This window comes from Acinetobacter sp. YH01003 (assembly GCF_013420525.1).
GTDB classification, from domain to species: Bacteria; Pseudomonadota; Gammaproteobacteria; order Pseudomonadales; family Moraxellaceae; genus Acinetobacter; species Acinetobacter towneri.
Genome location: NZ_VOXY01000016.1, coordinates 1 through 44,293 on the forward strand (window position 1 = coordinate 1; position 44,293 = coordinate 44,293).

General features: G+C 41.6%; 43 protein-coding genes and 1 rRNA gene. 38 read left to right on the forward strand and 6 right to left on the reverse strand.

Features of this window, described 5'->3' with window-relative positions:
• From rrf to hisC, 8 genes are all read left to right on the forward strand, one after another.
• Positions 1–85, forward strand: a 5S ribosomal RNA gene (gene rrf, locus FTT70_RS11385); the annotation flags it as partial.
• A gap of 208 nt (positions 86–293) precedes the next feature.
• Entirely contained in the window at positions 294–1,754 is a 1,461-nt protein-coding gene (locus FTT70_RS11390; protein WP_180168634.1) for an RNA polymerase factor sigma-54, read from the forward strand.
• 166 nt (positions 1,755–1,920) lie between these two features.
• Entirely contained in the window at positions 1,921–2,253 is a 333-nt protein-coding gene (hpf, locus tag FTT70_RS11395; RefSeq protein ID WP_004975196.1) for a ribosome hibernation-promoting factor, HPF/YfiA family, read from the forward strand.
• 138 nt (positions 2,254–2,391) lie between these two features.
• On the forward strand, positions 2,392–2,643 hold the full coding sequence (gene ibaG, locus FTT70_RS11400) for a BolA family iron metabolism protein IbaG (protein ID WP_004975198.1): 252 nt from the start codon (positions 2,392–2,394) through the stop codon (positions 2,641–2,643).
• A gap of 7 nt (positions 2,644–2,650) precedes the next feature.
• Positions 2,651–3,907, forward strand: coding sequence for a UDP-N-acetylglucosamine 1-carboxyvinyltransferase (gene murA, locus FTT70_RS11405; RefSeq protein WP_004975199.1), 1,257 nt, complete (start codon positions 2,651–2,653; stop codon positions 3,905–3,907).
• The gene (gene hisG, locus FTT70_RS11410; protein ID WP_167846233.1) at positions 3,907–4,611 is read left to right on the forward strand and encodes an ATP phosphoribosyltransferase; all 705 of its coding nucleotides are present in this window, start codon (positions 3,907–3,909) and stop codon (positions 4,609–4,611) included. The genes murA and hisG overlap by 1 nt, the downstream gene beginning before the upstream one ends.
• Positions 4,612–4,797: 186 nt before the next feature.
• Positions 4,798–6,102: a histidinol dehydrogenase gene (hisD, locus tag FTT70_RS11415; RefSeq protein ID WP_162495523.1), complete on the forward strand. Its 1,305-nt coding sequence runs from the start codon at positions 4,798–4,800 to the stop codon at positions 6,100–6,102.
• Between the two features lie 135 nt (positions 6,103–6,237).
• Positions 6,238–7,326 (forward strand): histidinol-phosphate transaminase, encoded by a 1,089-nt coding sequence (gene hisC / locus FTT70_RS11420; RefSeq protein WP_131261923.1) that lies wholly within the window; start codon positions 6,238–6,240, stop codon positions 7,324–7,326.
• A gap of 66 nt (positions 7,327–7,392) precedes the next feature.
• On the opposite strand, the gene pabB is transcribed toward hisC, so the two are convergent.
• Complete coding sequence (pabB, locus tag FTT70_RS11425) at positions 7,393–8,733, reverse strand: aminodeoxychorismate synthase component I (protein WP_004975209.1); 1,341 nt, start codon at positions 8,731–8,733, stop codon at positions 7,393–7,395.
• A 255-nt stretch (positions 8,734–8,988) separates the two neighbouring features.
• Between pabB and FTT70_RS11430 the strand changes: the two genes are divergently transcribed.
• The 6 genes from FTT70_RS11430 to FTT70_RS11455 all read left to right on the forward strand — a co-directional run bounded on the left by FTT70_RS11430 (position 8,989) and on the right by FTT70_RS11455 (position 17,166).
• Positions 8,989–10,008 (forward strand): DUF6160 family protein, encoded by a 1,020-nt coding sequence (locus FTT70_RS11430; protein WP_131261922.1) that lies wholly within the window; start codon positions 8,989–8,991, stop codon positions 10,006–10,008.
• A 193-nt stretch (positions 10,009–10,201) separates the two neighbouring features.
• Entirely contained in the window at positions 10,202–11,035 is an 834-nt protein-coding gene (locus FTT70_RS11435; protein ID WP_131261921.1) for a C39 family peptidase, read from the forward strand.
• 46 nt (positions 11,036–11,081) lie between these two features.
• Entirely contained in the window at positions 11,082–12,212 is a 1,131-nt protein-coding gene (locus FTT70_RS11440) for a hypothetical protein (RefSeq protein WP_131261920.1), read from the forward strand.
• Positions 12,213–12,224: 12 nt separating this feature from the next.
• On the forward strand, positions 12,225–13,889 hold the full coding sequence (locus tag FTT70_RS11445; protein WP_004975217.1) for an OmpP1/FadL family transporter: 1,665 nt from the start codon (positions 12,225–12,227) through the stop codon (positions 13,887–13,889).
• Positions 13,883–15,235, forward strand: coding sequence for a putative pilus assembly protein FilE (filE, locus tag FTT70_RS11450; RefSeq protein ID WP_131261919.1), 1,353 nt, complete (start codon positions 13,883–13,885; stop codon positions 15,233–15,235). The genes FTT70_RS11445 and filE overlap by 7 nt, the downstream gene beginning before the upstream one ends.
• A 20-nt stretch (positions 15,236–15,255) precedes the next feature.
• Positions 15,256–17,166 (forward strand): flagellar protein FilF, encoded by a 1,911-nt coding sequence (locus FTT70_RS11455; protein ID WP_131261918.1) that lies wholly within the window; start codon positions 15,256–15,258, stop codon positions 17,164–17,166.
• A 101-nt stretch (positions 17,167–17,267) separates the two neighbouring features.
• Here FTT70_RS11455 and FTT70_RS11460 read toward each other — a convergent pair whose 3' ends face one another.
• Positions 17,268–17,816: an NUDIX hydrolase gene (locus FTT70_RS11460; RefSeq protein WP_026438436.1), complete on the reverse strand. Its 549-nt coding sequence runs from the start codon at positions 17,814–17,816 to the stop codon at positions 17,268–17,270.
• A 123-nt stretch (positions 17,817–17,939) separates the two neighbouring features.
• Between FTT70_RS11460 and FTT70_RS11465 the strand changes: the two genes are divergently transcribed.
• The 9 genes from FTT70_RS11465 to FTT70_RS11505 all read left to right on the forward strand — a co-directional run bounded on the left by FTT70_RS11465 (position 17,940) and on the right by FTT70_RS11505 (position 26,308).
• Positions 17,940–18,536, forward strand: a complete 597-nt coding sequence (locus FTT70_RS11465; protein WP_004975226.1) for a CoA pyrophosphatase — start codon at positions 17,940–17,942, stop codon at positions 18,534–18,536.
• 31 nt (positions 18,537–18,567) lie between these two features.
• A complete protein-coding gene (locus FTT70_RS11470; protein WP_131261917.1) occupies positions 18,568–19,098 on the forward strand; it encodes a gamma carbonic anhydrase family protein in 531 nt (176 codons plus the stop codon).
• A gap of 160 nt (positions 19,099–19,258) precedes the next feature.
• Complete coding sequence (tsaB, locus tag FTT70_RS11475) at positions 19,259–19,924, forward strand: tRNA (adenosine(37)-N6)-threonylcarbamoyltransferase complex dimerization subunit type 1 TsaB (RefSeq protein ID WP_180168635.1); 666 nt, start codon at positions 19,259–19,261, stop codon at positions 19,922–19,924.
• Between the two features lie 12 nt (positions 19,925–19,936).
• Positions 19,937–20,761, forward strand: a complete 825-nt coding sequence (locus tag FTT70_RS11480; protein WP_180168636.1) for an undecaprenyl-diphosphate phosphatase — start codon at positions 19,937–19,939, stop codon at positions 20,759–20,761.
• Entirely contained in the window at positions 20,755–21,576 is an 822-nt protein-coding gene (locus FTT70_RS11485; RefSeq protein WP_180168637.1) for a class I SAM-dependent methyltransferase, read from the forward strand. Before FTT70_RS11480 ends, FTT70_RS11485 begins: the two co-directional genes overlap by 7 nt.
• Positions 21,577–21,722: 146 nt before the next feature.
• Complete coding sequence (locus FTT70_RS11490) at positions 21,723–23,132, forward strand: C13 family peptidase (RefSeq protein ID WP_104852429.1); 1,410 nt, start codon at positions 21,723–21,725, stop codon at positions 23,130–23,132.
• 18 nt (positions 23,133–23,150) lie between these two features.
• Positions 23,151–23,990 (forward strand): S-formylglutathione hydrolase, encoded by an 840-nt coding sequence (gene fghA / locus FTT70_RS11495; RefSeq protein WP_154320404.1) that lies wholly within the window; start codon positions 23,151–23,153, stop codon positions 23,988–23,990.
• Between the two features lie 168 nt (positions 23,991–24,158).
• A complete protein-coding gene (locus tag FTT70_RS11500; protein WP_131261911.1) occupies positions 24,159–25,262 on the forward strand; it encodes a YjgN family protein in 1,104 nt (367 codons plus the stop codon).
• 14 nt (positions 25,263–25,276) lie between these two features.
• A complete protein-coding gene (locus FTT70_RS11505; protein WP_180168638.1) occupies positions 25,277–26,308 on the forward strand; it encodes a M48 family metallopeptidase in 1,032 nt (343 codons plus the stop codon).
• 10 nt (positions 26,309–26,318) lie between these two features.
• Here the strand turns inward: FTT70_RS11505 and FTT70_RS11510 are convergent, their stop codons facing one another.
• Positions 26,319–26,600 carry a DUF2218 domain-containing protein gene (locus tag FTT70_RS11510; RefSeq protein WP_026438437.1) on the reverse strand — a complete coding sequence of 94 codons (282 nt, stop codon included), beginning with the start codon at positions 26,598–26,600 and terminating at the stop codon, positions 26,319–26,321.
• A gap of 229 nt (positions 26,601–26,829) precedes the next feature.
• On the opposite strand from FTT70_RS11510, the gene rpe reads away from it, so the two are divergent.
• The 8 genes from rpe (at position 26,830) to FTT70_RS11550 (ending at position 34,366) form a co-directional block, all read left to right on the forward strand.
• Positions 26,830–27,516, forward strand: a complete 687-nt coding sequence (gene rpe, locus FTT70_RS11515) for a ribulose-phosphate 3-epimerase (RefSeq protein ID WP_178867928.1) — start codon at positions 26,830–26,832, stop codon at positions 27,514–27,516.
• A 426-nt stretch (positions 27,517–27,942) separates the two neighbouring features.
• Positions 27,943–28,464, forward strand: coding sequence for a hypothetical protein (locus tag FTT70_RS11520; RefSeq protein ID WP_004975247.1), 522 nt, complete (start codon positions 27,943–27,945; stop codon positions 28,462–28,464).
• A 45-nt stretch (positions 28,465–28,509) separates the two neighbouring features.
• On the forward strand, positions 28,510–30,555 hold the full coding sequence (locus tag FTT70_RS11525) for a multicopper oxidase domain-containing protein (protein ID WP_004975248.1): 2,046 nt from the start codon (positions 28,510–28,512) through the stop codon (positions 30,553–30,555).
• Positions 30,542–31,441 carry a copper resistance protein B gene (locus FTT70_RS11530; RefSeq protein ID WP_180168639.1) on the forward strand — a complete coding sequence of 300 codons (900 nt, stop codon included), beginning with the start codon at positions 30,542–30,544 and terminating at the stop codon, positions 31,439–31,441. The genes FTT70_RS11525 and FTT70_RS11530 overlap by 14 nt, the downstream gene beginning before the upstream one ends.
• Before the next feature lie 122 nt (positions 31,442–31,563).
• Positions 31,564–32,625, forward strand: coding sequence for a cation transporter (locus FTT70_RS11535; RefSeq protein WP_004975253.1), 1,062 nt, complete (start codon positions 31,564–31,566; stop codon positions 32,623–32,625).
• Positions 32,626–32,771: 146 nt separating this feature from the next.
• On the forward strand, positions 32,772–33,089 hold the full coding sequence (gene sugE, locus FTT70_RS11540; RefSeq protein ID WP_004975255.1) for a quaternary ammonium compound efflux SMR transporter SugE: 318 nt from the start codon (positions 32,772–32,774) through the stop codon (positions 33,087–33,089).
• Between the two features lie 95 nt (positions 33,090–33,184).
• Positions 33,185–33,676: a methylated-DNA--[protein]-cysteine S-methyltransferase gene (locus tag FTT70_RS11545; RefSeq protein WP_180168640.1), complete on the forward strand. Its 492-nt coding sequence runs from the start codon at positions 33,185–33,187 to the stop codon at positions 33,674–33,676.
• Between the two features lie 51 nt (positions 33,677–33,727).
• Entirely contained in the window at positions 33,728–34,366 is a 639-nt protein-coding gene (locus FTT70_RS11550; protein ID WP_004975258.1) for a nuclease-related domain-containing protein, read from the forward strand.
• A gap of 63 nt (positions 34,367–34,429) precedes the next feature.
• On the opposite strand, the gene FTT70_RS11555 is transcribed toward FTT70_RS11550, so the two are convergent.
• Entirely contained in the window at positions 34,430–35,197 is a 768-nt protein-coding gene (locus FTT70_RS11555; RefSeq protein WP_131261907.1) for a hydroxymethylpyrimidine/phosphomethylpyrimidine kinase, read from the reverse strand.
• 88 nt (positions 35,198–35,285) lie between these two features.
• Between FTT70_RS11555 and FTT70_RS11560 the strand changes: the two genes are divergently transcribed.
• Complete coding sequence (locus FTT70_RS11560; RefSeq protein WP_019837216.1) at positions 35,286–35,945, forward strand: HAD-IA family hydrolase; 660 nt, start codon at positions 35,286–35,288, stop codon at positions 35,943–35,945.
• A 106-nt stretch (positions 35,946–36,051) separates the two neighbouring features.
• Positions 36,052–36,399, forward strand: coding sequence for a hypothetical protein (locus FTT70_RS11565; RefSeq protein ID WP_004975264.1), 348 nt, complete (start codon positions 36,052–36,054; stop codon positions 36,397–36,399).
• A gap of 117 nt (positions 36,400–36,516) precedes the next feature.
• On the opposite strand, the gene hemJ is transcribed toward FTT70_RS11565, so the two are convergent.
• Together hemJ and FTT70_RS11575 are read right to left on the reverse strand one after the other, a co-directional pair.
• Positions 36,517–36,969, reverse strand: a complete 453-nt coding sequence (gene hemJ / locus FTT70_RS11570) for a protoporphyrinogen oxidase HemJ (RefSeq protein WP_004975266.1) — start codon at positions 36,967–36,969, stop codon at positions 36,517–36,519.
• A gap of 18 nt (positions 36,970–36,987) precedes the next feature.
• Complete coding sequence (locus tag FTT70_RS11575; protein WP_004975268.1) at positions 36,988–38,217, reverse strand: beta-ketoacyl synthase N-terminal-like domain-containing protein; 1,230 nt, start codon at positions 38,215–38,217, stop codon at positions 36,988–36,990.
• Positions 38,218–38,501: 284 nt separating this feature from the next.
• Here FTT70_RS11575 and FTT70_RS11580 point away from each other — a divergent pair, with 284 nt between their 5' ends.
• From FTT70_RS11580 to FTT70_RS11600, 5 genes are all read left to right on the forward strand, one after another.
• A complete protein-coding gene (locus tag FTT70_RS11580; RefSeq protein WP_180168641.1) occupies positions 38,502–40,010 on the forward strand; it encodes an EcsC family protein in 1,509 nt (502 codons plus the stop codon).
• Between the two features lie 139 nt (positions 40,011–40,149).
• Complete coding sequence (gene rpsL / locus FTT70_RS11585; protein ID WP_000246374.1) at positions 40,150–40,524, forward strand: 30S ribosomal protein S12; 375 nt, start codon at positions 40,150–40,152, stop codon at positions 40,522–40,524.
• Between the two features lie 179 nt (positions 40,525–40,703).
• Positions 40,704–41,174 carry a 30S ribosomal protein S7 gene (gene rpsG / locus FTT70_RS11590; RefSeq protein WP_004975277.1) on the forward strand — a complete coding sequence of 157 codons (471 nt, stop codon included), beginning with the start codon at positions 40,704–40,706 and terminating at the stop codon, positions 41,172–41,174.
• 131 nt (positions 41,175–41,305) lie between these two features.
• Positions 41,306–43,441, forward strand: a complete 2,136-nt coding sequence (gene fusA / locus FTT70_RS11595) for an elongation factor G (RefSeq protein ID WP_004975278.1) — start codon at positions 41,306–41,308, stop codon at positions 43,439–43,441.
• 95 nt (positions 43,442–43,536) lie between these two features.
• A partial coding sequence (locus FTT70_RS11600; protein WP_179996502.1) for an elongation factor Tu occupies positions 43,537–44,293 on the forward strand: 757 nt, incomplete at its 3' end.

Genomic DNA, 44,293 nt, shown 5'->3' on the forward strand with positions numbered 1-44,293 from the left:
GATCCCTTCCCGAACTCAGAAGTGAAACCTCTTCGCGCTGATGGTAGTGTGGGGTTACCCATGTGAGAGTAAGTCATCGCCAGCTCATTATTCTAAACACCCTCAACTAGCGTTGGGGGTGTTTTTTTATGTGGGAAAGAAAAGTAGAAAGAAATCTGAACAGAACTTCTGATTAAAATCTTTATGTCTTTTAATGAATCTATGTTATACCTAATAAAACGGCATAGAAATTGCTTATCAAAAACTTATATATTAAGTTGTTGAAAAACATAAATTTAAAAGAGTGGGTGAAAATGAAGTTATCGGTTGGATTAAAAGTTGCAAACTCCTTGTCACTGACACCGCAGTTACAACAAGCCATTCGTTTGCTTCAACTTTCGAGCTTGGAACTTGAACAAGAAGTTCAAATTCAGTTGGACAGTAATCCCTTATTAGAAAAAGTCGAAGAACAAAGTAGTGTCGAAAGTTTATCCACCTTAGAAGAGCAAGAGCAAGAGCATGATCAAAAGGATTTGACTAAAGAATTAAATGCAGATCATCTACCGAATGACTTGCCTGTCGATACAGACTGGGATGATGTGTACACTCATTTACCCACGAGTTTGGGAGCAGCGGAATATGAAGAGCGCGAGGATAATCGTCAGGGACATTTAGGTTTAAAAGAGCACATGATGCAACAAATCAATCTGTTGCATTTTTCTCAAGTCGAGCAGCTCATTGCCTACTGTATTGTCGATGCTTTGGATGACAATGGTTTCTTGGATTGTGAAATATCTGAAATCACTACATCTGTGCAACATTTATTGATCTCCATGGAATACGAAGATGAAGTTGAAGACGATGAAGTTTTGGTCGTTTTGAAACATATTCAGCGTTTAGAGCCGATTGGTATTGGTTCGCGTAATTTGGCGGAATGTTTATCTATTCAGCTTGAAAGTTTGGCTACAGATGTGCCTTATCGGCAGGAAGCACTGCAACTCTTGCAGCATTATGAGTTATTAATTTCGAATGATTTAGCCAAGTTAATTAAGCAAACGGGTTTAAGCGCAGATCAGCTACAGCATGCAGTGGCTTTATTAAAAACCTTGAAAGCGCATCCTGGTACAGCATTTGAAGATCAGGAGTCAGATTATCAAATTCCAGATGTAGTGGTCAGTAAAAAGCAGGACCATTGGCAGGTGCAGCTGAATCCTGATGTTGTGCCTAAGCTTAGAATTAATTCGTTTTATGCCAATATGATTAAACGCGCAGATCAAAGTGAAGATAATCAATATTTGCGTAATCAAATGCTAGATGCGAAAAACTTTATTAAAAGTGTTGATGAACGTCATAAAACCTTATTAAAGGTAGCGACTTGTATTGTGCAGCATCAACGTGAATTTTTAGAAATTGGTGCTGAAGGAATGAAACCGTTGATTTTGCGTGATGTTGCCGATGAGGTGGAGTTGCATGAATCTACAGTTTCACGGGTGACCACTAATAAATATATGTTAACTCCACGTGGTTTATTTGAATTGAAATATTTCTTTTCAAGTCATGTTGGAACAAGTTCAGGTGGAGAAGCATCCTCAACTGCGATTCGCGCCAAGATAAAAAAATTAATTGCAGAGGAAAATCCACGTAAACCTTTGTCAGACAACACAATTGCAAACCTTCTTAAGGAAGAAGGAATTGATGTGGCACGTAGAACGGTTGCGAAATATCGTGAGTCATTAAATATTCCGTCATCTTCTGAACGAAAAGTCTTGATCTAATTTTTAAAATCGGTCTATTCTAAGGATTCATTATGACCAAATAATGAATTTTTTTTGAAGGAATAGTTAGACATGATTTAAAGTGACCGCTGCAGTGATCTGTTATTTGGCAATCAATCATGTGAACTATGCCTTCCTAATCCTAATGAAGGTGAGGGATAGAATTATGCAAATAACAATTCGTGGACATCACTTAGCTATTACCCCTGCAATTGAAGAAAATATTCGACTTAAATTTGCACAAATGACCAAACATCTGGATCAGGTCAATAGTATGCAGGTGAAATTAAGTAAAGATCATCAAATCGATAAACATTCTAAAAAAGGCAGCGCCAATCATATTGCAGAAGCAATTATTCGTTTACCTGGAACGGAGCTTTTTGCGCAGGCTAGTGCAGATGATATGTATACTTCAATTAAGATGATGACAGAAAAATTAAAACGTCAGTTAGAGAAACATCGGAAGATGCAGTTGGATTATCAGCCTTTAGCCATCTAGTTAAAATGTGATTTAAAAAGAGGTTTTGGATAAACCTCTTTTTTTATTGCGATAATGTATAGGATTAATGAATTATTTTTTCTATTTATAGTAAAATGACAGGTTTTTACACCGTTGGTCCTATAAGAGGTCTTTGTGATGAATAGTGAACAGCTCACTGAAATTTTAAAAGCTGCTTTTCCAGAGGCTGAAGTTGCTGTAAGTGGGCAAGGCGGCAAGTTTGATCTTCGTATTGTAGATAATCAGTTTGAAGGTAAGCGTCCTGTTGCTCGTCAACAAGCAGTGTATGCACCATTGAATAGCTATATTGCCAGCGGTGAAGTTCATGCGGTTACAATTCGTGCAATGACACAAGAAGAATGGCGTAAAGCAAGCTTATTTGGAGCTTAATAATTTAATGGATAAATTTTTAATTCAGGGCGGTAATAAGCTCGAAGGTGAAGTGCGTATTTCTGGTGCAAAAAATGCAGCCTTGCCACTTCTTGCTGCAATGATTCTTGCAGAAACGCCAATTACATTGAAAAATGTTCCAAATTTAAAAGATGTAAATACCTTGGTGAAGTTGATCGCAGGCTTGGGCATTAAAATGTCTTATGAAGGCGATACAGTCATTGCAGATACCTCAACGTTGGACAACCAATTTGCACCTTATGAATTGGTAAAAACCATGCGTGCCTCTATTTTGGTGCTTGGCCCATTGGTTGCGCGCTATGGTAGTGCAAAAGTATCTTTGCCAGGGGGGTGTGCAATAGGCTCACGTCCTGTCGATCAACATCTTAAAGCACTTGAAGCTTTAGGCGCAGAAATTGAAGTTGAAAATGGCTATGTAAATGCCAAAGTCAATGGTCGCCTTAAAGGTGGCGAAGTGGTCTTTGATATGGTCACTGTTGGCGGTACAGAAAACATTCTCATGGCTGCGGTATTGGCAGATGGTGTTACCACTATTCGTAATGCTGCACGTGAACCTGAAATTACCGACCTTGCGCAAATGCTCATCAAAATGGGCGCTAAAATTGAAGGTTTAGACACCGATACTTTAGTGGTTACAGGTGTTGAACACTTGCATGGTTGTGAGTATTCAGTAGTTGCTGACCGTATCGAAACAGGTTCTTATTTGGCTGCAGCTGCAATTACGGGCGGTAAAATCAGAACCACACATACCGATCCTGCCTTGCTAGAATCTGTGTTAGATAAGTTTGAAGAAATGGGTGCGGAAGTCACACGTGGCGATGACTGGATTGAACTGGATATGATGGGCAAGCGCCCTAAAGCCGTGAGTTTCAGAACTTTACCACACCCTGAATTTCCAACAGACATGCAAGCACAGTTAATGGCGGTGAATGCGATTGGACGCGGTTTTGCTACCATTTCGGAAACTATTTTTGAAAACCGTTTTATGCATGTCCCTGAGTTGTCACGTATGGGTGCCAATATTCAGGTAGAAGGCAATGATGCGGTGGTGACAGGCGTAGAAAAACTTTCTGCTGCACCTGTTATGGCAACTGATTTACGTGCCTCATTCTCGTTGGTGTTAGCAGCATTGGCGGCAGAAGGCGAAACATTGATTGACCGTATTTATCATATTGATCGCGGTTATGAAAATGTAGAACAAAAGTTACAAGGTTTAGGCGCCCAAATTAAGCGAGTAAATTGATGAATGACATGAGAAACGATGATCCAAATTTTGACGTCATGGGCAATTTTGATCATGGTTTAACTTTGGCATTAAGTAAGGGGCGAATTTTAAAAGAAACTTTGCCTTTATTGGAAACTGCGGGAATTAATTTACTGGAAGATCCAGATAAATCACGTAAGTTGATTTTTCCAACCACACATAAACAAGTGCGTATTTTAATTTTACGTGCTTCTGATGTACCAACTTATGTTGAAAATGGTGCAGCAGATATTGGGGTTGCGGGTAAAGACGTGCTGATGGAGCATGGCGCTCAAAATGTATATGAGCCGCTGGATCTGAAAATTGCCAATTGTAAATTGATGACTGCGGGCAAAGTTGGTATGCAGCGTCCAAAAGGTCGTTTAAAAATTGCCACTAAATATGTGAATTTGACCCGTCAATACTATGCCAGCTTAGGCGAGCAGGTTGATGTCATTAAACTCTATGGCTCAATGGAATTAGCACCATTGGTCGGTTTGGGTGATTACATAGTCGATGTGGTTGATACAGGTAATACTTTACGTGCCAACGGTTTAGAGCCGCTAGAAGAAATCTGTAAAGTATCTTCACGTTTAATTGTCAATAAAGCCAGTTTTAAGCGCAAGCAAGATTTGCTCAATCCAATTTTGGCACAACTTGAAAAAGCAGTGGTAGAACGCGAGTTGGCAAAACAATCTGCTTAACTTTGCATCCATCATCCTGCTTTCTCAAAAAACCGTCATTTAATGACGGTTTTTTTATGTCCACCCATGATTCTGTTCTTGAATGATTTTGAACGTGAATTTCCATCAAAACATACTGCTTTCGCCATGTATAGATTCCCACAAAGCCCTAGAAACAAGGTAAACTAAACTTTTCTATCAAACCTTGTGGGTAAATTGATGCGACGTTTATCGACTCAAGATCAAAGCTTTAAACAAGCCTTTGCAGACTTGTTGGCTTTTGAAACTGTCAGTGATCCTGAACTTTTAAAAACTGTAGATCAAATTATTGCTGATGTGCGTCAGCACGGTGATGCTCAGGTTCTTAAACTCACTCAACAGTTCGATCGACATCCAGCGCATCAATTTTCAGAACTTGAGTTAAGTCAGGAACAACTGAAAGCCGCATTTGATGCTTTAGATAACGAAGTTCGTGAAGCTTTGGAATTGGCTGCTGTACGTATTCGTGAATTTCACCAAGCGCAAAAGCAGGATGGCTGGACTTATGTTGATGCTTTGGGCAACACGCTTGGGCAAAAAGTCACGCCATTAGATCGCGTTGGTATTTATGTACCAGGTGGTTTGGCATCTTATCCATCTTCTGTGCTCATGAATGCCGTGCCTGCGCATGTTGCTGGTGTACCTGAAATTATTATGGTGGTACCTGCACCGAATGGTGAACTCAATCCATTGGTTTTGGCGGCTGCATATTTAGCAGGGGTGACTCGTGTATTTACCATTGGCGGAGCGCAAGCTGTTGCTGCATTGGCTTATGGTACAGAAACCATCCCATCGGTAGATAAAATTACGGGGCCAGGTAACCGCTTTGTGGCGGCTGCAAAACGTGCTGTATTTGGTCAGGTTGGCATTGATATGATTGCTGGGCCATCCGAAATTTTGGTTTATGCCGAAGGTGAAAATAATCCTGAATGGTTGGCGATGGATTTACTTTCCCAAGCCGAGCACGACACGGTTGCACAATCTATTTTTATTACACCAGATGCGCAATTGCTGAATCAGGTTGAACAAGCGATTGAACAGCACTTGGCGAATTTGCCTAAAGCTGAAATTGCCCGCACTTCTATTGCAAATCGTGGTGCATTGATCTTAGTCAAAGATCGTCAAGAGGCTATTGAATTGATCAACCAAGTTGCGCCCGAACACTTGGAGTTGTGTATGGATGATCCACAAGTGATGGCAGAAGAAATTCGTCATGCGGGTGCGATCTTTATGGGGCGCTATACACCAGAAGCGATTGGTGATTATTGTGCAGGGCCAAACCACGTATTACCAACGTCGGGTACAGCACGTTTTTCATCGCCATTGGGTGTTTACGATTTCCAAAAACGCTCAAGTCTGATTATGTGTTCAGCTGAGGGCGTGAAAAGTTTGGCGAAAACCGCTGATATTTTAGCGAAGCAGGAAAATCTGGATGCGCATGCACGATCAGCACGTTATCGTTATCAATCATAAATAGCATTACAACCTCTCCCTGACCCTCTCCTAATAAAGAGAGGGGAATTTAAACCACACAAATTTTGTGTCTTTAGTAATGAAAATTCCTCTCCCTTTGGGAGAGGTTAGGAGAGGGTTTAAAGAGAATACAAAATGAATATCACAGCAGAACAAATGCGTTTTTGGAGCCCTGAAGTACGTGAGCTAGAGCCTTATGTACCGGGTGAGCAGCCAAAAATTCAAAATTTATTAAAATTGAATACCAATGAAAACCCGTATCCACCTTCGCCTAAAGTGGTGGAAGCGGTGCAAAAGGTTTTAGAAAACTCGGCAGATGCACTGCGTTTATATCCAGATCCAGATGCGTCTGAGCTTAAGCAAGCCATTGCGAAACAGCAAAATGTAGCTGTTGGAAATGTCTTTGTTGGCAATGGTTCAGATGAAGTCCTTGCACATATTTTTAAGGCTTTTTTTGTTCAGGAACAGCCGTTACTGTATCCGGATATCACCTATAGTTTTTACCCTGTATATAGTCAATTTTTTGGGGTAAAAACTAAAATTTTGCCTTTAAATGATGATTTTGAAATTGTAGTTGATGACTATAAGCAAGCCAATGGTGGCATTATCATCACCAATCCGAATGCACCGACCAGTATTGCTTTAGGTTTAAGCGCGATTGAAGAAATTTTACAGGCCAATCCAAATTCAGTGGTGGTGATTGATGAGGCTTATGTCGATTTTGGTGCAGAGTCTGCAGTGAAATTGGTGGAAAAGTACGAGAATCTAGTGGTGTGTCAAACCACCTCTAAATCACGTTCATTGGCAGGTTTACGTGTTGGTTTTGCGATTGCACAACCACATTTAATTGCCGCATTGGAAGCCGTAAAAAATAGTTTTAACTCTTATCCAATGGATCGTTTTGCCATTGCAGCTGCGGTGGCATCTTTTCAAGATCAGGCGTATTTTGAAGCCCAATGCCAAAAAGTTATTGCTAGCCGTGAGAAATTGGTGACGGATTTAACGAGCTTGGGCTTTAAGATATTGCCATCACACGCCAACTTTATTTTTGCATCACATCCTCAACAGGATGCAGGTGAATTAGCTGCAGCATTACGTGAACGCGGTATTATTGTGCGTTATTTTAATAAACCACGCATCAATCAATATTTGCGCATTACTATTGGTACAGATGATCAAAATCAACGCTTAGTAGATACTTTAAAATACGATATTTTGGCTTAATTGTTAAAATATCGTAGAGGCGAGTGAAGCATTGAATTCACTCGCTTTTTTTGTTTTTGCGACATGCTATTGCGCAGGTTTGTACCAGCGGTTCAATAAGTCCAACATCGCTGAAACCTTGTCAAAACATTCTTGATATTCTGCTTCACAAACAGATGCAATCGTGACGCCACCACCAGCCCATAATGAAACATCTTGCTGATATTTCTGAATAGAACGGATCAGGATATTCCAAGAACCCGTTCCATCGGCATCAAAATAACCCATAGAGCCGCAATAGGCGCCACGTGCTGCACCTTCGAGTTCATCTATAATTTGCATGGCACGAATTTTCGGTGCGCCTGTAATTGACCCACCTGGCAAGGCAGACATCAACACATCAAAAGGATTCATCTCGGCTTTTAGTGTTGCGGTCACTTCACTGACCATGTGATGCACTTGGTTAAAAGACTCAATATTGAATAACTTTGGCGTTTTGACGCTGCCAGTTTCGGCATAAACACTTAAATCATTACGTAATAAATCCACAATCATCACATTTTCAGCCTGATCTTTTTTAGATTCACTTAATTGTTGTTTCGATTGTCGGTCTAATTCAGGATCGCCATAACGTGGCATCGTGCCCTTAATGGGTTTTGTGGTAATTTTTCGATTTTCCTCAAAATCGATAAAGAGTTCGGGCGAACAACTTAAAATTTCAAAATCACCAATACGTAAATAACCTGCATAAGGTGCATTGGTCAGTTGCCAAAACTGAGCTGCAGTCTCTAAAAGTTGACCTTGAGCCTCAGCGCTAAACTCTTGCGTAAGATTAATTTGATAACAATCTCCTGCCACTATATAGTCTTGAACATGTTGAAAGGCGCGTTGGTAATCTGTGAAATTCCAGCGGGCTTGACACTTTTGGCTTAATTGGAACTGTTCAATTATGGTTGATTGAGTATATAAATTTAAAATAAAATCAAAGATTTGAGTAGCAGCATCGTCTGAACTATAAAAATACCAGCCATCAGTTTCTTGCTGTAAATAGCTTTTAAATTGACCTAAAAAAATACTTGGCTGGGGACGAGACTGCATATTGATGTGTTGCTGTGCTGCTGCATCATACGAAACAAACCCCATTACACTGCAAAATGGGGCGGTGTCAGCATCTTCTAAAGCACCGAGATGAGCTGTTAAATCTAATTGAGTTGGACTTAATTCATATTGATCCAATGCCGTTTTTTGAAAGTAAAAATGTTGATGGTTTTGCTGCACACAATAGCGTTCAGCCAAAAAAGCAATACGTGCCTTTCCATTATTTTGCAAATAAATACAATGTGAAAGTGCTGCCAAAGCTTGCAAAATTCTTGCAGCCTCATATTCAGGTTCACAGAATAATTTTTTAAAATGAGTAGGATAGGACATAAAGCGTAAACAGCTGAGAGATTTTAAAAGGCTATTTTACATGATTGCAGCAGATAAAAAGCAAATAACCGTTTGTCGGTAAGATGTGGATTACGACCAACAGCAGTTGAACAAAAAATAACTCAGATATACCTTTGTATGTGCAAACCGGCTACTCAAGGAATGTGTGTTAGTGTTGTCCTCATCAAATAAAAACACAATCACTGGCACTGAGTGGTAAAACCAAAAAAATAATACTCTCGGGAGAGTAACAAGATGAAAAAATTTACTAAACTTGCTTTGGTATCATCAATCGCGTTAACGACAAATGCAATGGCAATGCAGGCAATGGACGATACTGCATTAAGCGCAACTACTGGTCAAGATGGTTTAAGCATCGGGATTGGTATTTCTAAAATCGAAATCGAAAAACTTTTAATCCATGATAATGATGGTTTGGCTGCAAAAGGTGCTGCTGGAGACTTAGGTTTCGGTGGTACTTCAAAGGCAGGTGCTATCGTAATTAAGGGCAATGGCGAAGGAAAAACAGCGAATCACGGTGTGGTTATTGAAGCCAATATGTCTGATGTGACAAATCCAACAAAATATTTATTGGCTTCTCATAATTTAGCAGATTTAGTCATTGATACAGATGCTGGTGAGACTGCTGATGGTGGTGCATTTATTAATGTAGCTGCTCAAGTAGCTGGGCTTGAAATTAATATTGGTGAAATTGGTGTCTCTGCATCGAATGCTAAGCCAGTAGCTGGTGCTACGAGCATTCGTCGTGGTAATGATGATAACAACTATAATGCAATTTTATCTGGCTTAACGTTAAAAACAGGTAAAATGGATGCCAATATTCAATTGGGTGCAGCGCCACAAGGTGCCATGATTAAACTTGATACCACAATGGTGGGTGGTTTAGAAATTGCAAACTTAGGTATTTTAGATAACTCTACTAAAGCAGGTACTGGTGATGGTACTGTAGGTAATCGTGCAGCAGGTGAAATCTTTATTGAAAGTATTAAGTTTGCAGATGCTAATTCTACGGACTTAACCTTAAAGCAAGATATTAGTGTGATAGGTAAGGAAGGTGCAAACAATGGCTATATTCAAATCATTAGCCATGGTGGTGCAAAAGATAATTATGTACAAGGTATCCGTTTAGGCAGTAAGACTGCTGCTTCTATTGGTGATATGGAAGTTCAAGGCTTACAAACTTATTACGGTGGTAATACATTGCAACCTGCTGGTTATACACAAGGTGCAAAAATCACCATTTCGGGTCACTAATTTAAACACTGAAAAAGCGCGTGAATTCACGCGCTTTTTTTTACAAATAAACTGATGAGTTCGCAAAAAAATATAGAAAGCTCTTTTTTTTTTCTATAAAACGAGTATCTTTCTAAATACAAGGAAGTAGAGTGAAAACTCTAAAAATAAAAATATTAGGCAGGTATTGCCGAGAACTAAAAAGTAAAAATATATGTTAGAGATCGCTTTGGGCTCGGCATTGATCTATTACGCTGCCACACAAGCCTTTGATTTAAAAGAACAGCATCCAGAAGCTGTGCACTATACAGAAACTTTGGATTCTAGAAATAATTCATTTACCCGTATGCATAGAGAACCTGTGCAAATTAAACCTGCTTTAGAAGATCAATTCCGTGGCATTGTACGCCAAGCCTATGACTATAGCTGTGGTTCTGCAGCGTTAACGACTTTGCTCAATGGTTATGTTGGCACACAACTGAACGAACAACAGACCATGAGTGGTTTACTTCGTTATGGAGAGTATGAGCGAATTATCGAGCGTCGTAGTTTTTCATTGTTAGATATGAAGCGCTTTGTTGCTGCTTTAGGGCTAGAGAGTGGGGGGTATCGTGGTGAATTTGAAGATTTAGTCAAGCAAGGGCAGCCTGCAATCGTACCAATTTCTTATGCAGGTTTTAAACATTTTGTGGTGTATAAAGCCTATAAAAATGGGCGGGTTTATGTGGCTGACCCAGCTTTGGGCAATATTAGTTTTGATGAAGAACGATTTAAGGACGTTTGGGAAAATAACACCCTGTTCTTAATTAATGTAGCACCTCAGCATCGACAAAATATGTTGGCATTACATGAAAAAGATTTACGTCATGTGGAAGATGCAACAGTGAATCGTTATGCCTTTGTTGATATTCAATATCCACAATTTGCGATGGAAAAAATAGCCGATAAAGCATCGACAATACGTCTGGAACGTAATGTAAATAAAGATTCCGAAAATTATGGACAGTACGAGCATCGTTTTTTAAGACTCTACTATAAAAACAAGTAATTAGTTGTTCACGAAATACAAAAATAAAAAATGGAAGGGGTAAATCATGGATCGTAAATGGATGAATAAAACCTTATTGGCTCTCAGTATTCAAATGGCATTTGGGGTGGCTTATGCCGCAGAGGAGACGCAATTAGGGGAATATGAAACTACAGCTGAACAGGCAGAAGTATCAAATACAGCAGCATCAACTGCAGATACAAGTGCTGAAACAAATAGTGCGGTTGTCGCTACAAATGGCGTACAAGCAGCATCATCTGCTTTGCAACAGCAAGAGGGCGATGCAACCAAAGAGGCGAATTTAGAAGAAGTATTTACCTCGAATGAGCGTCAATACTCGCTCATGAAACAAGGTGATATTTCATCTTATTATGATATTGATTATACCTATCATCGTGATACGCAGCTCGACCTTGAAATGGCTCAAGGTCAGTTGTATCAGCTTCGTGTGCAAGAAAATGCGTCCCACGCATTAACTAACACCTTCACCGCACAATATGGTTTGCGTGACAATTTAACTTTATCTGCTTCTGTACCATTGGTTGCAAAGTCAGACTTGTTAAAAGATGCCACGGCAGCAGGCTTGGGGGATATTTCTTTAGGTGCACGTTGGGAGCCATTCCCATTAAAAGCGGGGCGTTTACCTTTAATTTTATTCGCAAATTTATCGACCAAAACGGGGGATAGTCCTTACGAGATTAATCCTGTTAAAGATTTATCAACAGGTAAGGGTTACTACTCTGCAGGCATCGGTGCAAGTACGCGTAAGTATATTGACCCAGTTGTATTGTTTGCTTCTGCTTCAGCCAACTATGGTTTTAAAGAAAGCGGTCTCAATCAAATTCGCGGTAGCCGTATTATTGAAGAGTTTGAGCCAGGTATTAGTGGTGGTTTTGCTTTTGGTTTTGCTTATTCGTTTAACTACGATGTGTCGATGACCATGTCCTATCAGCAAAGCTTTAATACAGGTTCGGAGTTTACTTATCATACGGGTGAAAGCTATTCACCTGCAGACCAGACCAGTTCGACTTTGGCTATTTCATTAGGCGTTCGCGTTTCACCTGAAACCATTGTGAATGGTACGGTAGGAATCGGTCTGACCGAAGACGCGCCAGACGTATCACTTGGTTTGTCATTCCCACTGGATATTCTCGGTTTCGGTAAAAAAATTCGCTAAGAGGCTAGTCGCATGAAAATGATACGACTTCGCCCGTTAGTGACTGCAATTATACTGTCGGGCTGTTCAGGGGCTGCTTTTGCGCAGCTTGGACAAAACTTATCTGTCGATATTCGTTCTTTGACTATGGGGAATGCGGTCACTGCAGATCCTCCTGGTATTAGTGCGATTCACTTTAACCCTGCTGCACTGACCAAGATTGAAGGTTTGCAAACAGATGTGCAAGGGGTGTTGGCACATTTTGATGTACAGCGTGAGCTTTCCGTTCCAGCAGGTTATGACGTATTTGGTTATTCTGATGACCCTGTGGTGTGTAACGATGGACCAGAAATTTTGGCCGATTTTTGTACCGATTTTAAAGGTACAGTACAAGCCGATGTAGAATATCCAACGCTGTATGTCCCGATTCTGAAAAAATTTGTCGATTTGGGTAAAGGCATGCCACTGGCAGCGCCAACCAACGGTATTGCCTATAATCCACCAGGTTCCAAAGTGACCTTTGCCACCGCATTATATGCGCCGTTGATTGCGGGCTTTGGTGCCGAAAATGGTAACCCTGGTAACTTTATGGGACAACAGGTTGCCTTAGAACGTATCACCTATCTTTCTCCATCTATCGCCTATCAAGTCAATGATGAATTGTCAGTCGGTGCGTCAATAGGGATGTCTTACCAAGCCATCGCCATGAATACCGATTTACGCTTCCCGAATGAACTGATCGGGATGTTACGTATGGTGGATGAAGTGGTCTGTACGCCATTTAAAGAAAATTCAGACATCATTACCGATATTTTGTTGCTCGGGATTTGTAATGCCGAAGAAGGTATGAATCCATTTTCCCGTTTTGGGCAAATGCAACTGGCGGTTGAGCAAAGTTTAAGCCCGAGTTATAACTTGGGTATTTTGTGGGAACCGACAGAAGATTTTAGCTTTGGTATGGTGTATCAGAGTGCAGCTAAAATGCGCTTAAAGGGCAAATATCATATTGATAACTCGAAAGCACCGCGTGAGTTAATTAATGGTTTGATGTCTTCACCAACAGGTCAGATTTTAGCGGCAATTTTAGGTTTCCCAAGTTATATTCCAGCCAGTGAGTCTGGTTTGGTTTCTATGGATTTTGAATATCCTGCGCACTTTCAAGCGGGGATAAAATATAAAGTCATGCCTGATTTACAAGTCAATTTTGATGTGGGCTGGACTGACTATAAAGCATGGGATAAATTCAAATTCGAGTTTGACCGTCAAATCTCGGCATTAAAAATTGCAAAATTGCTTTCGGAGCATGTGTCTGATGACAGTTTAGCTTTGCCATTAGAGTTTAAGTCACCGTGGAACTGGGGTGTTGGCATCGAATATTCAGCCACAGACCGTTTAAAACTGCGTGCGGGTTATGAACCACGTGGTAGTGCGATTCCTGACAATAAACGTAACACTATGGTACCAATTAATAATGCACGTTTATTCGGTCTGGGTGTGGGATATCGTTTTGATGCAGATACAGACCTTGATTTATCCATCGGCTTTTTACAAAGTAAGGATAAAATTCCAGCCAATACCAGTAGCTTAGCCAATAAGGAAGGTGTGAATAACCTGCTGTTAAACCCTTATGCGGGTTTGAATGTGAAAACGGATACAAAAATTACAATTCTTGGATTGAGTTATAGAACACGATGGTAAGTTCAGTACGGAAAATAAAACGGACTTTATTTTCAAAGTCGATACTCACACTGATTTTCAGTATGGGATCGGTGTGTTACGCGAATCAGTTTTACACCATTATTGGACCAGATGGTCGTCCAATTGTGGTGCAGCGTAATGCTGCAGAAAAAAAGCAAACGATACAGGCGTTGGAAACCGCACAACAGCAAAAGCAAGTCCAACAAAAGCAACTACAAGAAAACCAACAACAAGACCAGTTTAAGCAAGACAAGGTGCATCAAGTACAGCAGATAACTGCTCAAACATCCGTTCAGGTATCTAAAAATATTTCTGTTCAGGCGAGCAAGCAACTGAATTTGTCTAAGCCGAATATCTCAGAACAATCCGCTATGTCACAAAATCAGGCTAGTCAAAGCAAAGAGAACTCATCATTGCGTGCATCACACACTGAGCCAAATGCAGTGCAGCAAGATATTTCCAGTGCGGAATCTGTTCATCAAACAGGATTGGCAAAAGAAGCAGCGATCAACAAAGTCGCGGTAAAACCATCTGTACTAGAGGATTTACAACAGCTTCCTCAGCAATTTGCGATTGATCCATCCACAGTGTCTGTTTCTAAAAAAACACCAGATCAAGCATCGCATGCATCTGCCCAACAAACGGGTTTTATGGAGATGGCGGGAGAACAGTATGTTAAAAGTGAGTATTTGGAAGATCAGGAGTTTAATTTAGAAGGAAAAAAACGCTTTTATAGTATGCCAGAAGGCATAATTGACACAAAAAATGGCGGTGGTACTCGTATGCAAGTGGTCGAACGTGAACGTGGTGTAAGCCGCTCCGTTCTCAATAAATTATTTAAAAAGCAATCGGTTGCTGAGCCTCACGCTATTGTTTTGGCTGCAGACTATTATCGTGTTAATCAAGCTGAAGCAATTGAGGGTTTGGGGCAGCAATGTTTTGCTGAAAGCAAAAAAAATAAAGCTAAAACCTTAAAAGCACAACAAGATTTAAATTTGTGGCCTAGAGCTCCCTTAACCGAAAAATTTGATTATGAATTGGTGAAGTTAGAAGGCAATATTCAAAATATTCAAATCAACTCTTATGCTACGAAGCAAAATCAACCGACCTTTTATTGGCCGTTTGTGGTTTTTCTGGATCAAAAAGGCTGTGTGATTGAAGGTGCTGGTGGTTTTAGAAATCAGGATACTGCAGGCAATGTCTTACAACATGAGGTGATAGAGGGCATGCTGCAACTTCCAAAAAATAGCCACTATGTATTATTAACGCCATTGGCTTCTGCAGTGGATATGGAACATCGCGCGCTCAGTAACCAAGGGCAATTAAAACTCATTGCGATACGCTAACAACAATAAGAGAATTCAGGATGAAAACAAGACATATTTTACCTTTTGCAACGACAGCATTGATGGCGGCATTGAGTGGCTGTGGTGGAGAAAGTGCCAATATTAATCCAGAGCCTAATGCTGTGGCGTATATCAACGGGAGTTGTGCCAGTACAGCAAAAAACTGCGTGGAATTTGCATTGGATTATCCTGTGGATGGTTTGAATTTTACCTGTAGCAGTGATACCAGTAAAACCTACATCACCATGATTGAGCCGAAAAGTAATGCGGCAACAGGTAAATGTAGTGAAGGAGATAAAGTCCACTTCTTTATTCAGGAAAAGACCAATCAATATATTGATTTAGGGACAGTATCATTGTCTGATATTGGAATGGTCAGTACTGCAGGTGCGGGTTATCCACGTTTAAGTGTGTTAGATATGGCACGTGGATTAACAGGACGCCAAGCAACGAGTTTAAGTAGTAGTGACGAAACGATACAGGTCGCGACTGCAATTGTACGCTTGCTACAAGCACTTTCTGTTGAAGGTGGAGGAACCATTGCAGGTGATATTCAGCCTTTAACGATTACGACACTCAAAAAAGAACAATTGGCAAATATTGCTGAGTCCGTTGAGGTTGGTGACTATCGTTCAGGGGCTTATGCCAGTATTTTACGCCCGTGGGTAGATGTGTCACAGGTATCTCAAGATGATGCTTATCAAGCATTAAACACCTTGGTTTACATGAATAACTCGGCATCTTATCAAGCTAACTATCCAATTTTAGCCAAAGAAGATTCACAATTACCACAAGGTTTATATGGCTGTAATTTGGCAGACTGTAAATCTACGGTCGCAGATTTGAAACACCTCATTGGGCAATATCAACTAATCACAGACCGTTCTGGATATACCTTCGGTTATGGTATGCAATGGAAAGGTGCGGTGTCTGCAAACACGACCAACCCAATTTTAACGGTGAGTGGTGAATTGATTCGTAAAGTACGTCCTGAGCGTATGGTAGCAGCAGCACAAACCACATGGGTCAACCCATTGAATAAACGCATTCAGGGGCCATTCCGTTTTAGTGTGAATGACAATGCGGCTGATGATTTTAAAATTACCCAAGGTAAGGTGTTTAATGATTATTTAATTGCAGGCACGGAAGGTTTTTATAAATTATTGACCAAATCTACAACAGCGAATCCTGCAGATTATGGTCAATGGCAACAAACCATAGGTACCGATCAGTTCAAAGGTTCTTTTGATGCCTATAAATTCTTTTCTGTGAACTTTTTGGATAATCGCGTTTTTAAAACCCAGAAAAATGTACCTTTAGGCAGTCGCTATATTTTCCCAATTTATGCAACCTTGACCTTTAATTTTGATGGCGGAACGACTACAGATAGCATCAAATTAGGTGTTGTTTTAGATGAGGATGGCAATATTCGTACAGATATAGCACCAAATGCCACAGAAACCGATATGTCTGGTCAGTGTGCAGCAATTCGTCAGTCTGGTGCTGAATATGTTGATACAAATGGTGTGCAGCAATACCGTATAGGTGTGTTAGGTGCAACCGATATCGACAATAAAGCAGTCACTTTACGTATGATTTTAGCCAATCCAAAATTTCATAAACTTGATGGCGCAGTCATTGGTTTGAATACCAAAATTGAAGCGGTTGAAGGTGGAAATGGTCAAGTGGTGGGCGGTGCACGTGCCAATATTGGCAATTTAGTTGCAGCCAACTCTACACGTATTACATTGTCTGATTTCAATGGCTCAACAGTGAAGTGGAGCAATATTTATCATGCGCAACTTGCAACTTACGTGGCTCAAAACCCTGCTTTAGCAACTGATGCAGATAAAGCTTTGGTGAAAGCCCAAGGTGGAGCTGTAAGTCTAGATGTTGCTGAGTGTTATAACCCAAATAAAGTGCGTATTTAGCATTAATTTTAGGTGACATAGTGATGAAAATAGCCCACTTTAGAGTGGGCTATTTATTATTCGAATTTTAGCTTGATTCAAATGAACATCATGTGGGGTTTTTAACCCGTATGATCTGTACGTGAACCTAAGGTTTCTAAGTGGGTCGTAAAATGATTGTTTTTTCGATCTGCAAAGTAGTGTTGTAAAGTACGTTCTACACTTGGGAAAGCCAATTCAGACCACGGAATTTCATCTTCACTAAACAAGCGTGATTCGATGGTTTCTTCACCTGCACCAAATTGACCATTCAACAATTGAGCTTTGAACAGCACATAAATTTGCCCAATCCGTGGAATGTTATACATGCAATAAAGTTGTTCGATTTCAATTTCCGCTTCGGCTTCTTCGCGGGTTTCACGGGCAGAACCTTGCTCCATGGTTTCAAACATTTCCATATAGCCTGCGGGTAAAGTCCACAAACCATAGCGTGGTTCAATTGCACGACGACACAACAATACTTTATTTTCCCAAACGACCAATGCACCACAAATGACTTTTGGATTGACATAGTGAATATTGCCACATGCGCTACACACTTGACGTAATTGCTGATCGCCAAGCGGAATTTTCGTTGTTGTTTTTTGTCCACAATTTCCACAAAAGTTCATAGTGATCGTCATTGTTGAAGGGAGTTCTCAGAATAACTGAAAATTTCAACTTTGGCATCCTCTCTATCTATTGCCCACCTATTTCAGCTATGATGAAAACTTAGACAAGGAGAATTATAAGGCATGATTGATCATTCGCTCACGCATCTATTACAGCAACGTTTGCGCTTTTCTAAAACGTTCATGGAAGCGCATGCAGCGGTATTGATTGCCATTACCGACGAGTCTGATCCAAAGGTATTGCTAACCCGCCGTTCTACCTTACTCAATAATCACGCGGGTGAGGTGTCTTTCCCTGGTGGCAAACGCGATCCGCAAGATACCAGTAATATTGTGGTGGCATTGCGTGAAGCGCAGGAAGAAACCGCATTAAATCCATTTGAAGTGCAGTTGATTGGTGACTTGCCAATGCAAAAAGCCCGTAATGGAATGTTGGTTAAGCCTGTGGTGGGGCTGATTCCTCCAAAAGTAGAATTAATTCCACAACCTTCAGAAATTGATCGGATCTTTTTTGCCTCTTTGCAGCATTTAATGGAAGCGCCACCAACGCCGTATGAAGTGAGCTTTGCACAACAAAAATTATATTTTCCGAGTATGCAGGTTGAAGATGAAGTGGTTTGGGGCTTAACAGCGCGGATGTTGGTGTCTTTATTTGAATATGGTTTGGATTATCGTAAAGAATGGCCGTTTTTGTTAAATTCACCAACATTTAAGAAATAGAAAAATTTTGATGTGAAGATAGGAAGGAACCATGTTGTATAAATTTAAAGGATATGCCCCGAAAGCAATGCAGCAACCGTGGGATGGTTGGGTGGCGGATAATGCCACGGTCATTGGTCAGGTTGAGTTGGGACAGAAAGTTAGTATTTGGTTTGGGGCTGTGGTACGTGCCGATAACAGTAAAATCAAATTGGGTAATTTTAGTAATGTTCAGGAAAATGCTGTTTTGCACACCGATGCAGGTATTGAAATGCAGATTGGTGATTATGTGACTATTGGACATCTGGCGATGTTACATGGTTGTACCGTGGGCGATAACACCCTGATTGGTATTAATGCAGTGGTGCTGAATCATGCGGTGATTGGTAAAAACTGTATTATTGGTGCCAATGCTTTAATTCCTGAAGGGAAAGTGATTCCCGATAATTCTGTGGTGATGGGTTCTCCCGGTAAAGTGGTTAAGACTTTGGATGAGTCTGCAGAAGCACGTTTAAAAATGAGTGCGCTGCACTATGCTGAACATTTTCAGCATTTTGTAAACCTAGAGCCTGCAACACTCTAAAATAGAATTTGCATCGTTTAGTCAAACGCATTTTTTAGCTGTAATTACATAGAATTTTATACTCAGGAATTGCAATCTAAGGCATGTAAATCCTCGCGTGAATTTCAGGAGTGGAGTATCATAACGCCAATTTTTGATATTTACTCCTTGAAGGTTGTGCATGAAATTGCTGGCATTGGAAACTGCCAATGAGCAGTGTTCCGTTTCGATTGTAGATGAAACACAGGAACTCTTTTTTCAATTAGATGCGCGAGCAAAAGCACAAACGCAAACCATCTTACCGATGATTGAGCAAGGCTTTGCTGAAACTCAAATTAGTACGGCTGATCTGACTGCAATTGCCTTTAGCCGTGGCCCGGGTTCTTTTAGCGGTGTGCGAATTAATGCGGCAGTCACGCAAGCTTTGGCGTGGGCGCATGATGTGCCTGTAATTCCTGTATCGACTTTGCAGGCATTGGCGCAGGCGGCTTATCGTCTTGAAGGATTAACTGCAGTTACCGCTGTGTTGGATGCACGCATGAATGAAGTGTATATCGCCAGTTATGAGCTAGATGCACAAGGAATTATGCAGGCGGTTGATCAGGAACAATTATTGAATTATAGCGATGCTGCACAGGCGGTACGCTTTCAATTGGTCGGTTCTGGTGCAGGTCTCATTGATCAAGAACAAATACAATACAAAGGCTTAAGTGCAACCGCACAAGATATTGCTACTATTGCACGCGTCTGTGCACAGCAACAGCAATGGGTCAGCGCAGAACAAGCATTGCCTGTCTATTTACGTGACAATGCTTGGAAAAAAATTCCAGAACAAGGCAAGGCATAATTAGGGTTATTTATGGATCTTTTACTGCTGCTCAAAGCGGCAATTATGGGTATTGTAGAAGGGATTACCGAATTTCTACCCATTTCTAGCACAGGACATTTGATTCTCGCTGCAGAGCTGATGGACTTTTGGACCAAAGAAAAAAGTGATGTATTTGTGATTGCCATTCAAATGGGGGCAATTGCAGCGGTCATTTATGAGTACTGGACACGTCTATGGGGCGCAGCTACGGGCATGTTTACAGGCGAAGAAAAAGGTCGTCGCTTGGGCTTTGGTCTGATCATGGCATCTATTCCAATTATTTTGATTGGATTGACCTTTGGGCAGACTGTAAAAGAATTACTCTTTAATGATGTTGCCGTGGCGATAGGTTTGATTATTGGTGGCTTTATCATTATGTGGATTGAAAAACATCCACTGCAAGTACGTGCCCATGAGGTTGAAGACCTAACTTATCGAGATGCTATTTGGATTGGTCTAATTCAGGTATTGTCGCTGATTCCGGGGACTTCGCGTTCAGGTGCAACCATCATTGGTGCGATGTTCTTGGGTGTGTCGCGAAAAGCAGCAACTGAGTTTTCCTTCTTTTTGGGGATTCCTGTCATTATTGGCGCAGGCTTGCTCGACTTATATCAAAGCTATGATGTATTCCAAACTACTGAAGATTGGACCGTACTCAGCTTCGGGATCATCGTCTCTTTTGTTTCCGCACTTTTGCTGATCCGTGCATTGGTGGCTTATGTGGCGAAACGTGATTTTATGATTTTTGCTTGGTATCGTATTGCTTCAGGTTTAATCATTTTATTGTTCGCATTCACAGGCTGGAAACTATGGTAAGCGAACTTCGCTTATATACCGAAGCCGAGTGGCTCACTCAAGCACAGCATTATTCTGCTGTGCTTTTGTCTAGAGGCGTGCAAACGTGCATTGAAACAGTAGAAAAACTCAATGCGCGTTTTTTGCGTTTGAACCCTGAGTTGGCATTGTGTGTAGATGCTGAAGGGCTGTGGTTGTGTGCCAATGGTATGAAAATGCAACCCGATTGGAAAGCTGAAGTTGGGCGATTGAAACGTGCCTCTTTAAAATCGGAAATGATTGCTCGTGCCTGTAATTTGTCGGAAAAACCAAGCCTAATTGATGCTACGGCAGGATTAGGACACGACAGCTTACTCATGGCACACTTGGGTGCTCAGGTCACGTTGTTGGAGCGTCATCCTATTCTTTTTACTTTGTTGGAGGATGCTAAACGCCAAGCCGCAGATGATCCTTTTTTAGCAAGTGTTGTTGCCCGTATCCAGTTGGTTTTTACAGATTCAGCAGATTATTTACGTGACTGTATAGCGCAGAGTAAAGTGGTTGATGTGGTGTATTTAGATCCGATGTTTCCGCAGCGAGATCAACATCAACAGGCGCAGAAAAAGCAGGCTCAAGTCAAAAAACAAATGCAGTTATTACATTTGTTGTTACCTGAAGATGGTGAAATGGATTTGGGTGATCATTTATTAAGCTTAGCACAGCAAATTGCCAAACGTGTTGTGGTGAAGCGTCCACGTTTGGCGGTGTTTTTGGCGGGGCAGGAAACTACACATCAATGGCAGGGCGATGCTTGCCGATTTGATGCTTATTTCCAAGCAAATTTGAACAATGGGTAGATTTCTACCACTAAAGCAGTGGCAAGGCGTTCAATGCTTCTATAATGCGCAAAGATTTGTTATATAGTTAAAATTGACAATTGATAATTACGACGACAAGCATAAACTTGGAGTGTGGAAACGCGAGCTGCGATTAACAGAATCCTATGATTGACTTCAAACCCTCCATTAATTTTTGGCACGATTTTAAAAGCAACCAAGCCGCAGGCGTTTGGTTATTTTTGGGTTCGCGACGCTCTTTGCAAATTATTCGTCCTTCTATCTTACAACTGATTTTTTGGGGGATTTTAGGTGGTCTTGCCAATACCTTATTCAGTTGGTTGGTCGCGGGAGAAGTGGGTGAATTTAACCCACAAGGTTTGGTCAGTTATGCCTTGTGGCCCTTTATTGCCTTAATTGTCGGAATTATTCTTTCTCAGCGTGTCAATAACCCGCGTTTATTGTTAGTACCTGCTTTGTTGTGGTTGGTATTAGATACTCACGTTGCATTATTACAAAGCTTGATTCAATACATGGGCATGATGGATGTCTTGCCGTATGTGTTATATGACTATTTGCCTACCATTTTTATGGTGCTATTTGTTTGGCAAAGTTTGGCAGTGGTATGGGTGTTTTCACGTGAATTGCATTGGCCGTGGTGGGAACGTGCGCTGATTGTTTTGGCGACCTTATTCACTTTGGTAGTTTGGCAAATGTCAGTGAAAAGTCAGCCCATTTGGAAAGTAGAAGAAGTTCCACCAAGTCTAAGCGAAGAAGCTTTCTATGCACAAAGTCGTGTACTCAATAAAGCTTTAGACAGTATTCAATATGGGGAATTTGCTCAATCGCATTGGTACTTTTTAGGTGTTGCAGGGGCGAGTTATCAAGACGTATTTATGTCTGAAATTGAGCGCATTCGTGAACAGTTTGATACCCGTTTTGGTACTTTTGGGCGTTCGATGGTGTTAATTAATAACCCAATGACCCGCAATGTAATTCCAATTGCTTCACAAACTAGTATTGAATTAGCGCTGCGCCGTATTGGACAACGCATGAACCGTGAAAGTGATGTGCTGTTTTTATATATGACCTCACACGGTTTAAAAGATCATTTTGAAATTGAAAATGCACCACTTGACTTAAATCAGGTCGATCCGAAATGGTTACGCGATACTTTGGATAAATCGGGTATTCGTTGGCGTGTGATCGTCATTTCGGCCTGTTATTCAGGTAGCTTTGTATCTGCTTTGCAAGATGATAATACCTTAGTGATTACTGCATCGGCAGCAGATCGTGAGTCGTTTGGTTGTTCAAACGAAGCTGATTATACTTATTTTGGTCGTGCCTTTTTTGATCAGGCTATGCGTGAACAAAACTCTTTTGCTAATGCTTTTAATGAAGCCAAAGTGACTGTGGCGAAATGGGAGCAAGCGCAAGGTTTTGAACCTTCAGAGCCACAATGGGCGATGGGTAAAAATATGGAATTGATGTTGCCACAATTAGAGCAGCGTTTGTTTCCTCAAAAAAGTGTTGCAACATCGGCTGAAATTCAATTGAGTGCGCAATCTGTTCAATAAGCCAAAGAGGAGAGGGTGATGGAGTTAATTCAGAACAACCGCTGTTTTGAGGGTGAGCAACGAATTTATCGTTTTCATTCCAATGCTTTACAGACTGAAACTCAGTTTGGCATTTTTTTACCAGAACAAGCTTTGGCGGGGCAGGCTTGTCCTGCGGTATTTTATTTGGCAGGTTTAACCTGTAACGAAGAAACCTTTGCGATTAAAGCACATGCGCAGCACATGGCAGCGCAATTGGGACTGATTTTGATTAGTCCAGATACTTCACCGCGTGGCGAAGCTGTTGCCAAAGGCGACCATTGGGATATTGGACAGGGGGCAGGTTTCTATATCAATGCGACACAAGCACCGTGGGCGGCACATTATCAAATGGAAACTTTTGTCACCGATGAGCTTTATCAATTGGTGCTGCAACAGTTCCCAATTCAGGCACAGCACGTTGGCATCATGGGGCACAGTATGGGCGGTCATGGTGCATTGACCCTCGCGTTTAAATATCCTGAAAAATTTAAATCCGTGTCTGCTTTTGCTCCGATTTGTGCGCCAAGCCAATGCCCGTGGGGTGAAAAAGCATTTTCTAATTATTTAGGTACAGATCAGCAAGTATGGTTACAGCACGATGCGACTGCTTTGGTGCAGGTCAAAGGTGCATTGTTCAGTGAAATTTTGATTGATCAGGGATTGAAAGATCAATTTTATAGTCAGCTCAATCCTGCATTATTTCAGCAAGCTTGCGATGCGGTTGGGCAAAAATTGAGTTTGCGGGAACATGCAGGCTATGATCATGGCTATTATTTCATTCAAAGCTTTATAGATCAGCATTTGCAATTCCATGCGGTACAATTGCAAGCGGACTAAGCCAAGTACTCAATTTTACGCATTGATTTTTAAACTTTTCTAGGCAAGTTGTTCACTTTTTATTAGAATGGTGAACACTTGCTTTTTTACCATTTGGAAAGATTGCTCATTTGGGTTTGAGTGTCTGGGTAAAATAACGACCGCACAATAAAATAAATAAGGCATCACATGCACAATTCAGAATGGGATTCACCACAACAAGCAATGCCATCTTCCCCCTTTTTTGCAGCGGAGCCTACGACGCCACCCGCACGGAATCCATTACTTGGACGGATTCATCATTTTCAGTTTCATGGTAGTGCCTCAGAGTATTTTGGTATTTGGATTGTCAATATTTTGTTGATGATCGTGACCTTTGGGCTGTATGCACCGTGGGCAAAAGTACGTCGTTTGCGCTATTTTTATGGCAATACCGAATTAATCAAACGTCGTTTTGATTTTACAGGCATCCCACATAAAATTTTATTGGGACGTTTAATTGCCATTGGAATTTATGTTGCGATCTCGGTGGTTTCCAATTATTCAGTCAAAGCCATGGTTATTGGCGTGGTGGCTTTATATTTGGCTGTGCCGTGGTTGATTCGAGCGACCATCCGTTTCAAGGCGCGAAATAGTAAATTTGGCAATGCGCGTTTTTATTTTTCAGGCAGTAACAAAGAAGCCTATTGGGTATTTCTAAAATGTATCGTAATTAATTTGTTTACTTTGGGCTTATTTTTTCCTGTGTTAGTGTGGATGTATAAGCGTTATTGCCTAGACCATTTATATGCAGGACAGCTTAAATTTAAACTAAAAGCAGACTGGCCAGCATATATGCGCGCAATGTATATGCCTATTTTTTTGTTCTTTGGCATTTTGCTTGCTGTCGGGATAATGTTGACTTTGGCAGGACAGTTGAGTCGTAATCCTGCGCAGTTGGTTTGGTTATTTTTAGCGGTTTATCTGTTGGGGATATTTTTAATTTGGCCACTAATGTCGGCGCGAATTTTTATCACCACATGGAACAATACCAGTATCAGTCGTAGTGAATTTCAGACCGATTGCGGACAGTGGCACTATACTTGGATTGTGGTGACCAATTGGATTGTGAAAGTTCTGAGTTTGGGTTTAATGACCCCATGGGCAGCCATTCGTTTATATCGCTATCAGGTTGAGTCTTTAAGTCTACATTTAAAAAATGATCCAGATTTGATGATCAATAAACTGCAAGCTGAACATAGCGCACTTGCAGAAGAACTCAGTGATATTTTTGATATTGATGTATCGCTGTAAGCTAGGAGAAGAAGATGGCAGCACAGATCGTGGATGTGGTATTTTATGATGGTGTAGTGTCTAAACCATGGGCTGCCAAAATCTCTCCTATAGATGCTCAGTCGGTACTTATTCGTTATGGTGAAAATTTACAGCAACAACGACACTATCATTATCAAGACATGATGTTGGTGGGCGCACTAGGTAAAATTCAACCTGTCATTGAACTTAAAGACGATGCACGTATTGAATTTTCCGAAGCCTTGCCTGAATGGTTTCAACTGCGAAATAAACAGGTGCAGCATTCTATTTGGAAATTGGAACGTACGCCAAGCCTAATTGTATTTAGTCTGGTTTTTGTGTTGTTGATGGTATTTGCCACAGTGCAATGGGGCATCCCAAGTGCATCCAAATACGTTGCCTTTCAATTGCCTGCGAACACCTTAAATCAAATTGGTGATGAAGCAGAGCGTTATATCTTAGACATGACAGCGCCAAGCCAACTGCCCGCAGCGCGTCAGCAGAAAATTCTAACAGATTATCGACAGCTTATTGCAGGAGATACACCTGCCAAAGTGCTGTTTCGACAAGGTGATCGCTTAGGCGCGAATGCTCTGGCAATTCCGAATAACACCATTATTTTGACCGATGAATTGGTGGAATTGGCGGAGAATGATCAGGAAATCATTGGCGTGTTGGCACATGAACAAGGGCATTTGGTAGAACGACACAGCTTGCAACAGGCTTTATCGAGCTTAGGGTTTAGTATTATTTTGCTCGCGATTACAGGAGATGGTACAGATTTAGTTTCGACCTTGCCTGTGGCGCTCGTGGGGGCAAATTATTCACGTAATTTTGAATCTGAAGCAGATTATTATGCTTTAAATACGATGCATGCTCAGGGCATTCCAACCATTCATTTTGCCCATTTTCTGGAGCGTTTGGCAGAAGATGCAGGTGAAGACACCGCCAAAAGCCCTTTGGATTTTTTACAAAGCCATCCTGCAACACAAAAACGTATTCAAGCGGTTAAGGATTTTGAACAAACGCAGCGTTTAGCGCCTTAACATGAAACAGTTAGTACCGTTGCCAAACCGCGCTCAATTCTGTTTGTCCCATACGACTTAAATGATCAAGCACGACTTGTTCGAGGTAACTTAAATCTGTTTCAGTATTTTTTACCTGAATTTCAACTACAAGCTCATGTGTTTGGGGTATAAGTAGAATTGTGGCACTTGGCATCATAATTTGGTATTGGGTTGCGCTTTCTGCAACGTCAAATTTATGTTTCCAGTGGTTGAGTAGACGCTTGGCAATACGGCTTGCTTGCGTTGTTTGAATATGGGCAGAACTGTTCATCATCTGTTGAAACCAGCATTTTGTTCAAATGAGTAAAGACCTTTACTATAACAAAGCCAGACTGAAAGAACAGTGGAGTGCTGCAACAGAGCGTTGCGGAGATAGAATTATCAAATTGGCTGATCGACCTGAATCATCGAACTGAATGATCCAATCGTAACAGAATCCACCACACCAAGCAGTCTTTGCTATAATGCGCCACAATCCCAATATTTAGCTAGGTTCTCCCATGTCCAAGCCTTATTTAATTGCGCCGTCTATCTTATCTGCAGATTTTGCTCGTCTAGGCGAAGAAGTGGAAAATGTACTTCAGGCGGGTGCCGATGTGGTGCATTTTGATGTGATGGATAATCACTATGTACCGAATTTAACCTTCGGTGCAGGTGTATGTAAGGCATTGAAAAACTATGGCATTACTGCACCAATTGATGTGCATTTAATGGTGAAACCTGTAGACCGCATGATTGGTGATTTTCTGGAAGCGGGCGCAGATATTATCACGTTCCATCCTGAAGCTTCAGAGCATATTGATCGTTCATTGCAACTGATTAAATCGGGCGGGGCAAAAGCGGGTTTGGTATTTAACCCTGCTACACCGCTGCATTATTTAGATTATGTACTTGATAAAGTTGATCAGATTTTACTCATGAGTGTGAACCCAGGTTTTGGTGGGCAAAAATTCATTCCAATGACTTTAGAGAAATTACGTCAGGCACGTCAAATCATTGATGCTTCAGGTCGTGATATCCGTTTAGAAGTCGATGGTGGTGTGGGACCTGCCAATATTCGTAAAATTGCAGAAGCGGGCGCAGATATGTTTGTTGCAGGCTCAGCAATTTTTGGCAAGCCAGACTATAAAACGGTGATTGATGAAATGCGTGCTGAATTGGCAAAAGTTGGCGCAGTCGAAGTATAAATTTCTACAATCACAAGTGCTTATGCTGTGGATAACTTTGTAGATAACCGTATGGATATCTATGTTGATAACACTATGGATAAGCCGATTAATTTATAAACATTTGTACATCAATTGTTTATGACTTATACAAAATAAGTATAAAAAGGATTCAATCGAATCCTTTTTGTTTATTTTAAATACACTGAATTTATTGAGTATTTACTCAGTTAATTATAAAAATAAGTTGCTTAATATATAACTTGATTGTTTTAGTTGGCTTTTAAATCGCACGGATTCACTCTGTTTTTCAATGCAGAAGATATTGTGTATAAGTGGGGCTTGAATTATATTGAGTGCATTGTAGATTGTGGATTGTACTTGGCAAAAATGTTCAATTCTTGTGCAAGTTCAGGTCTGCATCTTTCATACTCAGGAATTTATTTAGTGCTGACTCAACCCTACAAACAAATGTGGTTTGTTGTCCTGATGGCATTTGTCATAGGGTGGAGTGGTATTGTTAGTGCTGCGGTAAAACCTGCACATGATTGGATGATGTCAAATCAGGCAGCAGGGTCTGAGATTCGACATTCTGCAACCGCAGCGAGTGAAATGACATCTTTACCAGATTGTCATACCACAGCTTTACAAACGCATCCTGAAACCAAGCAGCATATATCTGGGCATGATGCCAAGGCCAACCATCATCTCAGTCAGCACACATCCGCAACGGATACCGATTTAAATGCGGCAGATTGTTATGGCTCGGCTGATTTTTCTACTGCAAAGATGAATTGTCAGGACTGTGCGCAGTTGCATTGTCAAAGCTTAAACAGTGTGTTGAATGTGCAAGTCCCTGAACTGATTCAACCTGTAGCACTTTCATCTGTCAATATTCTGTTGCCTGCTTATCAAGCTCAACATTTACTTGGGCATTGGCAGCAAATTTTACGTCCACCCAAAGCTTAATCCTGAATTCAAAACACTTTTACGTTTTATTTTAAGGATTAAGTCATGTCTAAATTTTATCAGCCTGCGCTGTTTTTAACAGTCTGTGCATTGTGTTCGAGTTCTGCATTTGCTGCGGTCAAGGAATATCACCTGACCATTGCAGAACAAACGGTCAATATCACGGGAAAACCTGTTCAACGTATTACAGTCAATGGACAATTTCCCGCGCCTGCACTCGAATTTGAAGAAGGCGATGAGGCGGTAATTCACGTTAATAATCAATTAAAAAATCAGGACTCATCTATTCACTGGCATGGTTTATTGTTGCCCGGTTTGATGGATGGTGTGCCTGGATTTAATGGTTTTCAAGGGATTAAGCCACAAGGACATTTTGTTTATCAATTTAAAGTACGTCAAAGTGGTACCTATTGGTATCACGCACATTCCAAAGGTCAGGAACAAGATGGTCTATACGGCTCTTTGGTGATTCATCCTAAAGCCAAGCCAGCCGTAAACGCACATGAATACACAGATCGTGATTATGTGGTGATGCTGTCAGATTTTCATGAAAAATCTAGCAATCAAATTCAGAAAGATTTAAAAATTTCAGCCGAGTTTTATCAAAATCAGCGTGAAACCTTAGGTGATGTTTGGCGTCAAGTACAGCGTGATGGGCTAAAAGCCACATGGTCAGACCGCAAAATGTGGAATCAGATGCGCATGCTGAAAACCGACCTTTCCGATGTCACAGGCTATACTTTTTTAATGAATGGCAAGACACCTGAACAGAACTGGACAGGTGTATTTAAGCCAAATGAAAAAGTGCGTTTACGTTTTATCAATGCCTCTGCCATGTCGTTTTATGATGTGCGGATTCCAAACTTAAAAATGACAGTGGTCAGTGCCGATGGTCAGCCAGTCAAACCTGTTACTGTGGATGAATTTCGTATCGGCACTGCAGAAACCTACGATGTGATTGTTGAACCTCAAGCAGCGCATTATCAAATTGAAGCGGAATCAATAGACCGCTCAGGTTTTGCTGTGGGTAGCTTGCAGAGTGAACTTCATTCTGCAACATCAAATCTACAGCTCCCTGCAGCGCGCCCGCGTGCTTTACTCACCATGCAAGATATGGGGCATGCTACAGAGCATTCAGGCGATGATCATTCCAAGATGAACCATGCAACGATGTCTGAAATGGATCACTCAAAAATGAATCATGCAGCGATGTCTGAAATGGATCATTCCAAAATGAACCATGCAGCGATGTCGGATATGGATCATTCCAAGATGAACCATGCAGCGATGTCGGAAATGGATCATTCCAAGATGAACCATGCAGCAATGTCGGAGATGGATCATTCCAAGATGAATCATGCAGCGATGTCGGAAATGGATCATTCCAAGATGAACCATGTAGCGATGTCAGAAATGGATCATTCCAAGATGAATCATGCGGTAATGTCGGAAATGGATCATTCCAAGATGAACCATGCAACAATGTCTGAAAATACGCATACACAACATGGCATGCCTTCAACAGAACACAAAAATGCGGTGGTATATGGATGGGCAAATGCTTCTACACCCGCGGGGCATAAAGCCTTGCACTATGAAGATTTGAAATCGCTGCAGCCACAAGCAGATACACGTGAACCAAGCAGTGAATTGGTCGTGCGTTTAGGCGGTACGATGGAGCGTTATATCTGGACAATCAACGGTAAGAAATTTAGTGATGCCACACCACTCAAGGTGAAATATGGTGAGCGTATTCGGATTAAATTTATCAATGACAGCATGATGGCACATCCAATGCATTTACATGGCATGTTTATGCAGTTGGAAAATGGTCAAACGGCAGCAGAAATGCCGAATAAACACACCTTAATTGTGCCGCCAGGTCAAACTGTAACTGCACTGCTTACTGCAGATGAATTAGGTGAATGGGCAATACATTGTCATTTGCTCTATCACATGAGCGCGGGAATGATGAATAAATTGATTGTAGCGCAGGTGAGTGAAAATGAACCGCTTTCAACCACAGCAATTCAAGCCACTCAAACCCCTTCAGCGACAGCGCAAAAAGGAGCAGCACATGCACAACATTAATCTTTTTGCGAAAACAGTTTTAAGTATTTCTGTCTGCTGCATCAGTACAGTTGGGCTAGCAGCGACAGAGGTGCATAGTGCACATGCCAGTTCAGCAGAGATTGCAACAATTGCAGCTCAGGCTGATACTCAATCGCATCAATCGCATCAATCGCATCAATCGCATCAATCGCATCAATCCGATTCGTCCGTGCAAGAGTCGCAGTCACACGATCATCGTAAAGAACATGGTGCGCAGGTGTACGCGGTGAGCACTTTAGATACGCAATGGCAAGTGAATGATCATGCCGAGGGAGTGCTCAAATCTAAATTACAAACTCGTATCGGAACTGATGAAAACAAGTTGTTTGTGAAAATTCATAGCGATAAGCAAGAGTCACAAGCGACTGAATATGATGCCAAGTTGTTATACAGTCGTATGATTTCAGATTTTTGGGATGTGCAAGCAGGTGTGCGTTATCGACACGAAGTGAATCAGCAAGAGCATCAAACAGACCGAGAAGATAAGTTTGACGCTGTGTTTGGCTTACATGGTTTAGCTCCATATTTTTTTGAAACCGATGCTTATTTTTATTTGGGTGAGGATCAATATGCGGCTTTGAGTTTGGAAACCACACGGGATCTGTTATTGACTCAGAAATTGATCGCACAGCCTTATTTAGATGTAGATGTTATTCTGCAGGATGATGCCAAATATGCGAAAAAAACAGGACTCAACCGCGCAGCTGTGGGTGTGGAAATGCGTTATGAAATCAGCAAGAACATCATGCCGTATATCAGTGCAGGTTATGAGTATACGAAAGGTGATCAACACACTGCTTGGCAGTCTGCAACCGATTCCGAGCAGAGCGGCTTATATGCGATAGGCTTGCGTTTCAGGTTTTAATGATTAGGGGTATTTATCAATGATTAAGTCAATGGATCGTTGCTGCTTCTAAATAGAATAGATTGTCCCTAAATACATAGGCTTGGTTTATACTGAGCCTATTGTATTTTTGGGTGTGGCGTATGTCTTCATCAACTCAAGATCCTCAATCGAATCAAGATAAAAACTTAGAAAACCAAAATCTAAACAATACTGGCTGTGGTTGTGATACGCAAAAAAATGTAAACCAGCCTTGTGCAACTGCGCCTACACACTCCAAGTCATGTGGCGATACAGGCTGTGGTTCGTCTTGCGATACAGAAAAAAGCTGTGCTGATCAAAATAGCTGTACATCTGCAACGACTGCCAAGGCAGATAAAGCAACAATTTTGGATTCGGAACTTTTGAGTCCGTGGGTGAGTGCATACCATATTCCTAAAATGGATTGTGGCGCAGAAGAACAAATGGTGCGGATTGCTTTGGCAGATCATAATGATATTGCAGCCTTGTCTTTTGATTCACCTGCACGACTTTTAAAGGTTTATCACAGCAACCAATCTGCCACAGAAATTACCCATAAATTAGAAGCATTGGGTTTGGGTGCTGTGTTGCAACAGACTGAAGCCAATACACAAACTGAACTGCCTGTATCTAACAGCGCTGCACAACAAAAAGTGCTATATGCCTTGCTTGGTATTAATGCCGCTATGTTTTTGGTGGAATTAATTGCAGGTTTAATTGCATCTTCGACTGGGTTAATTGCTGACTCCTTAGATATGTTTGCCGATGCCGCCGTGTATGGTTTGGCTTTATTTGTCGTGGGTCAATCCGCCAAGAAACAGCTCAAAGCTGCACATTTGTCTGGTTGGGTACAACTGGGTTTGGCTGCACTGGTTATCTTTGATGTCCTGCGCCGTTTCTTCTTAGGCAGTGAGCCTGAATCCATGTTGATGATGGTCATTGGTGCTGTGGCATTGCTGGCAAACGTCACCTGTTTATGGCTAATTTCAGGGCATAAAGATGGTGGAACCCACATGCAAGCCAGTTATATTTTTTCCGCCAATGATGTGATTGTGAATTTAGGTGTGATTATCGCGGGCGGTTTGGTGATGCTGACAGGGTCGAATTATCCAGACCTGATTATTGGCTTAGTTGTGGCCATGTTTGTATTGAATGGTGCGCGCAAAATTTTAAGTTTAAAATAGACGGATCATCGCTGCGCGGTGGCTTAAATTGCAACAGGAGGAACGACCTCCCTTGTTTGGGTTTTTAGAAATAGTCAAAGTGACTGAACACTCGACAAGAAAAATCTTCAGGACGGCCTGATTTCATGCTATTGAAGGAGGGCGTTATGGCCTGGATGATGTTGATATTGGCGGGTATTTTTGAAGTGGTTTGGGCATACTCCATGAAGTTGTCTGACGGCTTTAGTAAATTAACGCCCAGTATCGTGACTATCTTTTTTATGATTTTAAGTTTTGCGCTTTTGGCCTATGCCATGCGTACTTTGCCATTAGGCACGGCTTATACGATTTGGACAGGTATAGGCGCAGTCGGTTCATTTTTAGTCGGTATTTTTGTTTTAGGCGAACCTGCCAGTGCTATGCGTATGTTGGCTGCAGTTCTGATTATTTCAGGTTTGGTGCTTATGAAAATTTCATCCAGCTAACTTGGAATGCAGTCTTTTAGTGTGTGCTCAATAACAGATCGGTTTGAGTTAAAAACAGGATGACCTGATACCCAACCTGCTTGAGGAGAAAAATAATGCAATTGGCATTTACTGAAATGGACACTCCTGTAGGCGTGCTTAAATTGGTGGCTCACGATCACGCATTGGTTGCGGTAATGTGGGATAACGAAGATTATAAACGGGTACGTTTAGCCAGTTTAGTTCGACAAGATGATCATCCAATTTTGCTCAAAACTCAGCAGCAACTCCAAGAGTATTTTGCAGGTCAGCGTCAGCAATTTGATGTGCCTCTTGATTTTGAAGGCACTGAATTTCAGAAGAAAGTCTGGCAGGCGTTATTAAGCATTCCTTTTGGGGAAACTCGTAGTTATAAGCAAATTGCCGAACAAGTTGGTAGTGAGAATGCGATGCGTGCCGTAGGGGCGGCAAATGGCAAAAATCCAATTTCGATTATTGCACCGTGTCATCGGGTGGTGGGTGCAAGTGGAAAATTGGTGGGCTTTGCAGGCGGGTTGGATAATAAAGCGATTTTGTTAAAGTTAGAATCTTCAACTTCAAAAGTTTAAATGACTGAGATTCAACAACAATTTTGATCAAAATAAAATAGAGCAGGGGAAATGTTAAAAACATTATTGTTGCAGTTTTGGTGGCTTATTCTGCTTGTTGCAGGTGTAGGGCTGATCAAAATTTTCAAACCTTTTCTAAAGGGAAAGGTGGGGGAACTCGCAGTAAGTACGCATGTGAAGTTGTATTTAGATGAACGTTATATCTTGTTGAATGATGTAACTTTGCCTGATGAGTTCGCAGGAACAACTCAAATAGATCATATTTTATTGAGTCCTTTTGGGGTTTTTGTGATTGAAACAAAAAACTATAAAGGCTGGATTTTTGGTGGAGAACGCCAAAAAGTATGGACACAAAAAATTTATAAAAAGACCTACAAGTTTCAAAATCCTGTCTATCAGAACTATAAGCATATAAAAGTTTTGGAATCAGTATTGAGCGATATTGTCGAGCCTGAATATCTGCATTCTGTGATTGTATTTATGCCAGACTGTGAGTTTAAGACCTCTTTGCCCAACAATGTTTTTAAAGGCAGTGCATGGGTTGAGTATGTCAAAGGTTTTCGGCATGAAGTCATTTCACCGATGAAACTGAAACGTATTCAGCTGAGAATTGAAAAAGAACTACTTGATAAGTCTTGGAAAACCAATCGTCAACATGTCGAAAATTTGAAACAACGGCACGAACGTTAAAAAGTTGCAATGAAAAACCCTGATACAAGGTGATCAGGGTTTGAAGGAGTTGAACGATAAGCACTAAAACCTTTTCGGAATTTTCTGTCCGTTCGGTACAGGCGTTTCCGCATATTTAAGCACACCAAACAACCAAGTTTCAGCATGTTGTACCGCTTGTTTCAGTTGATCTCCCATTGCCAAGCGCCCTGCAATAAAGCTCGCCAATGAACAGCCTGAACCGTGATATTCACCTTCAAGCCGTGGGCAGCGGGTTTCTGAAACCATTTCATTGTTAATATACAGTGCATTACGAATATGATCAGGGGTATCTTCATGCCCACCTTTGACCAAAACGGCCTGCGCGCCCATTGCAAATAATTTAGCTGTTGCGCGTTCTAAATCATCTTCACCCGTTAAGGCACGTAATTCCACAGTATTTGGCGTGATTAAAGTCGCCAGTGGAATCAACTCGACAAATGCCTGAACCAAAGTCGCTTGATTACCTAAAGAACCACCACTATTGGCAACCAAAACAGGGTCAAGAACATATAAATAATCAGGATGTGCACGTAAAAAATCTGCCAGCGCTGCAATATTGTCAGTGGTGCCCAACATGCCCGACTTTACAACTTTAATGGGCAAATCATTCACCACCGCATTGGCTTGCGCCAATAACAATTCTTTAGACGTTGCTTCAAAGCCAAATACTTGCTGAGAGTTTTGAATGGTCAGTGCTGTGCAGGCAATCGCTGCATGTGCACCGCTATTGCCAACGGCTTCAATATCAGCCTGTAAACCAGCGCCACCCGAAGGGTCTAAACCAGAAAAACATAGTACTGTTGGTCGCACACACATATCCTTAATTGCTTCTATTTACGTTAGTATAGGCAACTTTGGAGTAACACTCGATAGTCATTTAGGCACATAGGCTGACATTGTGATAAAGAACCTTTTAATTGATTTAGATGGCACGCTGACCGACCCGAAAGAGGGCATTACCGCTTCTGCGCGTTATGGTTTGGCTAAGGTTGGACATCCTATTGCAGATACGGAAAATATTGATTGGATTATCGGGCCGCCCTTAAAAGCCTCTTTGGCAAAATTACTTCATGTAGATGTGCATGACGTATTGGCAGAGCAAGCCTTAGCAGGCTATCGAGAGCGTTTTGCTGCAACAGGCTTATTTGAAAATCATGTCTTTGAAGATGTTGCTGCAACATTGGCAGATTTAAAACAGCAAGGCTATCGACTGTTTTTAGCAACAGCCAAACCTGAAATTTATGCACGCCAAATTTTAGATCACTTCGATTTATTGCAATATTTTGAATATCCCTACGGTAGCGAACTAAATGGTGAGCGTACCAATAAAGCGGATTTAATTGCCTATATTTTGCAGCAAGAACAATTGCAACCTGAACAATGTTTAATGATTGGAGATCGTGAACACGATATTTTAGGTGCACGAGCCAATGGAGTCGATTGTGTTGCAGTCGAATACGGCTATGGTTCGGCTCAGGAGTTAGACTTGGCTGCACCAAAACATAGAATTCAGTGTTTTGCGCAAATTTTGTCGGTGCTTGAACAGTTATCTGGATGAGCGAGATGCTTACATCTGTTTGCATTTCTAGCGCAGTGTTATTGCAAAGATCGTGCTTCAATATTTAATTTGAATATTTAATTTTAATATTGAAAGAGGGTATGTGATGAAGATATTTAGTCAATCTATTGCAGTAGTAGCGGTTTCAATACTGATGACTGCATGTGCCAATCATGCTGCTACATCCACAACACCTACTGCGCAGGTCGAAATGTACACATCATTGCAACATCGACAGTGTGAGCCAGATTCAGGTTTAACCCTTACGGAAATTGTTCAGCGTTTACAGCAAGCACAGATTCAGGTGAAGCGGGCCAGTGTAGGTTCAGATGGGCGGATGTATGCACAGGTCTGTGGTGGTGCAGATGGAAAAATTGCTATTGTCACGATTCCTCAATCTCAGCAGAAACAAGCAGCGGCATTGGGCTTTCAGCCTTACTCACAAATACGTTGAATTAAAGCATAAGTGCTGTTTTTAGTTGTCACCCATAAAAAAACCTCAGTTCTTTGCACTGAGGTTTTTTTACAACCGAATCAGGTTGAGATGTCAGGATACTTGGCGTTTCAAATTTTAGAACTGTGGTTTTACCACGACTAAAATTACAATCGCTAATAGCAGCACAGTCGGCATTTCATTGAAGAATCGCCAGAACTTGTGTGATTTATAATGCGCATTGCCAATCAGTTTTTGGCGGTAATAGCCACAAACCAAATGGTAAATCACCAATAAACCGACCAATGCTACTTTCAGGTAAAACCATAACGCATCGTGGTAATTGCGGGTCGCATCGCCCCAATCTACCAAAAAGTGTGCCGTGATGAGGGTGGCAATCATAGACGGCCACATAATCCCTCGGTACAACTTGCGCTCCATGATTTCAAAACGCTGATGGCTCAGTGTATCTTCACTCATGGCATGGTAAACATATAAACGTGGTAAGTAGAACAATGCAGCGAACCAGCAAACCACGGCAATAATATGTAATGCTTTTACCCATAAAAAAGCATCAGAAGGTGCATCCATCGACTATCCTATAGGAGATTATTCATCCCACTTCTTGAAAATAAGGCAGGCATTTACACCGCCAAAACCAAAACTGTTACTCATCACAGTATTCAATTTTGTGTCGCGTTTTTCAAGTACGATATCAAATGCTTTCGCGCCTTCATCAAGTTCAGTGACGTTGATGTTTGGTGCAATGAAGTCGTTTTGCATCATCAAGACAGAATAAATTGCTTCTTGAACGCCTGCAGCACCCAAGCTGTGACCAGTCATTGACTTCGTTGAGCTAAGAGCAGGCACTTTACCTTCACCAAACGCACGTTCCATGGCTTTCAATTCAGTCACGTCGCCTGCTGGAGTAGAAGTACCATGTGTGTTCACATAGTCAATTGCGTCTACACCGTGTTGTTTCGCTTCGTCTAAAGCCATCAAGATACAACGTGTTGCACCTTCACCGCTTGGTGCAACCATGTCTGCACCGTCAGAGTTTGCAGCATACGCAACCACTTCAGCTAAAATATTTGCACCACGTGCTTGTGCGTGTTCAAGTGATTCAAGAACCACGAAACCACCACCACCTGCAATGACGAAACCATCACGGTCTGCAGAGTACGGACGAGATGCTGTTTCTGGTGTGTCGTTGTATTTAGAACACAAAGCACCCATCGCATCAAACAATAAGCTTTGTGACCAGTGATCTTCTTCACCGCCACCTGCAAGCATTAAATCTTGTTTACCCAATTGAATTAGGTTGTAGGCATAACCAATTGCATCGGCAGAAGTTGCGCATGCACTGGTAATTGAGTGCGCGATACCTTGTAATTTGAACGCAACACCCAAGTTTGCCGTAATGGTGTTCGACATGTTACGTGGTACGAAGAACGGGCCAATTTTACGTGCGCCTTTTTCTTCAAGTAGCTCAATCATTTCTGCAACAGATGCAGTTGAGTTACCGCCTGAACCACCCGCGATACCGTAACGTGGGTTGCCTGCTAAATCTTCTTGCTTTAAGCCCGCATGTTCAATGGCATCTACTGCAGCGTTGTAAGCGTACATCGCACACACGCCCATAAAGCGTTTTAATTTACGGTCAATGTGGTTAAAGTTTTGTTCTGCTGCTGCACTTACGTGGCTTTTGAAATTAAGTTCAGCATAAGTTGGGTTGGAACGTGTCCCAGAAATACCGTTTTGTAAAGAATGAGTCACAGCTTCTAAAGTATTACCAATGCACGAGTTAATGCCCATGCCGGTGATTACAACACGTTTCATCTACAGATCCCTTTTATGGTGATAATGTTGAGCCGAACACCGTGACTGCCAAGCAATCGCTGATACGGTATGACTCATGTCTTACAATTGCGTTCATAATAGCAGAAAGAATTTTGAATTCTTATGGCAAATATGATGCCACTTTGCAGGGAAGATCAAACCGCAGCGAAGCGGTAAATGAGATGCAGGAAGCCAACCAAAAGATACACAATCATATTGAGATAAACTTAGACTACACCTAGTATCTACCCATAAATCATAGAAATTAAAAATGAGGAGTAAGAATGTCAGATTCCAAGAATAAACAATCAAGCGGATTCTTCTCGAATGCGATTGGGGTGGCTAAAAAGCTCAGCAGTACAGGCATCCATGTATTGCAGCAAGTTGCACCGGGTACTGTAGCGAAGGATGAGCACAGTGCAAAATCAGGGCAAATTATTGAAGGTCAGGCACGTAGCTTTAGTGCTTTTCAAGCGCGTCAATATGACAATCCTCAACACATGCTCAGACAGCATGTGCCTCAAGTTTCACGTCAGCTTTTAGGTCGTCACTATAACCGCGTCAATCAGGTGGCGAGTTTTGTGTCGCCCGATTTTTCCGACAAAATTTCAGATTACCTATTTGATCAGTTGAATAGTTTTACTTCCAATATCAGCTCTGTTGATGATGTGCTTGATCAAGCAGGTGTGCGCGATTTAGAAGAATTGACTCAAGATGTAGATCGTTCTAAACGAATTAGTCAGGCACTTGCAGAACAAAATAAATGGATTGCATCACTGCAAGGCGCATTGACAGGTGCAACAGGAGTAATCGGTTCAACCATTGATGTGCCTGCATCTATTGTGATGTCTTTACGTACCATTTATCAGGTTGGGCGTGCATACGGTTTTGAACTGAACAAAGACACCGAGCAAGAAATTGTTCAGTTTATTTTTAAACAAATTGATTTAGGCGTCATTGCAGAAAAGCAAGCGGTACTGATGGGGCTAAAAACCTTATCCAATATGCTGCAAACTCATGATGTGCATCAATTACAAAATATGCTCGGTTCAAGCAATGATTATGAGGCATTAAAGAAATACTTCTTGAATGAGCAAGGTCAAGTCAAATGGCCGTGGTTGAATCATGTACCTAAGTTTTCCATGTTGAATAAACTCACGCCTGTAGCAACCGCATCGGTGAGTGCAGTATATAGCTGGAAATTGGTGGAAGATGTGCATCACAAGGCACAGCAAGTGTTTTCCAATGCCCGTAGCTATTTAATTCAGCATAAAGACAGCAATTTATCAGCCATTCATGCGTATGAAAAATCGTTGGAATTGCTGGCACAGGCTGCGCCTAAACTCTTGGAGCAATTGAAGGGCAATGAAGCTAAACATGCGGAGCAAGATGAATTAGTAGCGGGGCAAGAGCGCGCGGAATCTGCGCCGTCAGATGCTTTAGTGCAAACCGTATCAGACCATGAAAGTATCCGAGCGGTAAAAGTGCAGAAAAAATCGGACAAAGTGGAAACAACTGCAGCACAGCTCGATGAAAATATTCAGCAAGGTCTAGAAGAATTGGCAGATCAAATGCTAGAGCCACATGCTGAAGTTGCACCGCAAAAACCTGCTGTACCTGCAGAAGAAATTGATGAATATATGCTGGAAGATGCTTTAGAGCCTGTGGAAGATTCAACCCAAGTGGCTGAAACTGTTTCGGAAAATCCAGTAACATCAAGCAAAGAAACTGCAAAGCAGGTTACAAAAAAGCCGAGAACTCGTACAAGTGCTCGCAAGCCAAAAGCTGAATAAAAACAAGTGATAAGTAGAAATTTGGTTGGTATTTTAACTGCCTATGAAATATTGACCATTTTTCTATCTTCGCTTACAATTGCATGCCCTCAAAAAGTAGTATGTTTTTGGGGCTTTTTATTAACGGGAGAATTGCCACATGGCAACAACAAATCAGTTGATCCGTAAGGGTCGTACGACTTTGGTTGAAAAATCAAAAGTTCCTGCGTTGAAGGCTTGTCCACAACGTCGTGGTGTTTGTACACGTGTTTACACAACTACACCTAAAAAACCTAACTCAGCAATGCGTAAAGTTTGCCGTGTTCGCTTAACTTCAGGTTTTGAAGTTTCTAGCTACATCGGTGGTGAAGGTCACAACCTACAAGAGCACAGTGTTGTTCTTATCCGTGGTGGTCGTGTTAAAGACTTACCAGGTGTACGTTACCATACCGTTCGTGGTTCTTTAGACTGTGCTGGTGTGAAAGATCGTAACCAGTCACGTTCTAAATACGGTGCTAAACGTCCTAAGAAATAATCTTTTAAAGATTAAGCCCTTAGTTCGTAGAACTGCAATCCTTTATCGTCTCGCTTGTCTGATTTCTGCATTTAATTTTGTGAAATTCAAGCGACGTGTAGTAAGGCCAGCGAAATGCACACGACACTTTGTGCTACGGCTGGATCACCCTGAAGTGTCATATTTATAGGTAGTTTAAAATGCCAAGACGTCGCGTAGTCGCTGCTCGTGAAATCCTTCCGGATCCTAAATTCAGCAGCCAAACAATCGCTAAATTCATGAACCACGTAATGCAAGATGGTAAAAAATCTATTGCTGAAAGTATCGTTTACGGTGCTTTAGACCGCGTTCAAGAAAAATCTAAAGTAGACCCAGTTGAATTTTTTGAAGCTACGCTTGAAAAAGTTCGTCCAATGGTCGAAGTAAAAGCACGCCGTGTTGGTGGTGCTACTTATCAAGTTCCTATGGAAGTACGCCCATCCCGTCGTACTGCTTTAGCGATGCGTTGGTTGGTAGATGCTGCTGCTAAGCGTTCTGAAAAAACTATGGCGTTACGTCTTGCTGGCGAGTTGCTTGATGCATCTGAAGGTAAAGGCGCAGCGATCAAAAAACGTGAAGATGTGCACCGTATGGCTGAAGCCAACAAAGCCTTCTCTCACTACCGTTTCTAAGCGGATAAAACAGGCCCTAATCAGGAGGGTGATGAATCGGTTGTCACTGAATTGTCATCAAATCGCTTTAAGTTGCTAGGCAGCTTAAAGCGTCCTGTTTTAAACAACAAAATTTAGGAATGCTAGAAATCATGGCACGTCAAACCCCAATTTCTCGTTACCGTAACATTGGTATCTCTGCGCACATCGATGCGGGTAAAACAACAACTTCAGAACGTATTTTGTTCTATACAGGTGAAAGTCACAAACTTGGTGAAACTCACGAAGGTTCAGCAACAACTGACTGGATGGAACAAGAGCAAGAACGTGGTATTACTATTACCTCAGCAGCTGTAACATGCTTCTGGAAAGGTATGGGTAACCAGTTTGACCAACACCGTATTAACGTAATTGACACCCCAGGACACGTTGACTTCACAATTGAAGTTGAGCGTTCTATGCGTGTTCTTGACGGTGCATGTATGGTTTACTGTGCTGTAGGTGGTGTACAACCTCAGTCTGAAACTGTATGGCGTCAAGCAAACAAATATAAAGTACCTCGTTTAGCGTTCGTGAACAAAATGGATCGTACAGGTGCAAACTTCTTCCGCGTTGTTGAACAAATGAAAACTCGCTTGGGTGCAAACCCAGTGCCTATCGTTGTTCCAGTGGGCGCAGAAGACACATTCACAGGTGTTGTTGACTTAATCGAAATGAAGTCAATCATCTGGGATGAAGCTTCACAAGGTATGAAATTTGAATATGGTGAGATTCCAGCTGACCTTCAAGCAACTGCTGAAGAATGGCGTACGAACATGGTTGAAGCTGCTGCAGAAGCATCAGAAGAACTCATGGACAAGTACCTAGAAAATGGCGAACTTTCTAAAGAAGAAATCGTTGCTGGTTTACGTCAACGTACATTAGCGGGTGAAATTCAACCTGCAATGTGTGGTTCTGCATTCAAAAACAAAGGTGTTCAACGTATGTTGGACGCAGTAATTGAATTCTTACCTGCACCAACTGACGTTGAAGCGATCAAAGGTATCTTAGACGACAAAGACGAAACTGAAGGTTCTCGTGAAGCGTCTGACGAAGCACCTTTCGCAGCGTTAGCGTTCAAAATCATGAACGACAAATTCGTTGGTAACTTAACGTTCGTACGTGTTTACTCTGGTGTTCTTAAAGCGGGTAGCCCGGTTTATAACCCAGTGAAAATGAAGCGTGAGCGTATTGGTCGTATCGTACAGATGCACGCAAATGACCGTCACGACATCGAAGAAATTCGTGCAGGTGACATCGCAGCGTGTGTAGGTCTTAAAGATACAACCACTGGTGATACATTATGTGACGAAAACCACGTAATTACACTAGAGCGTATGGAATTCCCAGAGCCAGTAATTGCATTGGCTGTTGAACCTAAAACTAAAGCTGACCAAGAAAAAATGTCAGTTGCTTTAGGTCGCTTGGCGAAAGAAGATCCATCATTCCGCGTTCGTACAGACGAAGAATCTGGTCAAACGATCATTGCGGGTATGGGCGAGCTTCACCTTGACATCATCGTTGACCGTATGAAGCGTGAATTCAACGTAGAAGCGAACATTGGTAAACCAATGGTTGCATACCGCGAAACGATCAAAAAGACGATTGAGCAAGAAGGTAAATTCGTACGTCAAACTGGTGGTAAAGGTAAATTCGGTCACGTATTCGTACGTTTAGAGCCGCTTGATCCTGAAGCTGGTAAAGACTACGAATTCGCTGAAGAAGTTGTAGGTGGTGTAGTACCTAAAGAATTCTTCGGTGCAGTAGACAAAGGTATCCAAGAACGTATGAAGAATGGTGTCTTGGCTGGTTACCCAGTTGTAGGCATTAAAGCGACATTATTCGACGGTTCTTACCACGATGTCGACTCTGACGAATTATCGTTCAAAATGGCGGGTTCTTACGCATTCCGTGACGGTTTCATGAAAGCAGATCCTGTTCTTCTTGAGCCAATCATGAAAGTTGAAGTAGAAACTCCAGAAGACTACATGGGCGATATCATGGGTGACTTAAACCGTCGTCGTGGTATGGTTCAAGGTATGGACGACTTACCTGGTGGTACTAAAGCAATTCGTGCAGAAGTTCCACTTGCAGAGATGTTTGGTTACGCAACACACATGCGTTCTATGTCTCAAGGTCGTGCGACTTACTCTATGGAATTTGCTAAATATGCTGAAACTCCACGTAACGTGGCAGATGGCATCATTGCTAAATTCCAGTCTGGTGGTAAAAAAGGTGACGACGAGTAATCTTTCGATTACTATAAGCGCAAACTAATTCATAGTTAAAAAACCTAATGCTCATGGAGTGATCCTCCATGAGTTGTTTTAAAAAGGAAGATCTCATGGCTAAGGCTAAGTTCGAACGTAATAAGCCACACGTTAACGTGGGCACAATCGGTCACGTTGACCATGGTAAAACAACTTTAACAGCTGCGATTGCTACAGTATGTGCACGTAAGTTTGGTGGTGAAGCGAAAGATTACGCTGCTATCGACTCTGCACCAGAAGAAAAAGCACGTGGTATTACAATTAATACTTCTCACGTAGAATACGATTCTCCAACTCGTCACTACGCGCACGTAGACTGCCCAGGCCACGCCGACTATGTTAAAAACATGATCACTGGTGCTGCTCAGATGGACGGTGCGATCCTTGTTTGTTCAGCGACTGATGGTCCAATGCCACAAACTCGTGAACACATCCTTCTTTCTCGTCAGGTAGGTGTACCTTATATCATCGTATTCTTAAACAAATGCGATATCGTAGACGACGAAGAGTTAATTGAATTAGTTGAAATGGAAGTTCGTGAACTTCTTTCTACTTACGACTTCCCAGGCGACGACACTCCAGTAATCCGTGGTTCAGCACTTGCTGCACTTAACGGTGAATCAGGTCAATATGGTGAAGATGCTGTAGTTGCTCTTGTTGAAGCGCTTGATACTTACATCCCAGAGCCAGTACGTGCAATCGACCAAGCATTCTTAATGCCAATCGAAGACGTATTCTCTATTTCTGGTCGTGGTACAGTAGTAACTGGCCGTGTAGAAACTGGTATCGTGAAAGTAGGCGAAGAAGTTGAAATCGTTGGTATCAAAGACA

Excerpts from the sequence above, each read along its gene's own strand:
- FTT70_RS11390 (WP_180168634.1), top strand. The coding sequence starts at position 294 with ATGAAGTTATCGGTTGGATTAAAAGTTGCAAACTCCTTGTCACTGACA.
- hpf (WP_004975196.1), top strand. The coding sequence starts at position 1,921 with ATGCAAATAACAATTCGTGGACATCACTTAGCTATTACCCCTGCAATT.
- ibaG (WP_004975198.1), top strand. The coding sequence starts at position 2,392 with ATGAATAGTGAACAGCTCACTGAAATTTTAAAAGCTGCTTTTCCAGAG.
- murA (WP_004975199.1), top strand. The coding sequence starts at position 2,651 with ATGGATAAATTTTTAATTCAGGGCGGTAATAAGCTCGAAGGTGAAGTG.
- hisG (WP_167846233.1), top strand. The coding sequence starts at position 3,907 with ATGAATGACATGAGAAACGATGATCCAAATTTTGACGTCATGGGCAAT.
- hisC (WP_131261923.1), top strand. The coding sequence starts at position 6,238 with ATGAATATCACAGCAGAACAAATGCGTTTTTGGAGCCCTGAAGTACGT.
- pabB (WP_004975209.1), bottom strand. The coding sequence starts at position 8,733 with ATGTCCTATCCTACTCATTTTAAAAAATTATTCTGTGAACCTGAATAT.
- FTT70_RS11430 (WP_131261922.1), top strand. The coding sequence starts at position 8,989 with ATGAAAAAATTTACTAAACTTGCTTTGGTATCATCAATCGCGTTAACG.
- FTT70_RS11435 (WP_131261921.1), top strand. The coding sequence starts at position 10,202 with ATGTTAGAGATCGCTTTGGGCTCGGCATTGATCTATTACGCTGCCACA.
- FTT70_RS11440 (WP_131261920.1), top strand. The coding sequence starts at position 11,082 with ATGGATCGTAAATGGATGAATAAAACCTTATTGGCTCTCAGTATTCAA.
- FTT70_RS11445 (WP_004975217.1), top strand. The coding sequence starts at position 12,225 with ATGAAAATGATACGACTTCGCCCGTTAGTGACTGCAATTATACTGTCG.
- filE (WP_131261919.1), top strand. The coding sequence starts at position 13,883 with ATGGTAAGTTCAGTACGGAAAATAAAACGGACTTTATTTTCAAAGTCG.
- FTT70_RS11455 (WP_131261918.1), top strand. The coding sequence starts at position 15,256 with ATGAAAACAAGACATATTTTACCTTTTGCAACGACAGCATTGATGGCG.
- FTT70_RS11460 (WP_026438436.1), bottom strand. The coding sequence starts at position 17,816 with ATGAACTTTTGTGGAAATTGTGGACAAAAAACAACAACGAAAATTCCG.
- FTT70_RS11465 (WP_004975226.1), top strand. The coding sequence starts at position 17,940 with ATGATTGATCATTCGCTCACGCATCTATTACAGCAACGTTTGCGCTTT.
- FTT70_RS11470 (WP_131261917.1), top strand. The coding sequence starts at position 18,568 with ATGTTGTATAAATTTAAAGGATATGCCCCGAAAGCAATGCAGCAACCG.
- tsaB (WP_180168635.1), top strand. The coding sequence starts at position 19,259 with ATGAAATTGCTGGCATTGGAAACTGCCAATGAGCAGTGTTCCGTTTCG.
- FTT70_RS11480 (WP_180168636.1), top strand. The coding sequence starts at position 19,937 with ATGGATCTTTTACTGCTGCTCAAAGCGGCAATTATGGGTATTGTAGAA.
- FTT70_RS11485 (WP_180168637.1), top strand. The coding sequence starts at position 20,755 with ATGGTAAGCGAACTTCGCTTATATACCGAAGCCGAGTGGCTCACTCAA.
- FTT70_RS11490 (WP_104852429.1), top strand. The coding sequence starts at position 21,723 with ATGATTGACTTCAAACCCTCCATTAATTTTTGGCACGATTTTAAAAGC.
- fghA (WP_154320404.1), top strand. The coding sequence starts at position 23,151 with ATGGAGTTAATTCAGAACAACCGCTGTTTTGAGGGTGAGCAACGAATT.
- FTT70_RS11500 (WP_131261911.1), top strand. The coding sequence starts at position 24,159 with ATGCACAATTCAGAATGGGATTCACCACAACAAGCAATGCCATCTTCC.
- FTT70_RS11505 (WP_180168638.1), top strand. The coding sequence starts at position 25,277 with ATGGCAGCACAGATCGTGGATGTGGTATTTTATGATGGTGTAGTGTCT.
- FTT70_RS11510 (WP_026438437.1), bottom strand. The coding sequence starts at position 26,600 with ATGAACAGTTCTGCCCATATTCAAACAACGCAAGCAAGCCGTATTGCC.
- rpe (WP_178867928.1), top strand. The coding sequence starts at position 26,830 with ATGTCCAAGCCTTATTTAATTGCGCCGTCTATCTTATCTGCAGATTTT.
- FTT70_RS11525 (WP_004975248.1), top strand. The coding sequence starts at position 28,510 with ATGTCTAAATTTTATCAGCCTGCGCTGTTTTTAACAGTCTGTGCATTG.
- FTT70_RS11530 (WP_180168639.1), top strand. The coding sequence starts at position 30,542 with ATGCACAACATTAATCTTTTTGCGAAAACAGTTTTAAGTATTTCTGTC.
- FTT70_RS11535 (WP_004975253.1), top strand. The coding sequence starts at position 31,564 with ATGTCTTCATCAACTCAAGATCCTCAATCGAATCAAGATAAAAACTTA.
- sugE (WP_004975255.1), top strand. The coding sequence starts at position 32,772 with ATGGCCTGGATGATGTTGATATTGGCGGGTATTTTTGAAGTGGTTTGG.
- FTT70_RS11545 (WP_180168640.1), top strand. The coding sequence starts at position 33,185 with ATGCAATTGGCATTTACTGAAATGGACACTCCTGTAGGCGTGCTTAAA.
- FTT70_RS11550 (WP_004975258.1), top strand. The coding sequence starts at position 33,728 with ATGTTAAAAACATTATTGTTGCAGTTTTGGTGGCTTATTCTGCTTGTT.
- FTT70_RS11565 (WP_004975264.1), top strand. The coding sequence starts at position 36,052 with ATGAAGATATTTAGTCAATCTATTGCAGTAGTAGCGGTTTCAATACTG.
- hemJ (WP_004975266.1), bottom strand. The coding sequence starts at position 36,969 with ATGGATGCACCTTCTGATGCTTTTTTATGGGTAAAAGCATTACATATT.
- FTT70_RS11575 (WP_004975268.1), bottom strand. The coding sequence starts at position 38,217 with ATGAAACGTGTTGTAATCACCGGCATGGGCATTAACTCGTGCATTGGT.
- FTT70_RS11580 (WP_180168641.1), top strand. The coding sequence starts at position 38,502 with ATGTCAGATTCCAAGAATAAACAATCAAGCGGATTCTTCTCGAATGCG.
- rpsL (WP_000246374.1), top strand. The coding sequence starts at position 40,150 with ATGGCAACAACAAATCAGTTGATCCGTAAGGGTCGTACGACTTTGGTT.
- rpsG (WP_004975277.1), top strand. The coding sequence starts at position 40,704 with ATGCCAAGACGTCGCGTAGTCGCTGCTCGTGAAATCCTTCCGGATCCT.
- fusA (WP_004975278.1), top strand. The coding sequence starts at position 41,306 with ATGGCACGTCAAACCCCAATTTCTCGTTACCGTAACATTGGTATCTCT.